Source organism: Kosakonia oryzendophytica (genome assembly GCF_027886705.1).
GTDB lineage: Bacteria > Pseudomonadota > Gammaproteobacteria > Enterobacterales > Enterobacteriaceae > Kosakonia > Kosakonia oryzendophytica.
This window is the reverse complement of the sequence record NZ_CP115659.1, coordinates 4650094-4707386: the sequence shown is the minus strand read 5'-3', so window position 1 is coordinate 4707386 and position 57293 is coordinate 4650094. Positions and strand designations below refer to the sequence as shown.

Below are 57293 nucleotides of genomic sequence, written 5' to 3'. Positions count from 1 at the left end.
GGATCACCAGGCAGGCACAAATCAGCATGGTGGTTTTCCGCGCTTTGGCGGCGCTGAAGCCGATACTCATCAGCTTACCGGGCAACCACCCGGCGCCGAGGCTACCGACAATGGCGAACAGATAGATAACAATCAGCGGCAGACCCAGACCTTCCATTTGGATGCCGCGCGACTCGTTGAGCCATTTCGGCAGCCAGAACAGGAAAAACCACCAGATTGGGTCCGTCAGCATTTTGCCCAGCGCGAACGCCCAGAGCTGCCGGTATTTGAGTAAGTGCGTCCATTTAATGGCCGACACGTTCACAACTTCTTCTTTGTCCTGCCGGATCCACGCCAACTCTTCGGCATCGGCTTTGTCGCTGGCTTTGCCAAAAGCAAGGAACCACGGGATCAACCAGAGAAACCCAACGCCGCCGAGGATAAGAAATGCGCCATGCCAGCCATAGTGCAGTGCAATAAAAGGAATGAGCGCTGGCGAAATCACCACGCCGATATTCACCGCTACGCCAAGAATGCCGGTGGCGAGTGTGCGCTCCTTTTTCGGGTGCCAGTCAGAGATGACTTTCATTGCCGCCGGAAAGTTAGCCGACTCCCCCAAACCGAGGATCACCCGCACCACCATAAATCCCACCACGGTACCCACCACAGCATGCAGCATGGCCGCAGCGCTCCAGACCACCATCGCAATGGCATAGCTGATACGTGTGCCCAGCTTGTCGATAATACGCCCGCAAACCAGCGTACCGACGCCATAGGCAATGGTGAAGGCATTGACCAGCCAGCTGTATTCGATTTGCGTCCAGCCAATGTCTTTTTGCAGCATGGGGGCCAGCAAGCCCAAAATTTGCCGATCCATATAGTTGACGGTGGTGGCAAACACCAGCATGGAACAAACCAGCCAGCGGTAATTGCGCTTTGGCTTCGCGACCGCGCGTGCCGGGTTATGGATAGCATTTGGGTTAACGTCTTGTTGTGGTTTGCCAGCTACGCTGGCCTGCTTATCAATCTGTGTTTCCATAGGATCTCTCCAGACCCGGACAGCCTCTGGCCGGGTCATTAAGCGACAGGGGACTACAGAGGAAGTTCGCGGCTTTCGCCTGCAACGGTCCAGGTTTTGGGGTCCAGCACCCGGCCTTGCGCCTGTACTCTGCCGTCGGCGTGGAAGAACACCTCTCCGTATTGCGGATCGCGCACCAGCAGCACGCCATCCGCCTGTTCTTCTACCGCCAGACCGGCAACGTCGCGCTCAAAGGCGTCCAGCGACGTGATGTGTGGGTCGTCATTCAGTCGAATTAACCAGCAGGTTTCGCGCCCTGTCAGGCGGACCTCGCAATGGCGCGTTGGCCCATGTGTGGCGATCCCGAACGGCACATTGCCGCTGAGTTGCACCATGCCTTCGCCACCGCGCAACAGAATGCGATCGCCAGCGATACGTACCTCGCTGAATGCGCTTTGCGCAAGCCAGGCATGCGTGAAGTCGGGTTGCCCCGGATGGGTGCGAAAGGAGACCACCGCCAGCCCGCGATACTGCTGTACGCGCGGCAGGGTACCGCAGCCTCCCCAGTAAGAGGGGCGGCCAAAGCCACCGTGTAGCGTTTCGCCAGGATGGTTAATCCACAACTGTGCTTCCGGAATATCACCAATGCGCATATGCACTGGCGTCTCCTGGTAACCCCACTCTCCCCAGCGATACCCGGCAATGGAGCCCATGGCGACGTGGCGGGTTTTGTAGTGATAGAGCCGGGCAATGCGGTTAGCACCCTGAGCAAAATGCCACTCCAGTGCGTTATCGCCTTGCCAGACCGCGACCTCGGCTAACGCGGCTGGTAAGGTAATTTTTTGCTGGCGCATCAGTAGCGCGAGCTGGGGTAACGCATGGAAACGGCAGCCGTAGTTCCCTTTTCCCCACAGCAAACGGGCGATGGCGGAAAGCTCCAGCGAGCGTCCGGCGCGTAAAGTGTATTCGTATGAACGCCCCTGAGAGGCGGTAAGGATTCCCTGGTGGGCAGAACGGGCTATTTGTTCCAGCAGACGGGCAATAGCCCGCTGGCTACGCGTAGCAATCTCTGGGTCTTCGGCCAGCGCCGCCAGTGCGCTCAGACCTTTTAAATCAATGGGGAAGTAGGGCGCGGAGTTCCATTCCGCCATTTCGCACTGCTCAAAATGATCGAGCCATGCCAGCACGCGCGTGCGCCCGACATCGGCCTGATCGCGACCGGTACGTCCGGAGCGGACAAAGGTCGCTTGCGGGAAGTAACTGCCCGCGAGGTAAGCGGCGGTATGGAACAGCAGCGCATGGTTTTCCGAGAAGTACCACTGCACATCATTACCGGGTTCATCCATCCAGTAGCGAAAGTTGAGGATGGCATGATCGATTTTAGTACGCGTCGCTTCGGCAATCTGCTCACCCCAGACAATACGGCACCACAGCAGCGGCACTAGCGTGAAGTCGGCGCAATCGTGGCATGCTTCCACCGAGGGCAGTACCCCTTCCAGCATGGCATGTGTCTGTGTGTCGTTCAGGTTACAGGCCAGCCGTGCCAGGGCTTTTACACTGCTGTATTCCCCCTGTGTCGCGACATAGTGCAGCGCTTCATCAATACGCGCATCGAGTGTTGCCGGAACCTGGCGCTGTTGCTGCGCGTGGCAAATCTCGACACCCAGTGTGCGGGTAATGCGAAAGTCATCCTTTTCTAAGGTAATGATAAAATTACGGAAATCCGCCGGGAGGGACTCGCTCGGGGCAATGTCGACTACCTTCTCACCTTTTTCCAGCGTTAGCGCAATGTCGACAGGTTGATCAAGGGAGATAAAATCGCCGACGATGCGCACATGGAGCTGCAATGTTTCCGGCGCGACGGTGGGGAAGCATAAGCGAATGGTGCCAGCCGTATAGGTGGAGTGCTCGAACGACATACCTTCCAGCAAGTGTTCCATTTGCAGGGCAAGGGTGTCGACAACCGGCGTGGCCAGCGCCACGTGTAATGGCGCGCCGTGCAGGAAATCTAACTGAAAGAAGAAGCGGATATCGCGCTCCGCCAGGTCATCAAACCAGACGGCAATGTCGTTGAGCCCGGCCTGTAATGGCACGGTAAATTCAAACTGACTTTCCAGGTTGCGCTGATAGTCGGCTTTCCATGCGACCTCTTCACCGTTAACCGTGACAATGGCCGCACCACAGGTAGTCAGACGAAAGGTATAGTCGCCGTCCTGTTCGGCAACCAGGTGGGTTGCTGCCTGCGCACCGACACGGGTTGGACGAAACCAGAAACCGGAGAGATCGACGCGATCTGAACCGAAGGGAAACCACCATTTCGTCATCCGTACATCGCCAAAGGGTACGGGCTTTATCCCGGCAAACTGTTGACGGAATTCCGTACGACATGGATACGTATGAGGAATGAAATTTTTATGCTTGCTTAAAAAGAAGAACGGGTCCATTTCTCCTTGCATTGGCGCGTCGGCGACGTCGTAACACTGCGAAGAAATTGCTGATAATTGCCAGTAGCGAATAGCATTATTATTCGGTAAAGGGAAATAACAATAATGTCTGTGTTGAAGCATGGTCATTATTTACTCCAGATAGCAGAGGTGTTTTTTTATTTATTTTCTGACAGGCGGATGCCTTCGCTTAAACATAAAATGGCCAGCGCCTGACCATAACCTGTCGGTTGTAGCGGTATATCTTTATAAAATTGCAAAGTGCGTCCCATACGTGTGCCGTAGGACACATTGTTTACCGTGCCGTGGCTATCGATATTCTGTTGTACGGATGCCAGCGCCTTTAATCCGGCGTCTTTCCAGCGTGCATCGCCAATGCCCAGCCGGGCGCCTTTTAAGAGGCCATAACCGAATCCGGCGGTGGCCGAAATTTCTTCATAGCTGTCCGGATGATCCAGCAGGGTATGCCACGCACCGCTCTCTGCTTGCAGCGCAAGCAGCGCATTGACCTGCGCTTTCAGACACTCCAACAAGTAGTCGCGCACGCCACCGCTGATGTCAGTCAGTTCAATAAACTCCAGGATGCCAACGGTGATCCACGCATTGCCTCGGGCCCAGCGGGCACGGGCAAAATTGCTTTTTTCGGCGAAACTCCAGCCGTGGAACCATAATCCTGTTTGCGGATCGTTAAGGTAGCGGGCGTGCAGCAGGAACTGGCGAACGGCTTCATCAACCAGGTCCTGACGTCCAGAAACGGTGCCGTAATGACCCAGAAACAACACCACCATAAACAGGGTATCGTCCCAGATTTCCTTCTCGTTGATACCGTCTGACACCACGTGCTGGAAACCCTGTTCCGGTGTACGCGGCAGTTCGTTCATCACACGGTCGGCCCAGGCATCCAACACGCGTTGGTATTCCGGGTTTTGATTGTGCGACCAGAATAACGACAGCGGCAACATGGGGGCAGTGGTATTAATATTTAATGAAGGGAGCCCTTTTTCAATATTTTCCTGAAACCAGCGATCAATGATATTATAGATGTCGTCCTGTCGGGTAAATTCCCACAGTCTTACCAGACCAAATAAGCCGACCCCCTGAGGCCACTCCCAACTGGAAAAGGAAATATAGTCGCCGCGTGTTCCATCAAGATTTGGTTCATTGAATTTACCTTCATCTTTCAGGGTGGTAAATCCTCGTAGTAATAACGCTAACTGATTCTCAAGAGAAGCTGATTTCATTTTATTTCCTGTCATTAAAAAACACGTCATGACCTGATTAAATCACTTTGATTTTTTAATGCGCAATACGAAAATTTTTTGCGTTTTTATTCTGTGAGCTAATCGATCCTTGTTTTTTATGCGGCCAGACAGGAAAGTATGTGAAAACAATGTGTTATTGAAATAATGTTTCAATTTTCAAGTGAGGACGCAAAAAGTTTGCGTTGCAGGTGGTAATGACATGAGCGTGCATAAAAAAAGCGCAGTGGGTTTTACCCTCTGCGCGGCCAGGTGACCCTTTTTAACGTACTCCTCTCACCCCTTTGTGAATAATCGCCAGAAATGCCACACCCACGGGCACCAGTGAGCCCCAGAGTACAGCGTTCCAGCCAAACGCATTCAGCAGTGCGCCGGAGGAAAAGGAGCCGACGATCATCACGCCGAAAACAATAAAATCATTCAGCGATTGCACCCGGTTTTTCTCTTCGGGGCGGTGGAAGTCGATGATTTTTGCCGATGCGCCGGTGAAGCCGAAGTTCCAGCCCAACCCCAGCAGAATAAGCGAAACCCAGTAGTGCACCACCCCGGTTCCCGACAGACCCGCCGCCACCGACAGGGCGGTGATCAGCAACCCCGCAGCGCCAACCTGATTCGCGCCGAAGCGGTTAATCAGCTTACCGGTAAAGAACCCCGGGCCGTACATGGCGATCACATGCCATTGCAAACCGAGATTGGAGGCCTGTAGCGAAATGCCGTGCATATGCATCGACAGAGGGGCGGCGGTCATGAGGAAATTCATCACCATATATGAAATCGCGCCGCCGAAGACAGTGCGCGCAAAACCCGGCTGGCGGACAATGTCAGACAGTGGCCGCCCACCGCTGGCGGCTTCCGGCGTGGGAGGCGGTGATGTGACGCCCATCAGCACCAGCGCGGAGAGGGCTGCCACCGCCGCCTGGGCGAGAAAGGTGACGGCAAAGGTATGAGCAGGCCAAAGATCCAGCGTGGCGGTGACCAGCATTGGCCCGAGCACGCCTGCCGCTACGCCGCCTCCCATCACCAGTGACAACGCTCTGGCGCGTCGCTCTTTCCCCACGCCATCTGTGGCCGCGAAACGGAACGACAAGGCCACGGCGGCGTAAGCACCCCCCATAAACGCCGCCAGACAAAAGAGCGTAAATGTGCCCAGCACGACCGCCAGCGCAGCTGTCAACCCGGTCAGCACTCCCAGCGCCGTACCTGTCATAAATGCAGCCCGCCTGCCGTGGCGGCGGGCAAGTGCGCCAAACGGCAGAATGCACGCCGCCATACCCAGCACAAAGACCGTAACCGGCAGTGTGGCCAGTGTGCTGCTCGGGGCAATGGTGTTGCCGACAATTGCCCCGGTGGCGTAAAAGACCACTGAATTCGCCCCGGCCAGCGCCTGCGCCGTTGCCAGACGTATGATGTTCTTATTCTGCTGACTTACCGGCAGCTCTGTTTCTGCTAATTTCAAGGCGATACTCCGGAGGATCCTGTCCACGACATTACACGAGCGAAGGCGTCGCTGCACTCACATCCCGGATGACACTGTTGCTCGCGGCGACAATCATTGAAGAGGGAAGTATCAACCCATCTGGCGTGCCCGTTCCCCTGCCTGGCATCATAATTTCACACGTCGAAAAAGAAAGGCGTCATTCCTCTTTATATGTCATCGCGATCCAGAATAATTAATTCGCTTCGTATCTGTACTGAAATAAATAAAAAGCGGAGTGAATTAATCACTCCGCTTTAATTAGATGATTACGTTCGGTTATTAACCCAGAGCGCTTTCACGCAGGCGGGTTTTTAACTTATTGTATTCATCAATCACATACTGCTCAGCGGCGCGCTGATCGGCGATCGGCTCCACACGCACGGCGCAGTATTTGTACTCAGGCGTTTTGGTAATCGGGCTGAGGTTTTCCGTCACCAGCTCGTTACAGGCCCCAATCCACCACTGATAGGTCATGTACACAGCACCCTTGTTCGGACGCTCACTGACCTGCGCACGGGTGATGATCCGCCCTTTGCGCGAGTTCACCCACACCAGCGCTTCATCTTCAATGCCTAACCTTGCGGCATCGGCAGTGTTGATTTGCGCATAGCCCGGTTCATCCGCCAGCGCGGCCAGCGCGGCACAGTTACCGGTCATGGAGCGGCAGGAGTAGTGGCCTACTTCACGTACGGTAGACAGCACCATCGGATACTCTTCCGTCAGTTTATCCTTCGGCGCAACCCAGTCGCAGGTGAAGAACTTCGCCAGCCCGTTCGGGGTATCGAACTTCTCTTTAAACAGATAAGACGTACCCTGATCGGCATCCGATGTATCGCGACACGGCCACTGAATGTAGCCCAGCTCACCCATTTTTTCGTAGGTAGCGCCGTAGAAGTCCGGGCACAGATGACGCAATTCGTCCCAGATTTCCTGCGTGTTGTTGTAATGCATCGGGTAACCCATACGGGTAGCGATCTCACTGATGATTTGCCAGTCCGTTTTCAGATCCCACTTCGGTTCGACCGCTTTAAAGAAGCGCTGGAAGCCGCGATCCGCTGCGGTGTAGACACCTTCATGCTCGCCCCACGACGTGGACGGCAGAATGACGTCCGCCGCTGAGGCGGTTTTGGTCATGAAAATGTCCTGCACAATCACCAGTTCGAGCCCTTCAAACGCCTTGCGCACGGCTGACAGTTCGGCATCCGTTTGCAGAGGATCTTCGCCCATAATGTAAGCAGCGCGGACTTCGCCATGTTCCACGCGATGCGGCAACTCGCTGATGCGATAACCGGTATGCGCAGGCAGACTCTCCACACCCCAGGCTTTAGCGAATTTCTCGCGGTGCGCATCCTCTTTCACATACTGATAGCCAGGGAACGTATCCGGCAGCGCACCCATGTCACAGGCACCCTGAACGTTATTCTGACCACGCACCGGGTTAACCCCAACGTGGGCTTTCCCCAGATTCCCCGTCAACATGGCGAGGCTGGTCAGTGAACGCACGGTTTCAACGCCCTGATAGAACTGAGTGACGCCCATCCCCCACAGAATCGCCGCCGTTTTCGCGCCAGCGTACATGCGGGCGGCCTGGCGGATCTCCTGCGCGCTCACACCGGTAATATCCTCAACGGATTCCGGGGTGTAGCCTTCGACAATCTTCCGGTACTCTTCAAACCCCTCTGTACGGTTGGCGACGAACGCCTGGTCGTACAGGTTTTCTTCGATAATCACATGCCCCATTGCGTTAAGCAGGGCGATATTCGACCCGTTTTTCAATGCGACGTGCATATCGGCAATGCGCGCGGTTTCAATTTTACGCGGATCGCAGACGATGATTTTCGCCCCATTCTGTTTCGCCCGAATAATATGATTGGCGACGATGGGGTGAGAATCCGCTGGGTTGTAACCAAAGATAAACACTAAGTCCGTGTTATCTATTTCATTAATGGCATTACTCATCGCGCCATTACCGACCGATTGGTGCAGACCTGCAACCGAGGGGCCGTGTCAGACACGAGCGCAGCAGTCGACGTTATTGGTTCCAATAACGGCGCGCGCGAATTTTTGCATTATGTAGTTGGTTTCATTACCCGTACCGCGGGAAGAGCCGGTAGTCTGGATGGCATCCGGACCGTACTTCTCTTTGATCGCTTTTAAGCGCCCGGCGACATAATCGAGGGCCTCATCCCAGGATACAGACTCCAGTTTGCCGCCACGCTGGCGGCGGATCATCGGGGTTTTCAGACGAGGCGTCAGGATTTGGGTATCGTTAATGAAATCCCAACCGTAATAGCCCTTCAGACAGAGGGCGCCCTGATTGGTCTTCCCCTGTGCTGCCTCCGCCCGAACGATTTTGCCGTTATCGACCACCAGATGGATTTTGCATCCCGAGGCGCAATACGGGCAAACCGTGACGACTTTTTTCATCACTTTCGCTCCAGTTAACATTGTCGCCCCCCACTATGCATCTTCTATGCCATAGCGTTATTGGGGGTATTGCCTGATATTACGGTGGATTTTTGGTCAAAATACTGACGAAACGCAGCTCATCGTCAAAAGTGACGTGTCGAAAGGCGAGGGGATGTGACCGTGATTAAAAAAACGGCATTTATTCACTGCATTTATCTCTGGCTACCAACAGAATGGATCACACTTAGCCCAACGAAGCCTGCGGACGCAACTGATGAAACCTGCGATTTTGGTGGTGGATGATGATACGGCGGTGTGCGCACTGCTGGAGGATGTGCTTAACGAGCATGTCTTTACGGTCTATGTCTGTCATAACGGGCTGGATGCGCTGGCGCTGGTTGGCGAAAAATCGGATATCGCGCTGGTACTGCTGGATATGGTGCTGCCGGATCTCAACGGGTTGCGCGTATTGCAGCAGTTGCAAAAACAGCGGCCCGACCTGCCGGTTGTGATGCTTACCGGTTTAGGCAGCGAGTCGGATGTCGTGGTCGGGCTGGAGATGGGCGCAGACGATTACATTGGCAAGCCGTTTAATGCACGCGTACTGGTCGCGAGGGTTAAAGCAGTGCTGCGCCGCACTGGCGTACTGGCCGCCGAAACGCCTGCGGCGAAATCCGCCGGATTCCTTTTTAACGGCTGGCATCTCGATCCTGAACGCTGCGAACTGTTGAACCCGCAGCAGCAGCGGGTTGCCCTGACGCAGGGCGAATACAGTTTGTTGCTGGCGCTGGTGCAGAACGCGCGCCGTGTGTTGAGCCGCGAACAGCTGTTGACATTAACCCACAGCGAAAGCGTGGAGGTCTTTGACCGTACCATCGACGTACTGATTATGCGGCTGCGACGCAAAATCGAAGCAAATCCTCACCAACCCGGTTTTATCAAAACCTTGCGCGGCCTGGGCTACGTGTTTGCGGCGGATGTTTCCCATAACCATCAGGCAGCGTAGCTCCTTCATTCGCGCCTGGCGTTATGCCGAAAGATCCATCTCCTGTTGCAACGCCTCCAGCGTTTTTGCGCCATCAATCGCGTTGGCGCACAGCAGACTGGCGCGGGCGCAGGCGTGCGCCAGACGGACGCTGGCCTGCAACGACCATGCTTCATGGCAGCCATATAAAAACCCGGCGCAGAACGCATCTCCAGCACCAACGCTGCCGATAATTTCCGCCTGACTTAACATGCGCGAAGGGATCCACTCGCCAGCCTGTCCGGCAGCCTCGCCCCACGCGCCTTCCGGGCAGTGGATCACCACCCGTTGTTTCACCCCTGCTGCCAGCAGTTTTGCCGCCGCGCAGGAAATATTATCGATATGCGGCCCGTCGTCTGCGGTACGCATCTCCAGACCGCTGAATTCTCCGGCTTCCAGTTCGTTAATCACCAGGTAATCGAGATGCTTCAGGCACGGCAGCACCAGTGGCTGGTAGCGGGGATCGCCCTTGCGGGATACCAAATCCAGCGACGTTTCGTAACCCTGTTCACGCATTTGCGCCAGCAGCCGCGCGCTGCGAGTGCCAAATGTCTCGTCCGGCATATCCAGGCTGTCGAGCAGCAGTAAATAGCCGAGATGGAAGATTTTCATGCTGCTATCAAGGCGCTCGAAAGCAGGCAGATCCAACAGGCGATTAGCCCCTGGTGAATGGAAAAAGGTGCGCTGCCCGGTGGGATCGGTCATCACTTGTGACATGGAGGTCGGCGCGGCGTGGGTGCGTTGCACGTGCTGACGGTTGACATGGTACTGCTCAAGCATCGCCATAATATAGTCGCCGTCGCTGTCTTCACCCACCAGCCCCACCGCCTGCAATGGCATGCCGGTGTGCATTTTCGCCAGGGTCAGTAGTACATTAAGTGGTGCGCCGCCGGTCGACCGCTCGCTGTGGGTGATCTCCGCCAACCAGCCGCGCTCTGGCCATTGCACAATTTGGTGAACATGATCGACGAGCATATTGCCCGCTGCGATAACCCCTTTACGGTCCATCAGATTTGCCCCGCGCTGCCAAAGATACGCATCTGCCCGGCAACGGTATCGGTTATCGCTTCTTCGATACCCAGCAGCAGTTGCGCAAACTCGTCGTACAGCGGCTGGCGGTTCGCCATCTGCCGCTCAATGGCGCCCAGTGCCGCCTGCGACATACCAGTGTAAAAATTGATTTTGTGGATGCCGAGCGAAATGGCGCGCCGGAAATCCGCATCGCTGATGCCGGACCCCCCATGCAGCACCAGCGGCAGTCCGGTCTGTTGGCGAATCGCATCCAGGCGTTCAAAATCGAGTTTCGGCTCACCTTTGTATTTGCCGTGGGCGTTGCCGATAGCCACAGCCAGCGTATCGATACCGGTGCGATCCACAAAGTCCCGTGCCAGTTGAGGATCGGTAAAGTACGCTTCATCGGCGTGACCATAGAGCGCGCCGCCTTCATCACCGCCTACCGCGCCCAGCTCTGCCTCGACCGAAACGCCGACGGCGTGGCACATTTTCACCACTTCCCGGGTCTGACGAATATTCTCTTCATACTCCAGCGTGGAGCCATCGAACATCACTGAGCTAAAACCGAGACGCAAAGCGCGCACGACCGACTCAAAATGCAGACCATGATCGAGGTTCAGCACCACCGGAATGTCATGGTGAGCGGCTTCAAACTTCACGGCCTCAACCAGCGAATCCAGCGAGATATATTTAAAATGCACTTCGGCAATATTGATAATAAATGGCGAGCGCTCTTGCTTTGCTGCGGCGAACAGGGCGCGCAGGAAGTGGGAGTCGAGCACGTTGAACGCACCTAAGGCGTAGTGATGCTTGCGGGCGTGCGCCAGCCCGTCGGCAAGAGAAATCATCGGCATAATGGCCTCCTTCTACACCGGATAGTTAGCTCAGAAACAGGTGGTATTCGTTGCACAGCACCAGCTGTGCCGGTTCGTCTTCCAGCACGTGATTGAAACGATCAAACTGTTGCAGAAAGCGGTTGTCATGCTCGTCATCATTCACTGACGACACTTCGCCAACCAGCACATCGCCGAAGCCCGGTTCGCCCCAGAAGCTGTGATACAGCCCTGGTGCCAGTGTGATGCTTTCCCCTGGTGAGAGGCGCAACTGGCTGCCTGCTGCGTGAGTCTGAATGCAGCCATCAATGACCACGGTAACGTCGCGCATGTCTGTTTGTTCGTGCGCGTCGGCGTTCCACAGTTCAATAATTAAATTACCGCCGCCGCGATTAATGATGTCTTCACGTTTACGCCAGTGAAAATGCATCGGCGTGACCTGCGCGTCGCGCACATGCATGATCTTTTCTGCATAGCACTTTTCATACGGTGTGCCGTTGGGCGAACCGTTGCGCAGGGTAAACAGTGTGAGACCCTGAGCGGCGAAGTTTGATCCACCAAAGGCGGTGACGTCCCACCCCAGTTTCAGATCGAAGACTTCGCGCCAGGCTTCCCGGTCTAGTTGTTGCCATTTGGTCGGTGGAAAACTGGCGAACGGCGGCAGGTGCACATCATGCATCGAGAAAAACTGCCGCGTATGACCGAGAATTTCATTAATCGCAGAGCGTTTCATGGTATCCCCTGGGTTGGCGTTCCCTCTCCCTTGCAGGAGAGGGAGATGTACCTTATTTGACCGTCCAGCCTTTGTAGCTGCCGACATTCTGTTTATCGATCAGGGTCACCGGGATCAGCACCGGTTCTTTGGGTGCGGGTTTGCCCTGCAAGATGTCATAACCAATTTCCACCGCGCGGGCCGCCATCACTTGCGGATCCTGCGCCGGGGTGGCGACAAACAGTGAATTTTTACGTTTCAGCGCCTCTTCACCGTCCGGGCTGCCATCGACGCCGACAATAAAGAACTCGTTACGCTGCGCCTGTTTCGCGGCCAGATCTGCGCCGATCGCCGTCGGATCGTTAATCGCGAAGACGCCATCGATTTTCGGATTCGCAGCCAACAGTGAGGTCATCACCTCCAGCCCGCCTTCGCGGCTGCCTTTGGCGTTTTGGTTATCAGACAGCACCTTAATATCCGGGTGGCGTTTAAACTCGGTCTGGCAACCTTCGACACGGTTCTGTACCGCGGAAACCGGCGGTCCGTTGATGATCACCACATTGCCTTTGCCTTTCAGGCGGTCGGTAATGTATTTACAGGCGATTTCGCCCGCCTGGGTGTTATCGGAGGTGATCGTCGCGTCAGCGCCTTCTGCGGCAACGTCTACCGCCACCACCACAATACCGGCATCTTTGGCGCGTTTTACCGCCGGGCCAATGCCTTTGGAATCGGCGGCATTGAGAATGATCATGTCGACTTTTGCGGCAATAAAGTTATCAATCTGTCCCACCTGCTGGCCCAGATCGTAACCGCTGGAGACCAGCGTAACTTTGACTTTATCGCCCGCCAGTTTGCGTGCTTCCAGCTCCGCGCCTTTGGTGATCTGCACGAAGAACGGGTTCGCCAGATCGCCCACCGTGACGCCGATGGATTTCAAATCTTTGGCCTGCGCAAAAGGTGCACTGGCCAGCAGAGCGCCAGCGCAGAGCGCAGTGACAAGAGGTTTAAGACGCATGCTGTAATCCTCGCTTCTGTTTTGTAGGGTTTCGTTATGCTGCCTGATGATGCCGGGTGCGGTATTTGTCGATCAGCACCGCAATGATGATCACCGCCCCTTTGATCACCAATTGCCAGAAGTAGGAGACGCCCATCAGCGTCATCCCGTTATTTAGCGTGGCGATAATCAGCGCCCCCACCAGCGTACCGGTGATGGTGCCAATGCCGCCGACAAAACTGGTGCCGCCGAGGATCACCGCCGCGATCGCATCCAGTTCATAGCCCATACCAAGGTTGCCGTTGGCACTGTACAGCCGCGAGGCGCTCATCACGCCGCCCAGTCCCGATAACAGGCCGCTCATGCCATACACGAACAGCAGCACCAGCCACACTTTAATGCCGGTCAGCCGTGCGGCCTGCATATTGCCGCCGACTGCATAGATATGAACCCCGAGCGTAGTGCGGCGCAGAATAAACCAGCACAGCACCACCACCGCCAGCGCGATCACCACCAGCCACGGCACCGGGCCGAGGTAGTCGTTGCCCACCCACTCAAAACTGATATCGGAGTTGATAACCGTCGTGCCATCGGCCAGTAAATACGCCGCCCCACGCAGCGCCGTATAGGTGCCGAGCGTGACGATAAACGGCGGTAGCCCGGCAAACGCAACCAGCGCGCCGTTAAACATGCCGAGTAACAGACCGAGCATCAGCGCCGCCGGGACCGATAGCATGGCGAATTGCGGGATCAGTGACACCACCATTGCCGCTACCGCCGTGGTGCCGAGAATCGAGCCGACCGACAGATCGATCCCACCAGTGAGGATGATGAAGGTCATCCCGGCCGCCAGAACAATATTGATCGACGCCTGACGGGTGATGTTCAGCAGGTTGCTTTCGGTGAAGAAGTTCGGTGCGATAAAACCGAAAACGGCAACGATCAGTATCAAAATTGGCAGGATACCGACCGTTTGCATCAGATCGCCCATTAGCATCTTTTTAGCGGAGGCTGATTTCGCCACCGGCATAGCGGTATTGTTTTTGGAGTCAGTCATGAGGCACCGCCTGGTGATGAGAGTCGTTAACGCCGGTGGCCAGCGTCATAATGTTTTCCTGGGTGATGTTGTCGTTATGCAACTCGCCCACAATACTGCCTTCGCGCATGACGTAGACGCGGTCGCTCATGCCGACCACCTCCGGCAGTTCGCTGGAGATCATCAGAATGGCCACGCCCTGGCGCGCCATCTGGTTCATGATGCGGTAGATCTCGCTTTTCGCGCCGACATCGACGCCACGGGTGGGCTCGTCAAGGATCAGAATGCGCGGACCTATTGCGACCCAGCGGGAGATCAGCAATTTTTGCTGATTGCCGCCGGACAATCCGCCTGCCCGAACCTGCGCATGCGGGACACGAATGTTGAGCAATTTGATGGCGTCATCGGAGATAGTCTGCGCTTTTTTACGGTTAAGCATGCCCCAGGCCGCGTCGCGTTCCAGCGTTGCCATGGTGATGTTCTCCTGAGCAGCCAGTTCAAGGAACAAGCCCTGTTCTTTGCGGTTCTCCGTCAGGAAACCAATACCTAAATCAATCGCCGCGCGCGGGGAGTGGATCACTACCGGTTCACCGTCGATTTCGATCATGCCGCCGGTGGCTTTACGTACGCCAAAGATCAGTTGCGCCAGCTCTGAACGCCCGGCACCCACCAGCCCGGCCAGCGCGACAATTTCCCCGGCGCGAACGCACAAACTGACGGGCTGAATTTTTTCACCGTCGGTCAGGTGGTGAATGTTCAGCCGCGGGTTACCGAGTGGAATATCGCGCTCTTTATTAAACAGGTCGCTTAACGGACGCCCGACCATCATGCGTACCAGTTCGGAGGCATTCAGTTTGTCGCGCGTCAGGCTGCCAACATACTGCCCGTCGCGCAGCACGCTGACGCGATCGGAAAGTTCATACACTTCCGCCATGCGATGGCTGATGTAGATAATGGCCATTCCTTCGTCACGCAGGCGCAAAATGAGTTCAAACAGGCGGTGCGTTTCGCGGGAGGAGAGGGCGGCGGTGGGTTCATCCATTACCAGAATGCGGCTGTTGCGGTGCAGTGCGCGGGCGATTTCCACTTGCTGTTGTTCGGCGATGGTCAGTTTCATCACCCGGTCGGTGGCCTTAAAGTGGGCACCGAGACGGTCAATGACCGCCTGTGCCTGGGCTACCATCTCTTTGCGTTGTACCAGCCCGCCGCGCGCCAGTTCGCTGCCCAGGAAGATGTTTTCCGCCACGGTCAGATTAGGAGCGAGCTGCATCTCCTGGTAAATCAGGGTAATGCCCGCTGCCAGTGCATCTTTCGGCCCTTTGATGACGTAGGGCTGTCCGTCGATCAAGATCTCGCCGCTGGTGGCGCTGTAAGCGCCGGCAAGGATTTTCATCAGCGTGCTTTTTCCTGCGCCGTTCTCGCCCATCAGCGCGTGGATCTCACCGGGCCAGACGGTCAAATCCACCCCTTTGAGCGCAAAGAATTTGCCGAATGCTTTGGCAATATTGCGCATCTCCAGCACGGGCATGTTGCTCATGTCTTGGCTCCTGAGAAGAACGATATCCGCACTTCATCACACGTTAGTAAATGCAAAATGTCAGAAGCTGTTCATATTTGTCATAGTGACGTTAAAAAACTGTTTTAACTCTCTCCTGGAGCTGTTATGCCGTATCGCGCGAATTCGTTTTTCGTCAGCACACGTGGGCGACTGCTGTTCTTCAACTTGCTGGTCGTGGCGGTAACGTTAATGGTCTGCGGCGTGGCGGTGCTGGGTTTTCGCCATGCCAGCCAGATCCAGGAGCAGGTGCAGCAGCAGACGCTGGACGATATGACCAGCAGCATGAATCTGGCGCGGGATACCGCCAGCGTTGCCACGGCAGCGGTGCGGTTGTCGCAGGTGGTTGGCGCGCTGGAATACAAAGGTGAAGCGGAACGGCTGGAGGCAACCCAACACGCGCTCCAGTATTCGCTAAGCCAACTGGCGAATGCGCCGTTGGCACATCAGGAGCCACAATTGGTGGCGCAAATCACCCGGCGCAGCCATGAGTTGCAACAGAGCGTCACCGAGATGCTGCAACGCGGGCAGCGCCGCCATCTGGAGCGTAATGCGCTGCTCAGCTCGCTCTACCAGAACCAGAGTTATTTGCGCCACCTGCAAGAGGTGAATGCCCGTGATGGCGGCAATGTTCCTGATAAGCAACTGCTGGAGGAGATGGATCGGCTCATTATCGCTGCGATTCAGACCCCCTCACCACGTCCCACCGTCCGGCAACTCACTGATATCATGGGGCAGTTACCGCAGCGTATCGATAGTTCCGCGGTAGGATTTATTTTGCCGGATTTTAGCGCCGAACTGCGCAAGCTGGGGCCGCTGTCGCTCCAGCTTGAAGAGAGTGATTTGGCGATCAACTGGTCGATGTTTCATATCAAAGCGCTGGTGGCGCTGCTGAACAGTGATATCAACCGCTATGTTGCCGCCGTGGCGCAGGCCTCGGATCTGCGCACCGCTCAGCGTCATCAGGAGATGCGCTCCATCATCTTCTTTATCAGTGGATTTGCGCTGCTGGCGCTGGTGATCACCGGGTTTGCCGGGTGGTATATCTACCGTAATCTGGGTTCCAATCTGACGGCGATTTCTCGCGCTATGTCGCGGCTGGCGCATGGCGAACAGGATGTGTCGGTGCCTGCGCTGCAACGCCGTGATGAACTGGGTGAGCTGGCGCGCGCTTTCAACGTTTTTGCGCGTAATACCGCCTCGCTGGAGCACACGTCGAAGCTGCTAAAAGAGAAAAGTACGCAACTGGAAACCACCTTTCACGCCATGCGCGATGGGTTTGCGTTGTTTGATAACCAGGGCTGCCTGGTGGTGTGGAATCCGCAATATCCACTGTTGCTCGGCTTAACGGCGCAGGCATTACAGCGCGGTCAGCATTATCAAATGCTGCTGCGGCAGGTGAGCGATTTCCCTGCGCACGTGCAGGAGAATCTTGCCCGCCCGCTGCCGAAAGCGCAGGAGTTGCGGCTGGCAGACAACCGCACTATCGAACTGCGTTTCAGCCCGGTGCCGGGGCGCGGGATGGTTAACGTGGTGCTGGATCGCACGGAACGTAAGGGGCTGGAGGAAGCGCTGTTGCACAGCCAGAAAATGAAAGCAGTGGGGCAGCTTACCGGCGGTCTGGCGCATGATTTCAACAACTTGCTGGCGGTGATTATCGGCAGCCTCGAACTGGTGGATCCCGCTTCACCGGATGCCCCGCGCATTTCCCGCGCCTTGAAAGCTGCTGAGCGAGGGGCGTTGCTCACGCAGCGGCTACTCGCATTTTCCCGCAAACAGTCGCTGCATCCCCATGCGGTGGATATGCAACCTCTGTTAGAGAACCTTGGCGAGCTGATGCGCCACTCGCTCCCTACCACGTTGGTGCTGGACATTGAAGCGCAGCACCCGGCGTGGCCCGCCTGGATAGATGTCGGGCAACTGGAGAACGCGATCATCAATCTGGTGATGAATGCCCGCGATGCGATGGAAGGCCAAAGCGGAGTCATCAAGATCCGGACCTGGAACCAGCGCGTAACCCGCCGTGACGGACGCAAACAGGATATGGTAGCGCTGGAAGTAATCGATCATGGCTGCGGGATGTCGCAGGAGGTTAAAGCGCAGGTGTTTGAGCCCTTTTTTACCACCAAACAGACCGGCGGTGGGAGCGGACTGGGGTTGTCGATGGTTTACGGCTTTGTGCGTCAGTCTGGCGGTCGGGTTGAAATTGAGAGTGCGCCAGGGCAGGGCACGACGGTGCGTTTGCAACTCCCGCGTGCGACGGTGCAGGCACGCAGTCATGCAGAAGCTGACCAGGCGCAGGTGCGCGACACCAGCGACACGCTGATCCTGGTACTGGAAGATGAAGCCGATGTGCGCCAGACGCTCTGTGAACAGCTCCATGAACTGGGCTATCTGACGCTGGAGGCGGAAAACGGTGAACAGGCGTTGCAACTGCTGGAAGCCTCGCAAGAGATTGGCATAGTGATAAGCGATCTGATGCTGCCCGGACGTTTAAGCGGGGCCGACGTGATTAGCGCCGCGCGCCAGCACTACCCGCATTTACCGTTGCTGCTGATTAGCGGCCAGGATCTGCGTCCGGCGCATAACCCCGCACTGCCGGATGTTGAACTGTTGCGTAAACCTTTTACTCGTATCCAGCTCGCGCAGGCGCTGCGGCGAATTGCGGCATAAAACGGTGTTTAAATAGGGGACCCTGTTGCTGGCGAAGAAAAAAGAGCAGAATGAATTTAAGTATCTTATTTCCGGTGATGGTCTTCACATACCCGGAAATAACACTATTGTTCTTCATGTTAATGCCCGATAAATTATTTACATCAGGATTGTTACTCTCTTAAGGCTAAACCTGAAATCCGCACACTCCGTTTCGACGGTTTTTGGATTTCAGGTTTTTTTTTGTTTTTATTCATCATGAATAAACATGGGTAATATCGAAGTATAGTTGTAAATAATATAGGGAAGATAAAATGAAAAAATGGCTGTGTTGTAGTGTGCTTATTATTACCTCCTTTTCACTCAGCGCCCGCGACGTCACACTAACGATACTGCATACCGGTGATACGCACGGCCGGGGGATGAGCAAAGAGGGAATTGGGTACGGAAAAATAAGTGGTTATGTAAAGGAACGGCGTAATACAACAGATAACGTGCTGTTTCTGGACGTCGGTGATGCGGTTAGCGGCGTACCGGTTACGGATTTATCGCTCGGCGAGACAAATATTACCGCCATGAACATGATGGGCTATGATGCCTTTACGCCAGGTAATGCCGATTTTATTTTTGGCGGGCAGGCGTTGCTGACACTAAATAAAAAAGCCCGTTTCCCTTTTATCTCTGTGAATATTTTGTATCAAGGCAAGCCTGCATTTCCCCCTTTTATTATTAAAAATATTGATGGGATGAATGTGGGGATTATTGGTGTTTCTCCATTGAATGCCATGATGGCGACAACAGACAATAAACTGTCCGGTTTTTCGGTCACCGATCCTGTTACGGCGGTGAAAGCGACGGTTGCTGCAATCAAAAATAAAACCGATGTGATTATTGTGCTGGCGCATTTGGGCAAGGTTGACCCGGATGTGAATATCGACAAATTGATTGCCGCTGTACCGGATATTGATGTCGTTGTAGACGGTCACGACCATATTGAGGTGAGAAACGGTGTACAAGTGGGTCATACCATCATGGTCAATGCCGGGCAGTATGGCGACTTTCTGGGCGAGTTGACGTTAACCTTCAGGAATCACCATCGGGTGAGCTGGCATGAACGCCTGCTGGATAAAACGGCGCTTGCCGGTGTGACCGCCGATCGGGATGTTGAAACGTTTATCCACCAGCAACAGGCCCGGAACGCAGAAACGTTAAGCCGTATCGTGATGACATTGCCCTTTACACTGGATGGAAAACGCGAGCATGTACGTTCAGAGCAAACCAATTTTGGCGCGTTGCTGGCCGACGCGGAACGGGAATACGCCCGCGCGGATATCGCATTTACCGTGGGCGCTTTTCTGCGCGACAGCCTCAGTGCCGGGCCGGTGTCTTACGGGCAGTTGTTGAAGGCGCTGCCTTTTACGCTCCCGCTGGTTACCCGGGAGATGAGTGGGAAACAGATTAAGGATTTTATCGAACATAACTATACGGAAAAGCAGCTGATTTCCGGTGCTTATGTTCACGTGAGTGGCATGACCTTTGCGGTGGATTTCAGTCGGCCGGTGGGTGACAGGATGATCGACATTCGCATCAATGGCGCGCCGCTGGAGGTCAATCAAACCTACCGGGTCGCTTGTAACGAGCAGGTAAGCGATTACGGTATCCGCGAGATTGCCATCCGCGATCGGTATGAGGTGACGATGGCTTCTCTGCTGCGCGAATACGTAAATAAGCATACCAATCTGCCGATGCCGCAACCGCGCGTGCGTCTTATTCCGTAACGTCGGGGATTTGAGATTTCTCCGCTACTCGCCCGCTATGGCGTAAATTAACTTACAGCCAGTCACCTTTTGAGACTGGCTTTATGAAACGTTACGCGACAGCGCTGTTCGTCGGCGCACTCTCTCTCAGTGGTCAGATGGCCCATGCCGATATTATCGACGATGCCATTGGCAATATTCAGCGCGCGATCGGTGATGCGTATAACACCGATGGCAGTCGGGATGACGATCAACGCTATCAGGACGATAGCCTGCGTCGTGACGAACGCAGCCGGCGCTATGAAGATCGCCGCCGGCAACTGGAAGACCGACGCCAGCGGCTCGACGACCGCCAGCGCCAGCTCGATGAGGAGCGACGCCAGCTTGATGATGAACAGCGCAGGCTGGAAGACGATTACGACCGCTAACGGCGCTAGGCCGGAACGCGTACGCGAAGCCCAAGGCGCGCCGGAACTATATCTTCCAGCAGAGCGACCAGCTGCGGATCCATAAAGTGGTAATGATCGGGAATATCCAGCACATGCACCGGTTTATGCTGCATCAACCGGCCAAAGTCGGCCATGATCCGGCTCTTGTGCTGTTCTTCCATTACACAAATAACGTCTGCCCAGGAAAGAATGGCGGGCGACACTGTTTTTCTTGCCTGGCGTTGAGTCCCGGCGGAGCGGGCATTGAGCCCGGGATAGCGACGAAAAACCTGCTCAGCCGTCGGGCTGCGCCATTGGTTTCGGCTACAAATAAAAAGCACATTCATGGCAAGTTATTACTCATTAATGCCGCGTAGTGCGAATTACTACCTGATCACACGCGGGTATTGAAGACCCCGTTGCGTTGCGCGCAACAACTTTTCGGTGCGAGTCTGTACGCTTTATCCCTCAAACTACCTCTTTACAGGCTGCGTTTGCTTCTCCCGGCTCCATCGGGAAATACCGGGACGAATATATCCATATTGTGCGGTCTAATCCAGCACAATCCGCATGCCATCATACCCTGCTTCGAACCCCGTCGGCAGCGGGTTTTTCATCATCCATTGATCAAAGACATGACTGATATGGGTTAGGATCACTCGCGGACAGCGAATCACCGCATTCAGGGCGATAATTGTGGTCAAATCACTGTGATTTTTTGGCGTTTCCGGGCGGGGTTCATAACTACAATCTATGATAACCACCTGCGGATGATTATTGAGCAAGAACTTCAGCGTCTTGTCGGGCAGACCCGCCGTATCTGACAGCCAGGCCACCCGGCTGTGCGCGGTTTCAAGCAGATACCCGAACGTTATTTTCGAGTGATTCAGCGGCAAAGGCGTGACCTGCAACCCTTGCAGATCAAAGACCACAAACGGCTCAACGGTATGGCTGAAATCCAGCAAACCGGGGTGTTTAAAGAGATCGTCGCAGCCTTGCTCATCTGGTGGGCCGTAGACCGGGATTTTATCGCCCACGCCCCAGCGTAGCGGAAACAAGCCCTGCACATGATCCATATGGTAGTGGGTCAACAAAAATTGTTGAAACGCGCCTGCCGGAAAGTGCTCCATCAGGTCTTGGATACCCGCATCCAGTAGTGTTACCGTGTCGTTAAACTGAACGACGGCGCTACAGGGCTTGCGGCGATGCGCCGCGTTCTGCCGCGCGCGATGGCAGGCGGCGCAGTGGCAACCAAATACCGGCACTAACTGCGCGCCGCCCGTGCCAGTGAGGGTGATTGTTAAGCTCATACGACCCCTTACAACGGTTGGGTTCACGTAATCGGCGCAGACGCACTGCGCCGCCATCATTACGCACTTTTCCCTTGTTGCGCGCGTATCAGCGTGACCAGTCCTTCGACTGACTGTAGCAAACTTCCGTCATTATTGAGTGTCAGGCAACCTGTCGGGGGGTAGCGGGCTGCTCTTTCCAGTCGTGCGGCGATTTCCGCCGCATTTTCCCGCCCGCGTCTTTCCAGCCGCTGGCGTAAAATCTCCGCAGATACTTGTACATGCACCGGCACCAGCACATCGCCATACTGTGCCAGCGCCTGGGGGAGATGCCCACGAGAACCATTCACCACTACATCAAACCCGGTTTGCAGCCAGAGATCGATCTCTGCGCCAATGCCGTAGTAAAAGCCGTTGGCATGCCAGCTCAGCGTAAAAAGATGCTGTTCAGCACGGGTGAAAAACTCCTTTTCGCTCAGCGCAATATGGTTCTCGCTGCCCGCGCTGGCCGGGCGCGTGATATAGCGGTGCGCCACCAATAGCTGCGGATGCTCCCGCTGGCGAAGTGCCGCCAACAGAGTATCTTTCCCGGCACCGGATGGCCCCATCAACCAGATCAGTCTGCCCATCAGAACACCCGAGTTCCCTGACGCCAGACGTGATCGATATGCACATGGTCGCCTTTGTGATGTGCCAGCACCAGATCCGCCCGTTTCCCCTCGCCAATCACGCCGCGATCGCTAAGGTTCAGCGCCTGCGCCGGGTTTTTCGTTACCAGACGGATCGCCTGCGGCAGGGTGAAATCGTTCTCTTCGTTTACCGCAATGCGAAACGCGGCATCCAGCAGGCTGGCGGGATAGTAGTCAGACGACAGCACATCCAGCAGGCCGAGCTGCGCCAGCTTGTGCGCTGCCACGTTACCAGAGTGAGAGCCACCGCGCACAATGTTCGGCGCGCCCATCAGAATGCTCATACCATGTTCACGGGAGGCTTCTGCTGCTGCGAAAGTGGTGGGGAATTCCGCAATCACGCTGCCCAACTGATGGGACTCCACCACATGCTCACGCGTGGCGTCATCATGGCTGGCCAGCGGCAGGTGGCGTTCCCGGCAGTGGGCGGCAATCGCCAGCCGGTTTGGCTGAGACCACCGCGCCGCCAGTGCCAGTTGCTCTTGTTCAAACGCATCCATCTGTTCGTTGGTGAGATGGTATTTGCCCTGGTAGTAATCGCGGTACTTCTCATAGCTGGCGTACTGGCGCTGACCCGGTGAGTGATCCATCAGGGATACCAGCGTGACGGGTTCACGGCTGACCAGTTTTTCAAATAACGGCAGCGTGGTGTGATGCGGCAATTCGCAGCGCAGGTGCAGACGATGCTCCGCGCGGTTCAGGCCGCGTTTTTGCGTCTCTTCCACGGCGTTAATCATCTTTTCCAGATTCTCCAGCCGATCGCCGCCGTCGCGCACATCGCCAATCGCGACCGCATCCAGCACGGTGGTGATACCGCTGGCAACCATCAGCGCGTCGTGGCTGCTCATTGCCGAGTGTGCCGGCCAGTCCACTTTCGGGCGCGGCGTGAAGAATTTATCCAGGTTATCGGTATGCAGTTCGATAAGGCCCGGCAGCAACCAGCCGCCGTCACCATCGTGCGCGCCGGGCTGGCTGCTCTGGGTTTCGGCGAACGTGCGGATCATGCCGTCGCGGATCTCCAGCGATCCGCTAACCACTTCATTTTCAAGGATCAGTTTGACATTGTTGATGATCATGCGTGAATTCCCATCGGATACAGACGGTCGGCAACGTGTTCACGTACTGCGCCATCGTGAAAGATGCCGACAATCGCCGCACCGCGCGCTTTTGCCTGCGCAATCAGTTCAACGACGGCGGCGCTGTTTTTCTCATCCAGCGAAGCGGTAGGTTCATCGAGCAGCAAAATCGGGTAGTCGACAATAAAGCCGCGGGCGATATTGACACGCTGCTGCTCACCGCCGGAAAAGGTGGCGGGCGCGAGGTGCCATAAGCGTTCAGGTACATTGAGTCGCGCCAGCAACTGGCCCGCTTTCTGGGCACAGACATCGCGCGGCACGCCCTGTTCCAGCAGGGGTTGCATCACCACATCCAGCGCACTGACGCGCGGTATCACACGTAAAAACTGGCTCACCCAGCCGATAGTGTGACGGCGGACTTCCAGCACTTTACGCGCCGGGGCATGCACCAAATCCACCCATTCATCGCCGTGCTTCACATGGATATGACCGGCGTCCGGCAAGTAGTTGGCATACAGGGAACGCAGCAACGTGGATTTCCCACTGCCGGAGTGCCCGTGCAGCACCACGCATTCTCCTGCATCCACACTCAGCGAGGTTTCGCGCAGTACGGGCAGACGCACGCCGTTTTGGTGGTGCAGGACAAAGGTTTTACTGACATTTTCCACACGTAAGACAGGCATTGGACACTCCTTAATTTTGTAATACCGAGGAGACCAGTAATTGGGTGTACGGATGATGCGGATCGTCGAGAACACGGTCAGTTAACCCACTTTCCACCACCTGACCCTGTTTCATGACCAGCAGGCGGTTCGCCAGCAGGCGCGCAACGCCTAAATCATGGGTGACCATCACCACAGCCAGGTTCATTTCCACCACCAGACTGCGCAGCAGATCCAGCAACCGGGCCTGGACTGATACGTCCAGCCCGCCGGTGGGTTCATCCATAAACACCAGCTTTGGCTGTGTGACGAGGTTGCGGGCAATTTGCAGACGCTGCTGCATACCGCCCGAAAAAGTAGTGGGAAGATCATCAATACGTGATGGCGGGATCTCTACATCGCTTAGCCACTGCTCCGCCGTGGCGCGGATGGCCCCATAATGGCGTGCACCGGTAGCCATCAGGCGTTCGCCAATATTGCCGCCCGCAGACACCTGGCGACGCAGGCCGTCCAGCGGATGCTGATGCACCACGCCCCATTCGGTACGTAGCAGTCGGCGGCGCTCGGCTTCACTCATGGCGTACAGATTGCGGTTCTGGTAGAGAATGTCGCCCTGCTGTGGCGGCAAGCGGGCCGAAATCGCGTTCAGTAATGTGGTCTTACCGGAACCGGACTCTCCGACAATGCCCAGTACCTCACCAGGCCAGAGATCGAACGACACATCGGTAAAACCTTTTCCCGGCGCATACAGATGCGAGAGGTGATTCACCGAAAGCAGCGGTTGGGTCATTTACGTAAAGCCTCGCTCTGTTGGCGGCAGTAATCGGTGTCAGAGCAGACGAACATCCGCTTACCGGTATCATCCAGCACCACTTCATCCAGGTAGCTGTGGGTCGAACCGCAGATGGCACAAGGGTGATCCCATTTTTGCGGTGCGAAGGGGTAATCTTCAAAATCGAGACTGACCACCTGCGTATAAGGCGGCACGGCGTAAATCCGTTTTTCTCGCCCGGCGCCAAACAGTTGCAGGGCGGGCATCATGTGCATTTTCGGGTTATCAAAAGCCGGAATGGGCGAAGGATCCATGATGTAGCGGTCATTGACTTTCACCGGCCAGGCATAGCGGGTGGTGAAGTTGCCGAAGCGGGCGATATCTTCATACAGCTTCACCTGCATTACACCGTACTCTTCCAGCGCATGCATGGTGCGGGTCTCGGTTTCGCGCGGCTCAATAAAGCGCAATGGCTCCGGAATCGGTACCTGGTAAATCAGAATGTGATCGGCGGTCAGCGGTGTTTCAGGAATGCGATGGCGGGTCTGTATCAGCGTGGCGTCTGCGGTGCGCTCGGTGGTTTCCACCCCCGTTACCCGACTGAAGAACTGGCGAATCGATACGGCGTTTGTGGTGTCGTCCGCTCCCTGATCGATCACTTTCAGCACATCGTCTTCGCCAATCACGCTGGCGGTAAGCTGAATGCCACCGGTTCCCCAGCCATAGGGCATGGGCATTTCGCGGCCGCCAAACGGCACCTGGTAACCGGGGATGGCTACCGCTTTGAGCAGCGCCCGGCGGATCATGCGTTTGGTTTGCTCATCAAGAAAGGCAAAGTTATAGCCGGTCAGCGCGTTAGCCACGGTGCTTCTCCTGTTGTAGCTGTCTGAGCAGGTCCAGTTCAGCCTGGAAATCGACGTAATGGGGGAGCTTGAGGTGTGAGACGAAGCCCGCCGCTTCGACATTATCCGCATGCGCCAGCACGAACTCTTCGTCTTGCGCCGGGCTACGCACCGGTTCACCGTAGTCGGCGGCTTGCAATGCGCGATCTACCAACGCCATTGCCATGGCTTTGCGCTCGCTCATGCCAAACACCAGCCCATAGCCACGGGTAAAATGCGGTGCCTCGTTCTCCGGGGCGACAAATCCGTTGACCATTTCGCATTCGGTCACCAGCAGTTCGCCAATATTCACGGCGAAGCCCAGCTCTTCCGGTACAATTTCCACCTCGACATAGCCACTGCGGATCTCGCCAGCGAAAGGGTGATTGCGCCCGTAACCACGTTGGGTGGAGTAGGCCAGCGCCAGTAAATATCCTTCGTCGCCGCGCGCCAATTGCTGCAAACGTGACGCCCGCGAACAAGGGAAAACCGGTGGCTGGCGGGTAATGTCATCCGGTGCTGTGCCGCTGTCCTGCTCGGCTTTTGCCAGTCCTTCATTGACCAGCAGGCTGAAAACATGCGGTGTGGCTTCCTGCGGGCGGGGCTCTGCGGTGCGCAACGGGGGAATGTCGCCTTCGGCAAGCAGGGCGAAGTCCAGTAACCGGTGGGTGTAATCATAAGTAGGGCCAAGCAACTGCCCGCCGGGAATATCTTTGTAGATTGCTGAAATACGGCGTTCTAAACGCATGTTTGCGCTGTCGATGGGTTCGCTAACGGCCAGACGCGGGAGCGTCGTGCGGTAAGCGCGCAGCAGAAAGATGGCTTCGACGTTATCGCCACTTGCCTGTTTCAGCGCCAGTGCCGCCAGCTCGCGATCGGCGATGCCCCCTTCGGTCATCACCCTGTCCACCGCGAGGTGGAGCTGTTCGGCAACTTGCCCGACACTCAGTTCCGGCAGTTCATTGTCGCCACGACGTTTGTGTTCCTGCAGAGCGTGGGCGGCGGCAATCGCCTTTTCGCCCCCCTTGACAGCAACGTACATCAGCACACCTCCACAAGTGTGGTTCTGGGGATAGCCAGCGCGCGGTCACCGCAGGTCAGGATCACATCGATGCCTGTCGGGAACGAGTGCGGACGGTCGGTAAACTCATCGGTAATACACTCCGGCAGTTGTGGCGCAATCATGCGCTCTTCCAGAATGCCAGGCCCGGTGAGGCGCAGCATGCGTCCGCCGCTCAAACCCGGCAGTTGCAAGATCAGCGTGGCGCTGGTTTCCGGGCTGCTGGCAGTACCGCCAGGCAGTGCGCTGAGCTGCAAGGCGCTTAGGGTGTGGTCCGCCACTGCGAACAGCGACTGTTGCGGTTGATCCACCAACGGTGCATTGGTATGAAAACGCAGATTCTGGCGGACCAGATCGTTGCTGAGCGTACCGGAGAGCCAGATTGGGGTGTCGTTGTCTACCAGCGTCAACAGTACGCTGGTAGAAGCTGCGTTGAGCGGCGGCCAGCCGTGTTTCAGTTGCGGCAGCGAGACAATGACGCCCGGCTCGCTCATGGCTTTTAGCAAACGGCGAAAACAGTGTTGGGCATCGTGAACCGCTGAGGCGAATGCGGGTTGTAAGGTCATGCGTTATCTCCGCGAACCAGAGTAAAGAAGTCGACCCGGCTGGCGCTGATTTCGGCCTGGCGCGCGTCAATACGCGCAGCGTGGTCTGCTTCCAGCGGGGCAATAAGGGTTTCCATCAGGGTCTGATAGTGGGTGGGATCCTGTAACAGTGCATCGCACACGGCGCAGCGTTCGGCATGGCCTTTATCGCGGCCCAATACCCAGCTAAAACCGAGTTGCCCGCCAGCAAGTTGAACCACTGCGCGAGTCAGGGTCGCATCGCCGGGAAAAAAACGGTCGCCGGTCGCGCCCATGCGCGCCTGAATTTGCACCAGCCCGGTTTGCGGTGCCCGTATTTGTTCATATTCCGGTGCCAGTCCAAGCGTGCGCATCCTCGCCCGCAGTATCTCCGGGGTGGAGCGGGCCAGCGTTGCCATCCAACGCTGACGGGTGGGGGTATCGAAATGCATTCAGTGCTCCATGGTGAATTCAATCATGTCGGCGCGTGTCAGGCTGACGGAGTACTCCGTTGCGTTGATTTCGCCTTCACGGTGATTAAGGGTGCGCACGCAGAGCAGCGGCGCCATATTGGGGATCTCCAGCCAACGGCTCTCTTTGGCCTGCGCGCGACGGGCGCTGATGCGTGTCTGGGTACGTTTCAGGTGGATACCGGATTGTTCGCGCAAAAAATCGTGCAGCGAACCGCTATTAAACTGTTGCAGCACCGGCCACAACGTCATGTCGCTGAAGTAGTGATCAATTAAACAGAGTGCTATGCCATTGACGCGTCGGCGGGTGCGCAAATGAATCACGTTATCGCCTTCCTGTACGCCTAACGCATCCGCCACAGTGCCGGATGCCGGGCGCAACACTGCCAGCAGGCGCTCGCTGGTAGGATGGCTGCCTTGCTCCAACAAGTTCTGGCTAAAGCGGGCCTGCGCATTGAGGGGATAATCGAACGGGCGCATCAGCACCAGTACGCCAACGCCCTGACGGCGCTGTACCCAACCTTTTTCTACCAATTGATCGATGGCGCGGCGTAGGGTGTGGCGATTCACCTCAAAGCGTGCCGCCAGTTGCTGTTCTGCAGGGAGCCAGTCGCCGCAACGATAGTTATTGCGCAGTTCCTGCTCCAGTCTGGCGGCAATTTCCTGATAACGTGTAGGATAACTGGTCGGATGTCTGGATAAGTGCATGGTCATCAACGCCCCGTAGGCCAGATAAGGTGTGGCCTTATGCTGCAGCGTTAATGTTTCATTTACGTTATACGCGGATTGCGAAGGGATGAATGCTGGGAGGGGTTGGGAAATTATCTGGCGGGAAGCTAACTTCCCGCCGATACATTAGTTCTTTTTAACAAATTCAGATTTCAGCTTCATCGGGCCGAAGCCGTCGATCTTACAATCAATATTATGATCGCCTTCCACCAGACGAATATTTTTCACTTTCGTGCCGATCTTCAGCATTGAAGAACTTCCTTTTACTTTCAAATCTTTAATTACAGTTACGCTGTCGCCGTCGGCTAACAGGTTGCCATTTGCATCCTTGACGATTAATTCGTCGGCGTCGTGGCTGGATTCGGCGGTGTTCCACTCATGTGCGCATTCCGGGCAAATGAACATGCCGTTATCTTCGTAAGTGTATTCGGAATCACATTGTGGACAGTGCGGGAGTTGCATAGGGGATTTCCTCAAAAGTACATACACGGCCAGCATTTAGCTGACACAAAAAGGCGCATTGCCTGAAAAGTCCGCAATTATACAGCAAAACCGCACATTTGCCGTTGTTATTGTTTTTTTTCATAAAGGATAAAAAAGTGATAGCGGTGACATAACCTGTCATTCGCTTAAGCGATGCTTATCGCAGAAACGTTGTGAGGATTATCTCATGCTTAATATTCGGAATATTTACGGGTGGAAATTGCCAGCATTTACTAATTCAGATATGGTGGCAGGGAGTACCTGATGTAATTAGCTACAAACTGTCATACCTGCTGCCTCCAGCGCCATTGGGGGATAATTACCTCTCAATTCGGGTGGGTAAATACATGACGATATATCCTGGCTGTTTCCAAAAATGCGCTACGCTGAAATTCTCTGGTTTTTTATGACCGGAGGGGTGTTGCTGTCATTTTTTGAGATAAAAATATCATTTCCTGATTCCCATCAGGTATTTATCTTTTCGAAGATATTTTCCACACGTAATTATAAAAGCCGAAACTTAACAAATAACTGCGCGGCTAAATAAAAGTAAGAAATTTGCGTTAAGGAAAGACTTTTAACATGCACACACAGACAATTTTTGAATTAAGCCAGGAGGCAGAGAGGCTGTTACAACTCTCTTTGCATAATCTCCAGGCGTTGAAAAAAATGCCGACGGCGACGTTTGATGAGACGAGCCTTCCTGGCACAGCAGAAAATGCCAACGTACTGCCTTTACATTTCAGTTCGCGCGGCGTTGAGGCACAACAGGCCACGCTGCACAATGAATTACGGAAAATCACCCGTCTGGAAATGGTGCTGGCGATCGTTGGCACCATGAAAGCCGGCAAATCGACCACCATCAATGCGATTGTGGGTACTGAGGTGTTGCCAAATCGCAACCGTCCCATGACGGCATTGCCGACACTGATTCGCCACACGCCGGGTCAGAAAGAGCCGGTGCTGCATTTTTCTCATGTGGGGCCGATCGATGCGTTGTCGCAACAGTTGCAGACACGACTGTTTAAGTACGATCGCGAAAAGCTGGCGCAAAAGCTGGAAATCGATAAAGACATGGCCGGTCTGCTGGATCGTATTGCCCAGGGGAATGCGTTTGACAAACACTACCTTGGCGCACAGCCGATATTTCACTGTTTGAAAAGTCTCAACGACTTAGTGCGGCTCTCGAAAGCGCTGGATGTGGATTTTCCTTTTTCCGCGTATGCCTCCATCGAGCATATTCCGGTGATTGAAGTCGAATTCGTGCATCTGGCCGGTCTCGATAAGCAACTCGGTCAACTGACGCTGCTGGATACCCCGGGGCCAAACGAAGCCGGGCAGCCCCACCTGCAAAAAATGTTGAGTGAGCAGTTAGCCCGTGCCTCCGCCGTACTGGCGGTGATGGACTATACACAGCTTAAATCGATTTCTGATGAAGAAGTGCGTCGCGCGATTTCCGCGGTTGGCCGCTCGGTTCCGCTCTATGCGCTGGTGAATAAATTCGACCAGAAAGATCGCAATAGCGACGATGAAGAGCAGGTTCGGGCGCTGATTTCCGGCACGCTGATGAAGGGGCAAATTAATCCGACGCAGATTTTCCCGGTCTCTTCTATGTGGGGATATCTGGCTAACCGGGCGCGCCACGAGCTTAAAAGCCAGGGACGCTTGCCACATCCGCAGGATCAGCGCTGGGTACAGGACTTTGCCGAAGCCGCTTTGGGGCGGCGCTGGCGCACAGCCGATTTAGACGATATCGAACATATTCATCATGCCGCCAACCTGTTGTGGGAAGACTCGCTTTTCGAGCAGCCGATCCGCAAGTTGTTGCACGCGGCCCATGCCAACGCATCGCTGTTCGCGCTGCGCTCGGCTTCGCATAAGTTATTGAATTACACACAGAGCGCCCGCGAGTATCTCGATTTTCGCTACCAGGGATTAACGGTGGCGTATGAGGAGCTGGAGCATAATATTACGCGTCTGGAAGAGGATATGGCGCTGTTGCGTACCAGCCAGGAGCGCGTTCGTGACGAAATTGCGCATGAAGTGGAAGAGGCGCTGGCGGCGGCGGAGACCTTTCTTCATGGTCAGCAGTTTGAAATCGTCGAGGCGATTGATGCCTGGTTCCACGAGGGAAAACTGGTGCGCATAGCGCGTGACAGCAAGGCCGATCTGCGTCTGAACGCGGGATTAACCCCGGACCAGCTTATTCTGGAAGATGAAGGTCAGGCGCAGATTGTGATCAGTAAAATCCGCTCAGGCTGTGAGACGATTTTACTGGCGGCGCAGGAGCGCATCAGCCGCGGGTTGGCTCTGCGTTTTGATGAACTGGAGCACACGCTGACTCGCTCCCTGAACGATACGATGCGTCCCATTGAAACCCGTATAAAAGAAGAGCTTAACCATGCGGGGTTTCGTGCGCGCATCAGTTTCCCGGCTTTCCAGCCCAGTACACTGAACTTTAACACCCGTTCGCTGTTTACCAACGTGATTTCGCCGGAAGATGTTCCCGCCGGGCAAGCAGCGCGGGCGAGCAGTGTGCGGGAAACGGTATCGCGCTGGCTGAATAACCCCAGTTGGGGCTGGGATGATTATGTGGTCACGCGTACCCGCTATGTCATCGATGTTGGCTCGTTACATCAGAAATTGATCAACCATATCGCGCATTTTTGTGAACAAATCCGTAAAGCTTTAGCCGCACAGGTCGATGTTTCTGTTACGGCAGGGATGGCAACATTTTTCGCCGAGTTCTCGTTAAGTCTCGCGGGACTACAGGAAAGTTTGCGTGACAGCCTGGCGATACGGCAGCAAAACGAATCGTCAGTATTGGCGTTGCGGCAGCATTTGCAGCACTGCATCCGGACGGCAAATTGGATCCACGAGGACGCTCGTCTGTTACGCGATGACATACAAACCCTATTCGCGGCAGATCAACCATGAAAAATCGACTTCTGGAAGGACCCGGACGCGTACTGGAAAGTATCCATCCGAAATTTATCGTGGATTTGGTGCAAGGCGTTGATGCGTCTCGTCAGTCAACAATCGTGCCCCAACAGCAGTTGTTCCGTGAGAGGCTGACGCAAGAGATCATGGCGCAAACGCAGCTGCGCCCGTGGGCTATGTCCGGTGTGTTAAACGACAATGATACGCTCCGCCTTGGGCTGGCTGAAAAACTGGCCAGTATGCTCGATCCTGGTCATCTGGCATTAACCCGCATTACTCAGCACCTGACGACTATGCAGCAAACCAGCCGCCCTGCCAGTAGTGCGACGCCCGGTTTACAACAACAGTACGATGAACTGATTGAGCATTTTAGCCAGCGTGCCGCGTGGAAAGAGAAAGCGCTGACGCAGCGTGGGTTAGCAGTGCAGGCGGGAAACCATAGTGAGCAGGTGTTTACCCACTGGCGTGCCGGGAGCTATAACGGCTGGTCGATGGCCGGGCGCTGTTATGTGGCGCTGGAAGAGTTGCGCTGGGGAGCGTTTGGCGATGCCTGCCGGCTGGCGAATGAAGATGTGGCGAATATGCTGAAAGACAATTTGCGTGTGATGGCGGCGGATTTTCTGGCTCAGGGCATTAATGCCGCACCGACCACCCGCCATTTTTATCATCAATGGCTGGCGACGCCGTCAACACCCGGGTTGATGGATTATAAAGATCTGCTGGGTTGGCTCGGCGACTGGTGCGATGCAGAACGTCATCCGGTTTGCTGGTCGGTGACGCAGAGCTGGCAAACAGTGGCGTTAGGGATGCCGCGACTCTGTTCCGCCACACGGATTGCGACAGCGATGGTGGAAGAGATTTTTGCTTAACCGTTGGTGTGCCCTGCAATTATCTGGCCGGACGGGTCGTTAATTGCAGGACATAGCGAACAACAAAAAGCCCCTGATGGGGCTTTTTTTGTGGGCGGTTAATGCCCGGTGGACTCGACGGCAGTTTCCGTTTTGTCTGTAGCGAGTGGAATAGTACCGAAACGCTTTGCATACAGTGCCGTGATGATCGGCACCAGAATCGCTGTCACAATCACACTGGCAGCAACCAGCGCCGTTGCGGAAGCGGCGATAGGCTGAAATGCCGGGTTAATCTGCGCGATAATCACCGGGTTAGCCACCGCTGCGCCAGCGGCGGAAGAGGCTGCCACACCGGCGGTACCGTTGCCGCCGCCGATCACGCGATCGGCAATGATCAGCGGAATACCGGTGATGATAATGACCGCCACACCAAGGAAGATACCCAGCAGACCGGTATCCAGAATCACGCTCAGATTGATGGTATTCCCCAGCGCGAAGCCGAAGAACGGGATCAGCACCGGCGTCGCCTTGCTGAAGAATGCGCGCAGGTCGTGATCGAGGTTACCGAGCGTAAAACCGATCAGGAACGGCAATACAGCGCCGACAAAGTGGTGTGGTTCAAAGGAGGCCAGACCTGCGGAGCCGAGGATCACCATGGTCATCAGCGGACCGGATTCCAGTGACATCAGCACAAATGCCCCGGACTCTTCTTTGCTACCGTACTGGTTCATCAGACTGGCGTACAGGCCGCCGTTGGTCATATCCATGGCGGAGACGATGGCCAGCACCGAGAGACCGGCGAAGAAACCGGTCTGGATCCCGGTGTCCGGAATAAAGGACGCAGCGATCATAGCAACGACCCATGCGACGGCGATTTTGGTCATCACCAGCGTACCGGATTTACGCAATACTGTGCCGGTGGCGCGTAAATCAATGGATGCACCAATACAGAAGAACCATACCGCCAGAATCGGTACTGTGCCGGTAATCATGCCTTTGGTGAAGGAACCGAAATACGCACCGGTATCCGGCGCAAGTGTGTTCAGAATAGCCCCTAATAGCAGCGGGACCAGCATCATCCCCCCAGGGATACGTTCAATTGTGGCCTTGATTTTCATAATGAGCCCTCATTTCTCGTCATCAGCATGAACGAGGAAAGATAAAAGTTAATATTCAATACTTTCAGAAAGTTAAATGATTATGTTATCGGTTTATTCGCGGCCATTTCCTGCCATCATTCGGGCTATGTGCCTTTGCCTGGCGCAGAACTGACGCTAACGCCGCTGTTTCTGCGCGTATCATCTGATCTTTGGAATATTGATTCAATAAGAATAAAACAGTGTTTTAGTTATCTTCCTCACATATTTTGTGTAAAGATTTTCTGATGTTTTATCAAATTAAATTGCTGTAAATGAGTTGTGAAAAACCAGACGTAAATAAAGGAAGCAGAGTAATAATCACGGTCGAAATGAGGTGTGTTAAAAGTGGGGATGATGATCACCGAGGAGAATGTGTGAATTTGATCACATTTTAAAACCCTGCTAGGGTAAAAAGGTCATTAACTGCCCAACAGGCGTCAACAGGTTCGGTTGTACAGGCTGCCCATGCCAGTGTAAGTAAACCTGCTACGCTTGAATAAGAAAGCTGAAAACGCTGTAAAAACGTCTGGCAATAAAAGGAAAGTCGGGCGGTTCGGGCGAAAGTCTAAAGAGGAAAAGATGCATGTTAAAAAGGAAAAAAATTAAACCGATTACCCTGCGTGATGTGACCATCATTGATGATGGCAAACTGCGTAAAGCGATTACCGCCGCCTCGCTGGGTAACGCCATGGAGTGGTTTGATTTCGGCGTTTACGGCTTTGTGGCCTACGCCCTTGGTAAAGTCTTCTTCCCGGATGCCAACCCCAGCGTGCAAATGATTGCCGCGCTTGGGACTTTTTCCGTCCCCTTTCTGATTCGGCCGCTTGGCGGTCTGTTTTTCGGCATGCTCGGCGATAAATACGGGCGGCAGAAAATCCTCGCCATCACTATTGTGATTATGTCGGTCAGTACGTTCTGTATCGGCTTGATTCCCTCTTACGCCACGATTGGCATCTGGGCACCGATATTGCTGTTGCTGTGTAAGATGGCGCAGGGCTTCTCGGTGGGCGGGGAATATACCGGGGCGTCCATTTTCGTTGCGGAGTACTCTCCGGACCGTAAACGCGGGTTTATGGGCAGCTGGCTGGACTTTGGCTCCATTGCCGGTTTTGTGCTGGGCGCGGGCGTTGTGGTGCTGCTCTCAACCATTGTAGGCGAAGATAACTTTCTGGAATGGGGCTGGCGTATTCCGTTCTTTTTAGCGCTGCCGCTGGGTATTATCGGTTTGTATCTGCGCCATGCGCTGGAAGAAACACCGGCATTCCAGCAGCATGTTGATAAGCTGGAGCAGGGCGATCGCCAGGGGTTGCAGGAAGGACCGAAGATCTCTTTCAAAGAGATTGCCACCAAACACTGGCGCAGCCTGCTGACCTGTATTGGCCTGGTGATTTCCACCAACGTCACCTATTACATGTTGCTGACGTACATGCCGAGCTACTTGTCGCACAACCTGCACTACTCCGAAGATCACGGCGTACTGATCATCATCGCCATTATGATCGGTATGCTGTTTGTGCAGCCCGTGATGGGGCTGTTGAGCGACCGTTTTGGTCGCCGTCCGTTTGTTTTGCTGGGGAGCGTTGCACTGTTTGCGCTGGCCATTCCGGCCTTCATTATGATTAACAGCAACATTATCGGCTTGATTTTCGCGGGCTTGCTGATGCTGGCGGTGATCCTGAACTGCTTTACCGGGGTGATGGCTTCAACGTTGCCCGCGATGTTCCCCACGCATATCCGCTATAGCGCACTGGCCAGCGCCTTTAATATTTCGGTGCTGATTGCGGGTCTGACGCCAACGCTGGCTGCCTGGCTGGTGGAAAGCTCTGACAATCTGTTGATGCCAGCTTACTACCTGATGGTGATCGCCGTGATTGGTCTTATTACCGGCCTGACCATGAAAGAGACGGCGAACCGCCCGCTGAAAGGCGCAACGCCAGCCGCGTCGGATATTCAGGAAGCAAAAGAAATCCTGCAGGAGCATCACGATAATATTGAGCAGAAGATCGAAGATATTGATGAAGAAATTGCGCAATTGCAGGAGAAACGCGCACGGCTGGTGCAGCAGCATCCGAAAATTAACGACTAGTCCGATGATGAGCGGATGGCGGCAACGCCATCCGTATCGTTATCAGCAGCCGGCGGCAATATAATCCCCGTTCGCACTTACCGGGATGACGGTTAAGAACAGCACCACCGCAAACAGTATTAACGCCACGCCCCCTGCCATTTTCAATAGCGGAACCACCTTGCTTAATTGACCTGCGTTGCCACCAAAAAAGGTCGCTGTGCTGTTGCGCGCATAGCGCACCGCCAGCGATAACCCCATGATGGACAGCGCAGTGCCTACCGCCATGGTCATTACCGCAGCGATGCCCCATGTCACGATACCCAGAGCGTTTGAGAACAGCAAAATCATGATCGCACCGCTGCACGGGCGCGCGCCAATGGCGAGGATCACACCCAGACGTGTTTTCCAGTCGCCTTGTGTTGCCGCACCAACACCGTGATGGCCGCAACCGCACCGATCGCTATGCTGATGCAGCGGGGCCAGGCTGTGAATGTTCAGTGCGCGCGGGCGCAGATCGTTGATTGCACGCCAGGCGACATAAGCGCCAAATCCGCCAATCATCACGGCGCTGACCTTTTCCACATACCAGCGGCTTTCGCTCAGATCGCCGGCGGCGAGATTAAACCCCACCGCCAAAATAAAGACGAACAGGATGGCGCTGACCCCCTGCATCAGACTGCCCAGCACCGGTACCACACGGGCGGCCATCTCGCTCTCTTTGTTGGTGCTCAGATAAGTGGTAACGATAAATTTACCGTGACCAGGCCCGATGGCATGCAGTACGCCATAGAAAAAAGCTCCGGTCAGCAGCCATAGCCCGCCGCCGTACTGATGGTTATTCAGTTGTAGCAGGTACATCACCAGATAACGGTGCAGGGTGATTTGCGTGGCCAGGCACCATTGCAGAAACGCGCCCCAGTGAGCATGGATCGTGAAGAGCGCAAACAGCGCGACAGCCAGGGCGGCAAAAGCCGCAGGCAAGCGCCAGTCGCGGGTAAGAGGTTGCGTGGTCATAAGCTTACGGGCAATGAAAGAGTGATGCCTGAAGTATAGGCGGCGAAGGACATCGGCTCCAGCCTTCGCCGCAGGGTGCGTCAGGAAGGAAGCAGTCGTTTATGCCAGCGTCCCAGCACCAATACCGTGGTCAACGAACCCAGCAGGGCGCAGAACATATCGGATTGCGTATCCCAGGGATCGCCCTGGGTGCCGAGAAACTCATCCGCTCCCTGACCCATCGACAGTGCAGCCCACCACTCAACCAGCTCATAGGTGGCGCTGATCGCCAATGCAATGCAGCAGACAATAAAGTCGAGCATTTTTCCGCCGCGCACATAGCGCCCGCGTAGCAGGATCTCCCGCGCCGCCAGCGCCGGAACCAGCCCCTGGAAGAAGTGGCCGAGTTTGTCATACGGGTTACGGCTCAGGCCAAACAGTTGTTGCACATCAAAACCAATCGGTACTTTGGCGTAGGTGTACATCCCGCCGACCATCAGAATGATGGCATGGAAAAAAATCAGCCCATATAGCAATGCGGTTAACGGGTAGCGACGCCAGGTGGCGAGCAGCAGGGGGACGACGATCATTACGGGCACCACTTCCATCAGCCAGGTGATACGGTCTTTCGCCATCAGACCGGTATAGACCAGAATCAGTGCCAGAAGGAGTGCAGCCACGTTCAGCGTGGTGCGGTTAACGCTCTTAATCATACGTATAGCCATTTCGGAAAAAAGATAACTATCAGTCCGATAGTGTTAAAAAACAATCCTGCGGGCAAAATGACGTTACTCCGTTTTCCACTTTCTCTTTTGCAGCAATCTTCCGGTTATATTCGCGTGTTGGTAAAGTGAACAACCGATACGGATGAGCAAGCAGAAGGGCATTCAGGGTGAGCGGGATCATTGATTATCAAATCGAAAAGTACAGTTTTGTGGAAGCCGCTGAAACACCACGCTTGACGCAGCAGTGGGCGGATGTGGCGCAGGAGTGTCTGCAAGTCCGCGCTGGAGCGGAAGAACGGTTACGCATTGCATTGCTGAATGTGGACTACGTGACCAGCTTTGAGCTCCCTTTCCGGTTATTGCTGATCCGCGCGCCGCAGCTGATCGCCAGCGTGCGGGATGAACTACAACTCAACCAGAAAAACGTCATTTTCAATGGCAAGCGCTTTGGCTGCGTCTATAGCCTGAAAAATGATCTGAGCGATATACCAGACGCTTTTCAGTACCGTCTGTCGACCCGCATCCGGCGTGTTGATCCGACCGGAACGTCGGCGACGCCTTACCAGCAAATCGCCAAAGAGGTGCGTGCCCCGCGAGAACGCCTGAAGATGGCGCTGGAGCAGGGTTTGCAGGTCACCGCACTCGATGCGTTGTTCTGGTTTGGCAGCCAGCGTATTGCCGCCGATATTCAGCGGCTCAGAAAAGCCGGTCTGCGAATCGCCACAGCCGAAACAGAGGTGTCCGATAACCTGACCGGCACCACCCGCAACGTTCCGGTTTACCGGAGAGAGGAAGGGTAAGTGAGTTTTGCGTGGCGGCACTCTCTTTGTTCTGCCGAAGGCGTGAAATAGTGCGGTATGTTTCGTTCGTTATGCCCTTATGGGGAGCTTCCGGGCTTCATGAAATGCGTTCAACCCTATAATGACTTTTCAGGGGATACGGTCCAGGTCATCTCAAACAATGGTGTGCTTATGAATGTCGGGCGGCAGCCCCAGGATAGGTTTCGATGAGCAGAGTGATAAAGTACGGCGTGATTTCCCTCATTCTGTTGTTGGCTGTGGTTTTTTTTAAATTTTCTTCTGTGTATATGGCAGACAGTGTGGATTACACCCCTTCCGACTGGCTGGAATACCGGTTGTTGACGCCAGATGAAATCAAAAATGCCCCTCATTTCAGTAAAATCGTTATGTTACATTTCCGGGCTGCTGATGGTCCTGCACCCGAGTCGAGTCAGATTGAGTACGACGGTCAGGCAGATACGGCTGGTATCCAGCGTTATCTTGAGTCACTTGGTTACCACGAAACAGAAGATCCTGTGATGGGGAAAATGTGGGTCAAGGGTGACAGCGATAAAGGGGCGTTCATTACGCAGACAGGAGAGTCGACAAAACTGACTTTTATCGAATAATCGAACGGAGTTCGATGAAGCGTCCGGAAGCAGAAAAGCAAAAACCCAGCCGTAGGCTGGGTTCTCTGAATAAGTGGTGCCCGGACTCGGAATCGAACCAAGGACACGGGGATTTTCAATCCCCTGCTCTACCGACTGAGCTATCCGGGCAACGGGGCGCATTAAACCTTAATCGTCTTAAGGCGTCAACCTTATTTCTTTAAATGCTAACCGGTTGCTCAACTTTGCGGCAATCTGTGCGATTCTGCGGCGTAAAACGGGAATTGCACAAATCTTCCAGACTTTTATTGACCGGCGAGGAATGCTAAAAAAACTGAAGGCGTTCCGGAGGCTTTATGGCTAATGACTGGCTGGAACTGCGGCAGCATGCAGATACCGGCATTGAAACAATTCGCGCCCACTTTGAAGGGCACGCATATGATCCGCACTGGCACGATAGCTACCTGGTGGGGATCACGCTGGCGGGCACCCAGCAGTTTCACTGCCGTCGCGAGCGCCATCGCAGCACGCCTGGCGACGCTTTTTTACTGGAACCGGGAGAGATCCACGATGGCGATGCGCCCGTCGCCGGCGGTTTTACCTACCTGACCTTTTATCTTGATGAACACTGGCTGAGCGATACATTACGCGGCCTGTATGAGTCGGTGCCGTCCAGCTATTCACTCCATTTTTCTCATACTATCGCCCGCGAACCGCAGTTGATCGGTGCGATTGCGCAGACCTTTTACGCGCTGCACCGCGAAGAGATGCGTATTGTCCAACAAAGTGCTATGGATACACTGCTTAGCCAGCTGACTCACCATTGCCAGTGGCATAAACGACTGCCTTCGCAGGTGCAAAGCGCGGCGATTGCTCACCGTGCCAGGGATTATCTTCATGCGCATATTGGTGACAATATTGGATTGTCGGACCTGGCGCGGGAAACCGGCACCGATCGCTTTACGCTGACGCGCTGCTTTAAGCGCGAATTCCACTTAAGCCCTCATGCCTGGCTTATTCAGCTTCGCCTTGCCACGGCACGCGCGCAACTGGCGCAGGGCGCACAACCGGCCAGCGTTGCTGCCGCATTAGGCTTTGCCGACCAGAGCCATCTCGGGCGCTGGTTTCAGCGGGCTTATCGCCTGTCGCCCGCGCATTACCGCAGGTTGTGCACAAATCTTCCAGACGATACGGAAAAATAACGCCACAGTCTGAGGCTCATGACTAAGGAGCCTGATTGTGAACCTGTTGCATAACTCTTTACCGTTTTTACTCTTCGCCTTTGTCGCCTCGATTACGCCAGGACCGACAAATATCCTGATCCTCGCCAGTAGCCAACGCTTTGGCGTTAAAGCGACGCTGCCCGCCGTGGTGGGCGCGTGTGTGGCGGCGAGTCTGATCGTTTTTATCTCGGGTGCGGGTGCCGGGGAGATCCTGCGGGATTATCCGCTGGTGCGTGAGGTGATGAGCTGGGCGGGCGCGCTGTGGCTAAGCTGGATGAGTTGGCAACTCTTTTCTGCTCCCGCCACAGATTTACAGGGCAACGCGCAGCGCCCCTTCAGCGGTCGGGCGGCGGCAATGTTGCAGTTGATCAACCCCAAAACCTGGATGATGGCGCTGGCAGTAGTGAGTCTGTTTGCCCCGCACAGCGGTCAACCGCTGCGCGAGGTGTCATTTCTGTCACTGTGGTTTTTACTGATCTCACTGATTTGCCTGAGTGCATGGACGTTGTTGGGCAAAGCGGCTAACCGGCTGTTTCGCACGGCGACATCCCTTATCTGGTTTCAGCGCGGGATGGCGCTCTGTTTGCTGGCTTCCGCCTGGGCGGGACTGTTTGGTGTTTAAGTCAGCGCGCCGCCCTGGCGACAGCGGGCAAAGCGCAAAATATCTTCTGCCAGCCGCTGAGCGGTATCGACATCGGCCTGGCTGCGGTTCACCAGCATCCGGCTCAGGCAGCCTTCCAGCACCAGTTCCATCTGCTTCGCCACCATAGCCGGATCGTCCACTTCCAGCCGGGTCAGCAATTCGTGCGTAAAGTCGTGGGCATCGCGTTTTTGCTGATCCGCCAGTTGATGGATGGGATGACCAGGATCGGGAAAGAAGCTGCAAGCGGCGATAAACAGACAGCCGGGATAGCGGTTATTACTGACGCATTCGGTCAGCGCACCGTAGCGTGCAAGGAGCTTCTGTTCACTGCTCAGTTCTTCATCCAACAAGAGCTGCCTGCGCCAGATATCCACCTTCTGGCTCAGATAGCGCAGGGCGTCATACAGCAGTGCTTCTTTATCCGGCCAGAAACGGCGGAACTCATCAATGGGGTAATCAATGCGTTCGGCGACCATCTCCAGCGTGGTGTCTGCAATCCCTTTTAATTCAAGCAACTGTAAAGTTTGGCTCAAAACGTCTTCGCGTTGCACGGTGATGCCTCCGTTATGTGAAGCGTATTCCCCCCACCAAGTGTTGTTTACGGGGCTTGATTGCGCAAATGTGAGGTAAAGGCAGCAGCGTCCATAAATCCGGTTACTCTGGCCGCAGGCTGCTCTTGCCCTTGGGTATCAAAAAACAGGATCGTCGGCAGGCCGAGCACGTTCAGGTGCCGCAGCAGGGCCGTATCCTGGGCGTTATTCGCGGTGACATCCGCCTGCAATAAGAGCGTATTTTTTAGCGCTGCCTGTACCTGCGGATCGCTAAAGGTGTACTTCTCAAACTCTTTGCAGGCCACGCACCATTCGGCGTAGAGATCCAGCATCACAGGGCGGCCATTGGCCTGCGCCAGCGCCTGGTTCAGTTCATCCACGGTTTTCACTGTCTTAAACGCCAGCGCTGCATGCGCCTGTGCGGCTGGTACGCCGAAAACCCAATCTTGTAGCGGTCGGGCACATACCAGCGCCGCGCCGAGCAGCGCAATTTGCAGCACGCGCACAATTGAGCGCGTTGCGCTGAGGCTGGTGATAAACGCCCAGGTGAAAAACGCGATGCCTAATAGCGCCCACAAGCGTAATCCCCAGATCTCGCCAAACACGCGCTCCAGCAGGAACACGGGCAGAGCGAGGATCACAAAGCCGAAGGCGATTTTGACCTGCTCCATCCACGGCCCGCTTTTCGGCAGCAGCCGGTTACCGAACACGGTGACCAGTATCAGCGGCAGCCCCATACCCAGCGCATAGAGATAGAGCGTACCACCGCCGAGCCACAGGTTGCCGCTCTGGGCAATGTACAGCAGGATGGCACTCAGCGGCGCGGTGGTGCAGGGAGAGCAAATCAGCCCGGCAATCGCCCCCATGACGAACACGCCGCCCATCGATCCGCCTTTCTGATGGTTACTCCACAGCGCCAGACGGGTTTGCAGGGAGGCGGGAAGCTGCAGCGTAAACAGGCCAAACATGGAGAGCGCCAGCAGACTAAACAGCACAGAGAGGCCGATCAGCACGTACGGATGCTGTAACGCGGCCTGGAACGACAACCCGGCGGCGGCAACCACCAATCCCAACGCGGTGTAAGTGAGCGCCATCCCCTGGACGTAGATGAATGCCAACAGTAATGCCCGTGGTGTGGCGAGACGTTGCTTGCCACCGAGTACGATGCCGGAAATCAGTGGATACATTGGCAATACGCAGGGCGTAAATGCAATGCCAATGCCGATCAGCAGTGCCCAGAGTGCGGAGAAGGGGAGTGTATTTCCCCTCACCCCGGCCCTCTCCCCCGAGGGGAGAGGGGGAACCGACGCTCCGGAGACGGCCGGGGGAACCGACGCTCCGGAGACGGCCGGGGGAACCGACGCTCCGGAGGCGTCAGGGGGAACCGACACTCCGGAGGCGTCAGGGGGAACAACCGTTCCGGAGGTAGCAGGGGGAACAGAAGTGGAGGTGTCGCGGGTGGTTGCCACCACATCCATCAGCGGCACGATTTTGGTTTCCGGCGGGTAGCAGAACCCGGCATCGGCGCAGCCCTGATAGGTGACGGTCAGCGTTGCGCCTTTCGCCGCCTGAGTCACCTTAAGCGGTACGCTCAGTTGCTGGCGGTAAATGTCTGTTTTGCCGTAAAACTCATCTTCGTGCCTCTCTCCTTCCGGTAGCGAAAGGGGGCCGATACTCGCCTGTGCAGGGGTAACGCGGATCTGCTGGCGATAAAGGTAGTAGCCTTTTTTCACCTGCCAGTTAAGGGTTAAATCATGCTGATGTTGCTGAAAATCAAAAACAAAGGCCTGATCGGCAGGCACAAAGTCAGAGCGGCCGGGCGCGTCAAACAATCCGGCAAAGGTGGATGTGCTGCACAGCAGCAGGATCAGCGTAAGGATGCGTTGAGCCATGAGAGGTAGTCGTAATCTCCGTGGGTAACGGGTAAGGCCAGTAATTCCGGGGTCTGATACGGGTGGTGCGATTTTATACAGGCGAAGAGATCTTCGAGATGGGCGGCGTCGGTTTTCAGCAATAGCTGAACTTCGTACTCTTGCTCCAGCTTGCCTTCCCAGTAATACAGTGACGTGGCGCCAGGTAAAATGGTGACACAGGCAGCGAGTTTATCCGCCAGCGTTTTTGCCGCCAGATCCTGAGCGGTGGCTTCATCCGGGGCGGTGCAGAGTACCACAAGGGCATCAGGAAGGGATGGCGTCAGGTTGTTGTCATCGTGCATAGAAACCTCCGCGTGATGTATCGAAAGGTCACTATACAGTGGCAGGGGTAATTTACCAACGAACGAGGAATGAAGAGGCGGCAGGTGCCTTTGCCCTGCCGCCGGTACATTACAGCATGATGCTGCCGAAGAGGAAACCAAAGCAGACGGAGAACACGACACCCATCGTGCCAGGGATAAAGAACGGATGGTTAAAGACAAAACGTCCGATGCGGGTTGTTCCGGTGTCATCCATCTGTACCGCCGCAACCAGTGTCGGATAGGTTGGCAGAATAAACAGACCTGAAACTGCCGCAAAAGAGGCGAGCGCGGTGAGCGGGGTAACGTTCAGCGCCAGCGCCATTGGCATCAGTGCTTTCGCCGTGGCGGCCTGAGAGTAAAGCAGCGCAGAAGCGAAGAAGAAGATTACCGCCAGCAGCCACGGATGTGCCTGGATAACAGTACCTGCGGTCTCTTTGATCCAGTCAATGTTGGCCGAAACAAAGGTATCGCCAAGCCATGCAACGCCGAGAATACAGATACAGGCGCTCATCCCTGCCTTGAAGGTGCTGGAGTTGAGGATGGTGCCAGTTTCAACTTTGCACATCAGGGTAATTAACGTCGCCACACTCAGCATAATAATCAGGATAGCGCTGGTGGTATTCATCAACGGTTTTTCTACCAGCCCCATGCTCGGGCTGTTGAGGATAGCGTAAACGACGACGCCTACGACGCCCAGCAAGAACAGCCAGACGGAGGTTTTGGCACCCGGCAGGATGTTAATGGTTTTGCCGCCACGCAGCATAATCAGCCCTTCGGCGAGTCGCGCCTGATAGACCGGATCATCTGAGAGCTTCGAGTTAAACAAGATGGAAACTAAAAAAGACATCAGCAGCACTGCCAGCAAGGTGGAAGGGATAACCACCCCCAACATATGCAGATAGCTGATTCCCTTTCCTTCCATCAGCGAGGACATATACACCACTGCTGCCGAGATGGGCGAGGCTGTGATAGCTATCTGCGCCGATACGACCGCGGTTGATAAGGGGCGGCAGGGCTTGATGCCTTGCTCTTTCGCCACTTCAGCAATAACCGGCAGCGTCGCCAGCGAGATATTACCTGTTCCGGCGAAGATCGTCAGGAAATAGGTGACGATCGGCGCAAGAATAGTGATGTATTTCGGGTTCCGGCGCAGTAATTTTTCCGTCTGGTTAACCAGGTAATCCAGACCCCCTGCCACCTGCATGGCGGAAATCGCGGCGATAACCGCCATGATAATAGAGATAACATCAAAAGGAATATTCCCCGGTTTTATACCAATAGCAGCAAGCACCAGTACACCAAGACCACCAGCATAACCTATGCCTATGCCCCCTAATCTGGCCCCCAGAAAGATAGCCAGAAGAACAATGATAAGTTCGACGAGTATCATAAGACTGTTTCCTTATTGTCAGTTAACCTGTTGATAAGTAATTGTTATGGATTGGTAACCGCACAACAAAAAAGGCACGCCATCCGGGCGTGCCTTTTGTCTGTTTAGCCGTAGGGGTTACTGTTCGCTTTCATCGGTATAACGTTTCGCTTTGTAGGCCGGGTGCATCAGGTTCTGCGCCGAGAAGATGTCGTCCAGTTCGGCTTCAGTCAGCAAGCCGCGCTCCAGCACCACTTCCCGTACGCTCTTGCCCGTTTCGGCGCAAATCTTGCCGACGATATCGCCGTTGTGATGGCCGATAAACGGGTTGAGATAGGTGACGATGCCGATGGAGTTGTACACATAGCCTTCGCACACTTCTTTGTTGGCAGTAATGCCGTTAATGCATTTTTCCAGCAGGTTGTAGCAGGCATTGGTCAGGATATGAATCGACTCAAACATCGCCTGGCCGATTACCGGTTCCATCACGTTGAGCTGTAACTGACCCGCTTCAGAGGCCATGGTGACGGTGATATCGTTGCCGATAACTTTAAAGCACACCTGGTTCACCACTTCCGGCACTACCGGGTTCACTTTGGCTGGCATGATGGAAGAGCCCGCCTGCAACTCCGGCAGGTTGATCTCATTCAGCCCGGCGCGTGGGCCGGAAGAGAGCAGACGCAGGTCATTACAGATTTTGGAGAGCTTGACGGCCAGACGTTTCAGCGAGCTGTGTACCATCACATAGGCGCCGCAGTCAGACGTTGCTTCAATCAGGTCTTCCGCAGGTACAACCGGCAGGTTACTGACTTCCGCCAGTTTCTGCACCGCCAGTTGCTGGTAGCCATCCGGCGTGTTGAGGCGGGTACCGATGGCGGTCGCACCGAGGTTCACTTCCAGCAGCAGCTCGGATGTCCGCAGCAGGTTTTTGGTTTCTTCATTCAGCAGCACGTTGAAGGCATGGAACTCCTGACCGAGTGTCATCGGAACGGCGTCCTGCAACTGTGTGCGACCCATTTTCAGGATGTCCTGGAACTCAACGGCTTTACTCTCGAAGCCTTCGCCCAGTTGTTTAATGGCATCGACCAGTTTGACGATAGAGGCATAGACCGCAATACGGAAGCCGGTCGGGTAGGCGTCGTTGGTGGACTGGCATTTGTTCACGTGATCATTCGGGTTCAGGAACTGGTATTCGCCTTTCTGGTGGCCCATCAGCTCCAGGCCAATGTTGGCCAGCACCTCGTTGGTGTTCATGTTCACGGAGGTTCCTGCACCGCCCTGATAGACGTCTACCGGAAACTGATCCATGCATTTGCCGTTGTTCAGGATCTCATCACATGCGGCAACGATAGTGTTCGCGATACTTTTAGGGATGGTTTGCAGCTCTTTGTTCGCCAGCGCTGCCGCTTTTTTCACCATTACCATGCCACGCACAAACTCAGGTATGTCGCTGATTTTGCTGTTGCTAATGTAAAAGTTTTCAATCGCTCTCAGAGTATGCACGCCGTAGTAGGCATCCGCCGGCACTTCCCTGGTACCTAACAAATCTTCTTCGATACGAATGTTGTTTAACATGTGAACCTTCTTTTTCAAGCTACGAATGAATACACCAAACACACAGTATTAATGTGGTTATGTGTCTTTTCCGACCGACGATTATCCCCATAATCGGCCCGATACCCGGAATGATATGCTGATGATAGCGAAATGCCGTAATCTTGATCACTTATTATATTCGCCGTTGCATCATAATTATTAATATGTGAAATGAGTCACCGCTTCGTGACAAAGAGGACATTTTCATCCAGCGGGAAATTGAATTTTTCGTATTCGTCACCATCTCAGTAACCATGCGATTCGCAAACTCATTCAGACAGCCGCCACAGGGCGTCTGTCCGTCGACAGGAGAAGCCAGTGCGCTGGATACCGTTTATTGCCTTTTTTTTATACGTTTATATTGAGATTTCGATTTTTATTCAGGTCGCGCATGTCTTTGGCGTTCTGATGACGCTGATTCTGGTGATCTTTACCTCAGTGATCGGCATGTCGCTGGTGCGTAATCAGGGCTTCAAGAACTTTATGCTGATGCAGGAGAAAATGGCGGCAGGTGAAAGCCCGGCGGCTGAGATGATCAAAAGCGTGTCGCTGATTATCGCGGGTCTGTTGCTGGTACTGCCGGGGTTCTTTACCGATTTTCTCGGCCTGTTGCTTCTGTTGCCACCGGTGCAAAAACACCTGACGCTGAAACTGATGCCGCATTTGCGTTTTTCCCGTATGCCTGGTGGAGGTTTTGGGGCGGGGAGTGGTGGTGGAGAGACCTTCGAAGGGGAATACCAGCGCAAAGACGATCAGCGCGATCGCCTGGATAACAAAGACGACCGCTAAACAGGATGCCCGGCGACGCCGGGCTTGTTTTATGAGTGAACGGAGGGGGAGGCTGAGATCCGACGTTTGGGTAAAAAGAACCATAGCGCGGCAAGCATGAATATCGCATAGAGACTTTTCCAGCCGGGAACCACCAGCAACAGCAGACACAGCACGCTACCCACGATCGCCAGCGCTTTGTAGCGCCCCTTCAGCAACCGGCAGCCCGCGAGCATACACAGCAGATAAATAGTGATAAAAATCCCGTTCGCGTAGATGATCAGCGTATCGAGATTAATGCTGAATGCATAAATCGCGAGGGTGCAGACGATACAGCAGAGGATCACTGCGCTTAACGCATGTTGCGGTATCTGCCGCCCGGAGAGTCGCGCCAGCGCGCTATCCGGTTTGTACATTGCCTGTGACCACACCAGGCGGGCGAAGCTCTGAATGTAAATATTCAGGCTGGCAAAGCAGGCCAGATAACCAATGGTGCAGGCGATCCACAACGCTTGCTTGCCGAACAGTTCGACCACAATTACCGGTAATGACGCCGCCGCGCCCTGATCGCGCCAGAGGTCAAAGTGCAGCACTACCACGGTACAGCCCCAGTACACTGAACCTGCCAATAGCAGACCTATCATTAATGCACGGGGAAAATCGCGCTCCGGGTTTTTGAACTCTGAGGCCAGATGGGCGAAAGCCTCCAGCCCAACAAAGCACCAGAACATGACCGCCAGAGATGAGGACATCTCCGACAGCGATACCTGCGGTAGCGGCGGGAAGGGAATATCAGCGAAGTGAATACCGCCGCGCCACCAGATAGCGACAATCAGCGCAACAATCAGTAACGCAATGATCGATTGCAGATTGGCGCTGGAGCCAGCGCCGCGCGTGCCTAAAAACCAAATCAGCGCCAGCGTGCCTAACTCTGTCATCAGCAACTGCGATCCTTGCCAGCCAAACATGCCCTGCCAGAAACCGACGGCAATATGCAACGCGGCCGGTAACCCGACCGGGATCACGGAGAGGAACAGCCAACCCGTTACCCGCTCCAGACGTGGGCCAAACGCCATGCCGACAAAGTGTGCGACCCCGCCTGCGCTGGGAAAGTGGCGACCCAGCACGGCAAAAACAATCGCCACCGGAAATACCAGCGCTATCAGCAACGGCCATGCCCACAAACTACTGTTACCCGCAGCCACGGCGGCTAACGCCGGTACGGCAAAAACGCCAGTGCCAAGTAAGGAGGTGGAAAGCAACCCGATACCCTGGGCCAGCCCCAGTTCTTGTTTTAATCCGCCCATTGCCCCTGCATCACCCTCTGTCTGACTGACTTCAAGAAAAGGGATGTTATCACAATCGGTTTTTCTTATAGCTGGACCAGCGGTGCTGCTATTTTCCGCACTTATGCGCATTGATGCACTTTCGTAAATTTTTTTTGCTCTTCCCCCTTGAAGGGGGAAAAATCGACCCCCATCTCTCAGGTCACCAGCCGGAGAACCCTGTGCGGACCGGCGTCATCCATAACTGATAAAGACTTTCTCAAAGGAGAGCTATCAATGAGTATTCGTCCGTTACATGATCGTGTGATCGTCAAACGTAAAGAAGTTGAATCAAAATCCGCTGGCGGCATCGTTCTGACCGGTTCTGCAGCAGGCAAATCAACGCGTGGCGAAATCATCGCTGTCGGTAAGGGTCGCATCCTGGAAAACGGTACTGTGCAACCGCTGGACGTTAAAGTGGGCGATATCGTGATTTTCAACGATGGCTACGGTGTTAAAGCCGAGAAAATCGACAACGAAGAAGTGCTGATCATGTCCGAAAGTGACATTCTGGCAATTGTTGAAGCGTAATTTCACTCGCGAAACTGAACGAATTTAAGGAAAGAGAAAATGGCAGCTAAAGACGTAAAATTCGGTAACGACGCCCGTGTAAAAATGCTGCGCGGCGTAAACGTTCTGGCAGATGCAGTGAAAGTTACCCTCGGCCCGAAAGGCCGTAACGTGGTTCTGGATAAATCTTTCGGTGCACCGACCATCACTAAAGATGGCGTTTCTGTAGCACGTGAAATCGAACTGGAAGACAAGTTCGAAAACATGGGCGCACAGATGGTGAAAGAAGTGGCCTCCAAAGCGAACGACGCTGCAGGCGACGGCACCACCACTGCGACCGTACTGGCGCAGTCCATCATCACTGAAGGCCTGAAGGCTGTTGCTGCGGGTATGAACCCGATGGATCTGAAACGTGGTATCGACAAAGCTGTCGCTGCTGCGGTTGAAGAGCTGAAAGCGCTGTCCGTACCGTGCTCTGACTCCAAAGCCATTGCTCAGGTTGGCACCATCTCCGCGAACTCCGATGAAACCGTCGGTAAACTGATCGCGGAAGCAATGGACAAAGTGGGTAAAGAAGGCGTGATCACCGTTGAAGACGGCACCGGTCTGCAGGACGAACTGGACGTGGTTGAAGGTATGCAGTTTGACCGCGGTTACCTGTCTCCTTACTTCATCAACAAGCCGGAAACTGGCGCTGTAGAACTGGAAAGCCCGTTCATCCTGCTGGCTGATAAAAAAGTTTCCAACATCCGTGAAATGCTGCCGGTTCTGGAAGCCGTTGCGAAAGCAGGCAAACCGCTGGTTATCATCGCTGAAGATGTTGAAGGCGAAGCGCTGGCTACCCTGGTGGTTAACACCATGCGTGGTATCGTGAAAGTGGCTGCGGTTAAAGCGCCTGGCTTCGGCGATCGTCGTAAAGCTATGCTGCAGGACATCGCAACCCTGACCGGTGGTACCGTAATTTCTGAAGAAATCGGTATGGAACTGGAAAAAGCAACCCTGGAAGACCTGGGTCAGGCTAAACGTGTTGTGATCAACAAAGACACCACCACTATTATCGATGGCGTGGGTGAAGAAACTGCAATCCAGGGCCGCGTCACTCAGATCCGTCAGCAGATCGAAGAAGCAACCTCTGATTACGACCGTGAAAAACTGCAGGAGCGCGTAGCGAAACTGGCAGGCGGCGTTGCGGTTATCAAAGTCGGTGCAGCGACCGAAGTTGAAATGAAAGAGAAAAAAGCCCGCGTTGAAGATGCCCTGCACGCGACCCGTGCTGCGGTAGAAGAAGGCGTGGTTGCTGGTGGTGGCGTTGCGCTGATCCGCGTAGCAAGCAAAATCGCTGACCTGAAAGGCCAGAACGAAGACCAGAACGTGGGTATCAAAGTTGCGCTGCGCGCAATGGAAGCTCCGCTGCGTCAGATCGTGCTGAACTGCGGTGAAGAGCCGTCAGTTGTGGCTAACACTGTGAAAGGCGGTGACGGTAACTACGGTTACAACGCAGCGACCGAAGAGTACGGCAACATGATCGACATGGGTATCCTGGATCCGACTAAAGTGACCCGTTCTGCTCTGCAGTACGCGGCATCTGTAGCCGGTCTGATGATCACCACCGAGTGCATGGTGACTGACCTGCCGAAAAGCGATGCACCGGATTTAGGTGCTGCTGGTGGTATGGGCGGCATGGGCGGTATGGGCGGCATGATGTAATTGCTGCCGGGCACATGCGCAGGGTTTACCCTGTCGTGAGTTCAACAAAAAAGAGCGGGCTTATCCCCGCTCTTTTTTTATCTTTCATTTCCACTGAAATGCTGTCTGCGATGGGCTGCATTAATCACGGAGACGCTGAGCTGTCTCAGGATGCAGAGCTATTCGGTCAATAACCACCGTCCGGAGTGGGGCCATTAATGGTCAGGGCAAAAGTCAATGTCGAGCTAGCGGATGGCAGAGCCTAAACGTGCACTGTGGAGAGCACATTCGGTGCACCGTCGGACCTGTTCAGGCATTGTTTTATATCAATGTCGATCAGAATGGCGGCGCTGCAATACAGCCTGTGAACAAAATCGTTCCTTGTTCGACATTCAATGACGACGGAGGTTAATCCTCATATAACTCTGTCGCTTGCGATGGGGGTTCCCGCATTATTTTTCCTGATTTGTGCGGCCTGCGATGACGGCGTTTTTCTTTTGGTCATCTTTTTAGTATAAGGTTTACACACGGGCGACATGCGTCCAGCTCATTGATTATGGGGAATAACATGTACGTAAAATATTTAGCAGGGATCGTTGGTGCCGCGATACTGTTGGCCGGATGCAGCAGTAGCAACGATTTGAGCGCTGCCGGGCAGAGCGTTCGCTTTGTTGAAGAGAAACCTGGTGCACAGTGCCAGTATCTTGGCACCGCAACTGGCAAACAGAGTAACTGGCTTTCCGGGCAACACGGTGAAGAAGGGGGGTCTATGCGCGGTGCGGCAAATGCACTACGCAATCAGGCTGCAGCCATGGGTGGCAACGTACTTTATAGCGTAAACAGTCCAACTCAAGGCTTTCTGTCCAGTTTTGTTCCGACCGCCAGTGAAATGAGCGGCCAGGTTTATAAATGCCCGAATTGATCTTATTTATTTGCTCCCGTCAGCGATGACGGGAGTTAATCATCTTAGTCGTTTCTTTGTTATTTTATTTATGATTTAAAAATTCATTTCTATTATATTTTCAAGTCATTGATAAATTCCCTGAATATAAATTATCACGAAACATTGACCTGCGTCGTTATATTATCCTCTTTATGCTTTTTTATAGATTAAAGCGTAAAGCATTATCGCTGCGTGCCGATAGTCCCGACAGGATTCATTGCAAGATGAATTTTGCGGCGTGTTATTTTAATTATGATGGCGTTGGGAGCTTGTCATGAATATTACAAAGCGATTGTTGCTTGCGTTTTCGTTACTAATTGCCAGTCTGATTGGTACGAACCTTATTGCTATGATGTCGTTATCAGAAATAGGAAGCTCACAAAAGATCTTCCAGGAAAATACATTACCCAGTCTCGATGAGATAAATGCTGAGATGCTGAAAGTGACGAGTGTCCGCGCTCAGCTCTTTTTGCATGCCTTGACGGATGATGCAACAGAAATGGCGGAAATAAAACAGAATGCGTTGAAAATTTTCGACGAACTATACAGTATGCATCAGCATTATACGCAGAAGCTTACTGTGGATCAGAAAGATCTTGATCAGTCTAAAAAAACACTTGCCGATCTGGATAAATTCCGTGTGGTTATGGACAGTTATTTTAAATTATCCGAAGCGAATGATCGCTTGGCGGCGTCGAATGCCATGCGTAGTGGTGGTATTGTAGCGGATAATATTACCATCCTGATTAAGGACTTTTCCGATCAGGTCGCTTATAACACCTGGTTAGTCGATGAGGCGCAAAACAAGAGTGATAGCTTAATTTCTCGTTCGATGGTGTTATCTATTTCTGCAACGTTGGCTGCGACAATATTATTGGGCCTGTTTGGTTTAATAACGGTGCTGAATATTCGACGCCGCCTGAATGAAATGAAAGATGGCATGGTGAGTATTAGTGAAAAATTGGATCTCAGTTATACCATTCCTGTCGGGCGTATGGACGAAATTGGCCAGGCCGCCAATGCGTTTAATCAGCTGATAGGGCGCATGGCGGAATCTCTGAAGATGGTGCGTTCTGCTTCCTCTTCCGTCAATATCGCAGCCAATGAGATTGCATTAGGCAACAACGAGCTTTCCGCTCGCACGGAACAGCAATCGGCAGCGGTTGTTGAAACCGCCGCCAGCATGGAGGAGCTCAACTCCACGGTGAAACAAAATGCGAGCAATGCGCATCAGGCCAGCCAACTTTCTATCGCTGCATCTCAGGCAGCAACGCAGGGGGGCGAGGTGGTAAGCGCAACGGTTAATCGTATGAAAGACATTATCGGAAGTTCGAATAAAATTTCCGAAATAACGTCGGTGATCAACGGCATTGCTTTCCAGACCAATATCCTGGCGCTTAACGCCGCGGTAGAGGCTGCAAGAGCCGGGGATCAGGGGAGAGGGTTTGCTGTTGTCGCGGGAGAAGTCCGCTCACTGGCTCAGCGTAGTGCACAAGCGGCAAAAGAGATCGAAACTTTGATCAATGAGTCTGTTAACTACGTTGAAGACGGAGCCCGGCAGGTTGATCTGGCTGGCGAAGCCATGAGCGGGATTGTGCATTCTGTTATGCAAGTAAAAGATCTGATGCAGGAAATTGCCGCAGCGTCAGATGAGCAGGACCGTGGGATTACGCAAATCGCTCAGGCAATGTCAGAGCTGGATACCACAACCCAACAGAACGCATCTTTAGTTCAGGAATCTTCTGCTGCCGCAGCCAGTCTTGAAGACCAGGCGACGAAGCTACAGCAACTGGTTGACGTTTTCCGTCTGCCGGGGCAAAACGTTGTACATAAACCTGCGCCAGCCGTTAAGCATACTCAGATGAACCCAACCGTCGTCAGTGAAGATGATGGCTGGGAAAAATTCTAAGCGGTAGCGTGAGTTTGCTCCTGTCAGACTCGCAGATTTTCACGGCTATGCTCTGTCTCGTGGCATAGCCGTGTTTTTTAGCTCTGACGTAAGAGCAGGTCTAACGGGGTCTTACTTGGTTCACCGCCAATTTCACGGGCCAGTTTCGGTACCAGATAGCCTGAAATCTGCTTCAGCAAGTCGCGCATGATATTTCGCGCTTCCTCATCGCTCACCATAAAATGCGCCGCGCCCTGGACTTTATCCAGCACGTGCAGGTAATAAGGCATGACCCCCGCGTCGAACAGCGCATTACTCAGGTCTGCTAGCGTTTGCGCATTATCATTCACCCCGCGCAGCAACACACTTTGGTTCAGTAGCGTTACGCCAGCCTGACGCAGCCTGGACATCGCCGCACGGAAATCATCATCTATTTCTCTGGCGTGGTTAATATGATTAACCAGCAGGACCTGCAATGAAGAGTGCGCGAAACGGGCAACCAGCGTGTCGGTGATACGCGCCGGGATCACGATTGGTAAGCGGCTATGGATGCGCAAGCGCTTGATATGGGGGATCGCTTCCAACTGCTCAATCAACCAGTCCAGTTCATGATCTTTCGCCATCAGCGGATCGCCGCCAGAGAAAATAATCTCATCCAGTTCTGTATGCGTGGCGATATAGTCCAGCGCGCCTTGCCAGTTGCGTTTGTTGCCCTGGTTATCGGCGTAGGGGAAGTGACGGCGGAAGCAGTAACGGCAATTTACGGCGCAACCGCCTTTTACCAACAACAGGGCGCGGTTACGGTATTTGTGCAGTAATCCCGGGACCACACTGTGTTGTTCTTCCAGTGGATCGGCGCTGAACCCTGGCGCTGCAATAAACTCTTCTGCAGAGGTAAGTACCTGACGCAAAAGAGGATCGTTCGGGTTGCCTTTCTCCATTCTTGCCACAAAAGCGCGTGGTACGCGCAGGGGAAAAAGGCGTTTTGCTTCGCGTCCGGCCAGCAGTTGCGCATCCGGGTCTACATTTAAAATACGTAACAGTTCATCGGGATCGGTTATTACATCGGCAAGTTGCAATAACCAATCTTCTCTGGAAGGGGTTTTTAGGGTTACAATGTGTGCCATTTTTTTGGCTAAGCTACCAGTTAACAATTTCAGAGGGCCTTATGGCGACTTACTATAGCAACGATTTTCGTGCCGGTCTTAAAATCATGTTGGACGGCGAACCGTACGCGGTTGAAGCCAGCGAATTCGTGAAACCGGGGAAAGGCCAGGCTTTCGCACGCGTTAAACTGCGTCGTTTGCTGACCGGTACCCGTGTAGAGAAAACCTTCAAGTCTACCGACTCAGCTGAAGGTGCGGACGTTGTCGATATGAACCTGACTTACCTGTACAACGACGGTGAGTTCTGGCACTTCATGAACAATGAAACTTTCGAGCAACTCTCTGCTGACAAAAAAGCCATCGGCGACAGCGAAAAATGGTTGCTGGATCAGGCAGAATGCATCGTGACCCTGTGGAACGGTCAGCCGATCTCCGTGACTCCGCCGAACTTTGTTGAACTGGAAATCATTGAAACCGATCCGGGTCTGAAAGGTGATACTGCAGGCACTGGCGGTAAACCGGCTACCCTGAGCACTGGCGCAGTGGTTAAAGTTCCGCTGTTCGTGCAGATCGGTGAAGTGATTAAAGTGGATACCCGCTCTGGCGAATACGTATCTCGCGTGAAATAATCCTCACGACTTCGGCGTAGCGTCGTGCTACGCCGCTGAATTTCTCAGGGCCGGGATGATGAAACGTTTTGCGAAATTTCTCTCACTGATACTTCTTGGTTGTGCTCTTCTGTCTGGCTGCAATACCGCGCGCGGCGTCGGTGAAGATATCCAGAGTCTCGGTCATGTTATCTCCCGCGCGGCCAACTAAAACTTCACATCTTCTTAAAAATGCCTCTGTTCCGGTCACGTTCCGGAATCTTGTCTATGCTTAAGTGGCTAACAATATTGGTCACAAAAGGAAGATATTATGGTTAAGAAGACGATTGCTGCGATCTTTTCTGTACTGCTCCTTTCCTCCGCTCTGACGGCTTGTAACACCACGCGAGGTGTCGGTCAGGATATTTCTGAGGGTGGTAGCGCGATCTCTGGCGCGGCAACCAAAGCACAGCAGTAACCTCTATCGGTACGACGTCCGTCGTACCGTTAATTTGAATTTTCTGGCAGCGACAGGAACGGTGTAAATCGATTCCCCATGCCCAGTTTCATTCTGATATTGCGCTTATAGGTGTATACGGTTTTGCCGTTGATACTCAGCTTGGCGGCAATGGTCTGATTACTTCTGCCTTCCATCCACAGCGTTAACACTTTCTCTTCCTGCTTTGTCAGTAAGGGCGTGGCAACATGCGGCACTGCGCGCCCCGGGCGGGCGAGTACAAGTGTATCAATGACTTGTGCTAACTTATCCAGCGGTTCTGTTTTCAGCAATTTTGTTTTAACCATAAATTGCGCATAGATTTCTGAGAGTTGCGCATCTTCGCCGGATTCCAGCAGCATCACCTGATTAGCGTCGCCGCAGGCAGAAAAAAGCGAGGCAAGTTGTTGACTATGATGAATTTCGTTCTTAAAACCATGAAGGTCAGCGATCACTAAATCTGGCTGCCATTGCACAATATGTTCTCTCGCCAGCATCAAATTGTGCAGTGCGGTCACGAGGAATGATGCGGTGAACAAATCATTTTGATTGAGCCAGGATTCCATCCCTGAACGGGTGAAGTAACAACGGTCAATCACGAGAATCTTGAACATATTTTTCTTCGCAGTCAGGAGGTGGCGCACAACTTCCTGTATTCAGGAAAGCGATTCATCATAGGGTGTATATCTGCTGAATAAATGCCTGAATTCCGCTGCGAACAGTGGCTATTTCTTGCTTTTACCTCCTAAAATTAAGTAAGCACAAAAATGTTGAAATAATAATCTGGAATAGTCAGAATCTGACCCTCTTCAATCGCCTGACGGGACGACCCGCCAGTGTGCATGTTCAACGGGGACGGCCCCGCACCGGAGCCAATAATGTCCTGGTTTATTCTTCTTGTTGCAGGTCTTCTGGAAGTGGTTTGGGCCATCGGCCTGAAATACACACATGGATTCACACGTTTAACTCCCAGCATTGTCACCATCACAGCGATGGTCGCC

General features: G+C 54.3%; 54 protein-coding genes and 1 tRNA gene (2 of these 55 only partly in view). 20 read left to right on the top strand and 35 right to left on the bottom strand.

What is annotated here, in order from left to right; translation table 11 throughout:
- The 5 genes from O9K67_RS22705 to fdhF form a co-directional block, all read right to left on the bottom strand.
- Positions 1-1018 carry the 5' portion of an MFS transporter gene (locus O9K67_RS22705; protein ID WP_082794189.1) on the bottom strand. Its footprint begins 329 nt before the window's first position, so the window shows 1018 of its 1347 coding nt (coding positions 1-1018); it begins with the start codon at positions 1016-1018; its stop codon lies off the left edge, out of view.
- 53 nt (positions 1019-1071) lie between these two features.
- Positions 1072-3570: a hypothetical protein gene (locus O9K67_RS22700; RefSeq protein ID WP_408612828.1), complete on the bottom strand. Its 2499-nt coding sequence runs from the start codon at positions 3568-3570 to the stop codon at positions 1072-1074.
- A 29-nt stretch (positions 3571-3599) separates the two neighbouring features.
- Positions 3600-4682, bottom strand: coding sequence for a beta-galactosidase BglB (bglB, locus tag O9K67_RS22695; protein ID WP_061498678.1), 1083 nt, complete (start codon positions 4680-4682; stop codon positions 3600-3602).
- 280 nt (positions 4683-4962) lie between these two features.
- Positions 4963-6156, bottom strand: coding sequence for an MFS transporter (locus O9K67_RS22690; protein WP_061498673.1), 1194 nt, complete (start codon positions 6154-6156; stop codon positions 4963-4965).
- 300 nt (positions 6157-6456) lie between these two features.
- A complete protein-coding gene (gene fdhF, locus O9K67_RS22685; protein WP_082794188.1) occupies positions 6457-8604 on the bottom strand; it encodes a formate dehydrogenase subunit alpha in 2148 nt (715 codons plus the stop codon).
- A gap of 256 nt (positions 8605-8860) precedes the next feature.
- Here fdhF and O9K67_RS22680 point away from each other — a divergent pair, with 256 nt between their 5' ends.
- Complete coding sequence (locus O9K67_RS22680) at positions 8861-9592, top strand: response regulator (protein WP_061498661.1); 732 nt, start codon at positions 8861-8863, stop codon at positions 9590-9592.
- A 21-nt stretch (positions 9593-9613) separates the two neighbouring features.
- Here the strand turns inward: O9K67_RS22680 and O9K67_RS22675 are convergent, their stop codons facing one another.
- Genes O9K67_RS22675 through O9K67_RS22650 form a run of 6 tightly spaced genes read right to left on the bottom strand, consistent with a single transcriptional unit; the run spans position 9614 to position 15736 of the window.
- A complete protein-coding gene (locus O9K67_RS22675) occupies positions 9614-10621 on the bottom strand; it encodes a carbohydrate kinase family protein (RefSeq protein ID WP_148654724.1) in 1008 nt (335 codons plus the stop codon).
- On the bottom strand, positions 10618-11478 hold the full coding sequence (locus tag O9K67_RS22670; protein WP_061498655.1) for a ketose 1,6-bisphosphate aldolase: 861 nt from the start codon (positions 11476-11478) through the stop codon (positions 10618-10620). Before O9K67_RS22670 ends, O9K67_RS22675 begins: the two co-directional genes overlap by 4 nt.
- A 25-nt stretch (positions 11479-11503) precedes the next feature.
- Positions 11504-12190, bottom strand: coding sequence for a D-lyxose/D-mannose isomerase (locus tag O9K67_RS22665; RefSeq protein WP_061498652.1), 687 nt, complete (start codon positions 12188-12190; stop codon positions 11504-11506).
- Positions 12191-12242: 52 nt separating this feature from the next.
- Positions 12243-13184 carry an ABC transporter substrate-binding protein gene (locus O9K67_RS22660; protein WP_061498649.1) on the bottom strand — a complete coding sequence of 314 codons (942 nt, stop codon included), beginning with the start codon at positions 13182-13184 and terminating at the stop codon, positions 12243-12245.
- Positions 13185-13218: 34 nt separating this feature from the next.
- Positions 13219-14220 carry an ABC transporter permease subunit gene (locus tag O9K67_RS22655; protein ID WP_061498646.1) on the bottom strand — a complete coding sequence of 334 codons (1002 nt, stop codon included), beginning with the start codon at positions 14218-14220 and terminating at the stop codon, positions 13219-13221.
- Positions 14213-15736, bottom strand: a complete 1524-nt coding sequence (locus tag O9K67_RS22650; RefSeq protein WP_061498640.1) for a sugar ABC transporter ATP-binding protein — start codon at positions 15734-15736, stop codon at positions 14213-14215. The genes O9K67_RS22655 and O9K67_RS22650 overlap by 8 nt, the downstream gene beginning before the upstream one ends.
- 126 nt (positions 15737-15862) lie before the next feature.
- On the opposite strand from O9K67_RS22650, the gene O9K67_RS22645 reads away from it, so the two are divergent.
- The 3 genes from O9K67_RS22645 to yjdP all read left to right on the top strand — a co-directional run bounded on the left by O9K67_RS22645 (position 15863) and on the right by yjdP (position 20591).
- A complete protein-coding gene (locus O9K67_RS22645; RefSeq protein ID WP_061498638.1) occupies positions 15863-18427 on the top strand; it encodes an ATP-binding protein in 2565 nt (854 codons plus the stop codon).
- 293 nt (positions 18428-18720) lie between these two features.
- Positions 18721-20184 (top strand): bifunctional metallophosphatase/5'-nucleotidase, encoded by a 1464-nt coding sequence (locus O9K67_RS22640; protein ID WP_061498635.1) that lies wholly within the window; start codon positions 18721-18723, stop codon positions 20182-20184.
- An 83-nt stretch (positions 20185-20267) separates the two neighbouring features.
- The gene (gene yjdP, locus O9K67_RS22635; protein WP_061498632.1) at positions 20268-20591 is read left to right on the top strand and encodes a DDRRRQL repeat protein YjdP; all 324 of its coding nucleotides are present in this window, start codon (positions 20268-20270) and stop codon (positions 20589-20591) included.
- A gap of 5 nt (positions 20592-20596) precedes the next feature.
- On the opposite strand, the gene O9K67_RS22630 is transcribed toward yjdP, so the two are convergent.
- The 12 genes from O9K67_RS22630 to O9K67_RS22575 all read right to left on the bottom strand — a co-directional run bounded on the left by O9K67_RS22630 (position 20597) and on the right by O9K67_RS22575 (position 29244).
- Positions 20597-20938 carry a low molecular weight protein tyrosine phosphatase family protein gene (locus O9K67_RS22630; RefSeq protein WP_061498629.1) on the bottom strand — a complete coding sequence of 114 codons (342 nt, stop codon included), beginning with the start codon at positions 20936-20938 and terminating at the stop codon, positions 20597-20599.
- 204 nt (positions 20939-21142) lie between these two features.
- The gene (gene phnP, locus O9K67_RS22625) at positions 21143-21901 is read right to left on the bottom strand and encodes a phosphonate metabolism protein PhnP (RefSeq protein ID WP_061500229.1); all 759 of its coding nucleotides are present in this window, start codon (positions 21899-21901) and stop codon (positions 21143-21145) included.
- A 59-nt stretch (positions 21902-21960) separates the two neighbouring features.
- Positions 21961-22512, bottom strand: a complete 552-nt coding sequence (phnN, locus tag O9K67_RS22620) for a ribose 1,5-bisphosphokinase (RefSeq protein ID WP_167352626.1) — start codon at positions 22510-22512, stop codon at positions 21961-21963.
- Positions 22509-23645 (bottom strand): alpha-D-ribose 1-methylphosphonate 5-triphosphate diphosphatase, encoded by a 1137-nt coding sequence (gene phnM, locus O9K67_RS22615; protein ID WP_061498624.1) that lies wholly within the window; start codon positions 23643-23645, stop codon positions 22509-22511. Before phnM ends, phnN begins: the two co-directional genes overlap by 4 nt.
- Positions 23642-24328, bottom strand: coding sequence for a phosphonate C-P lyase system protein PhnL (phnL, locus tag O9K67_RS22610; RefSeq protein WP_061498622.1), 687 nt, complete (start codon positions 24326-24328; stop codon positions 23642-23644). Before phnL ends, phnM begins: the two co-directional genes overlap by 4 nt.
- Before the next feature lie 10 nt (positions 24329-24338).
- Positions 24339-25097 carry a phosphonate C-P lyase system protein PhnK gene (gene phnK, locus O9K67_RS22605; protein WP_061498619.1) on the bottom strand — a complete coding sequence of 253 codons (759 nt, stop codon included), beginning with the start codon at positions 25095-25097 and terminating at the stop codon, positions 24339-24341.
- Positions 25094-25942 carry an alpha-D-ribose 1-methylphosphonate 5-phosphate C-P-lyase PhnJ gene (locus O9K67_RS22600; protein WP_061498615.1) on the bottom strand — a complete coding sequence of 283 codons (849 nt, stop codon included), beginning with the start codon at positions 25940-25942 and terminating at the stop codon, positions 25094-25096. The genes phnK and O9K67_RS22600 overlap by 4 nt, the downstream gene beginning before the upstream one ends.
- A complete protein-coding gene (locus O9K67_RS22595) occupies positions 25935-27002 on the bottom strand; it encodes a carbon-phosphorus lyase complex subunit PhnI (RefSeq protein WP_061498612.1) in 1068 nt (355 codons plus the stop codon). Before O9K67_RS22595 ends, O9K67_RS22600 begins: the two co-directional genes overlap by 8 nt.
- Positions 27002-27586 (bottom strand): phosphonate C-P lyase system protein PhnH, encoded by a 585-nt coding sequence (gene phnH / locus O9K67_RS22590; protein WP_061498610.1) that lies wholly within the window; start codon positions 27584-27586, stop codon positions 27002-27004. Before phnH ends, O9K67_RS22595 begins: the two co-directional genes overlap by 1 nt.
- The gene (gene phnG, locus O9K67_RS22585; RefSeq protein ID WP_061498607.1) at positions 27583-28035 is read right to left on the bottom strand and encodes a phosphonate C-P lyase system protein PhnG; all 453 of its coding nucleotides are present in this window, start codon (positions 28033-28035) and stop codon (positions 27583-27585) included. The genes phnH and phnG overlap by 4 nt, the downstream gene beginning before the upstream one ends.
- Positions 28036-28761 (bottom strand): phosphonate metabolism transcriptional regulator PhnF, encoded by a 726-nt coding sequence (gene phnF / locus O9K67_RS22580; RefSeq protein WP_061500224.1) that lies wholly within the window; start codon positions 28759-28761, stop codon positions 28036-28038.
- 147 nt (positions 28762-28908) lie between these two features.
- On the bottom strand, positions 28909-29244 hold the full coding sequence (locus O9K67_RS22575; RefSeq protein WP_061498605.1) for a zinc ribbon domain-containing protein YjdM: 336 nt from the start codon (positions 29242-29244) through the stop codon (positions 28909-28911).
- Between the two features lie 603 nt (positions 29245-29847).
- On the opposite strand from O9K67_RS22575, the gene crfC reads away from it, so the two are divergent.
- Together crfC and O9K67_RS22565 are read left to right on the top strand one after the other, a co-directional pair.
- A complete protein-coding gene (gene crfC / locus O9K67_RS22570; protein WP_061498600.1) occupies positions 29848-32202 on the top strand; it encodes a clamp-binding protein CrfC in 2355 nt (784 codons plus the stop codon).
- Positions 32199-33074, top strand: a complete 876-nt coding sequence (locus O9K67_RS22565) for a diguanylate cyclase regulator RdcB family protein (RefSeq protein ID WP_061498597.1) — start codon at positions 32199-32201, stop codon at positions 33072-33074. The genes crfC and O9K67_RS22565 overlap by 4 nt, the downstream gene beginning before the upstream one ends.
- 98 nt (positions 33075-33172) lie before the next feature.
- On the opposite strand, the gene kdgT is transcribed toward O9K67_RS22565, so the two are convergent.
- Positions 33173-34171 carry a 2-keto-3-deoxygluconate transporter gene (gene kdgT / locus O9K67_RS22560; RefSeq protein ID WP_061498593.1) on the bottom strand — a complete coding sequence of 333 codons (999 nt, stop codon included), beginning with the start codon at positions 34169-34171 and terminating at the stop codon, positions 33173-33175.
- 604 nt (positions 34172-34775) lie between these two features.
- On the opposite strand from kdgT, the gene proP reads away from it, so the two are divergent.
- Positions 34776-36278: a glycine betaine/L-proline transporter ProP gene (proP, locus tag O9K67_RS22555; RefSeq protein ID WP_061498590.1), complete on the top strand. Its 1503-nt coding sequence runs from the start codon at positions 34776-34778 to the stop codon at positions 36276-36278.
- Positions 36279-36320: 42 nt separating this feature from the next.
- On the opposite strand, the gene O9K67_RS22550 is transcribed toward proP, so the two are convergent.
- Together O9K67_RS22550 and O9K67_RS22545 are read right to left on the bottom strand one after the other, a co-directional pair.
- Positions 36321-37274, bottom strand: a complete 954-nt coding sequence (locus O9K67_RS22550) for a nickel/cobalt transporter (protein WP_061498588.1) — start codon at positions 37272-37274, stop codon at positions 36321-36323.
- Positions 37275-37354: 80 nt separating this feature from the next.
- Complete coding sequence (locus O9K67_RS22545; protein WP_061498586.1) at positions 37355-37966, bottom strand: DUF2238 domain-containing protein; 612 nt, start codon at positions 37964-37966, stop codon at positions 37355-37357.
- A gap of 179 nt (positions 37967-38145) precedes the next feature.
- On the opposite strand from O9K67_RS22545, the gene O9K67_RS22540 reads away from it, so the two are divergent.
- A complete protein-coding gene (locus O9K67_RS22540; RefSeq protein WP_061498583.1) occupies positions 38146-38778 on the top strand; it encodes an ECs1377 family protein in 633 nt (210 codons plus the stop codon).
- A 206-nt stretch (positions 38779-38984) separates the two neighbouring features.
- A complete protein-coding gene (locus O9K67_RS22535; RefSeq protein WP_061498580.1) occupies positions 38985-39386 on the top strand; it encodes a hypothetical protein in 402 nt (133 codons plus the stop codon).
- A gap of 74 nt (positions 39387-39460) precedes the next feature.
- Here the strand turns inward: O9K67_RS22535 and O9K67_RS22530 are convergent.
- Positions 39461-39536, bottom strand: a tRNA-Phe gene (locus O9K67_RS22530).
- A 185-nt stretch (positions 39537-39721) separates the two neighbouring features.
- Between O9K67_RS22530 and O9K67_RS22525 the strand changes: the two genes are divergently transcribed.
- Both O9K67_RS22525 and O9K67_RS22520 read left to right on the top strand, forming a co-directional pair.
- Positions 39722-40567, top strand: coding sequence for an AraC family transcriptional regulator (locus O9K67_RS22525; RefSeq protein ID WP_061498577.1), 846 nt, complete (start codon positions 39722-39724; stop codon positions 40565-40567).
- Positions 40568-40604: 37 nt separating this feature from the next.
- On the top strand, positions 40605-41210 hold the full coding sequence (locus tag O9K67_RS22520; protein ID WP_061498569.1) for a LysE family translocator: 606 nt from the start codon (positions 40605-40607) through the stop codon (positions 41208-41210).
- Here the strand turns inward: O9K67_RS22520 and O9K67_RS22515 are convergent.
- The 5 genes from O9K67_RS22515 to aspA form a co-directional block, all read right to left on the bottom strand.
- Complete coding sequence (locus tag O9K67_RS22515) at positions 41207-41782, bottom strand: transcriptional regulator (RefSeq protein ID WP_061498566.1); 576 nt, start codon at positions 41780-41782, stop codon at positions 41207-41209. The genes O9K67_RS22520 and O9K67_RS22515 overlap by 4 nt on opposite strands.
- 47 nt (positions 41783-41829) lie before the next feature.
- A complete protein-coding gene (gene dsbD / locus O9K67_RS22510; RefSeq protein WP_061498562.1) occupies positions 41830-43674 on the bottom strand; it encodes a protein-disulfide reductase DsbD in 1845 nt (614 codons plus the stop codon).
- The gene (cutA, locus tag O9K67_RS22505) at positions 43650-43997 is read right to left on the bottom strand and encodes a divalent cation tolerance protein CutA (RefSeq protein ID WP_061498559.1); all 348 of its coding nucleotides are present in this window, start codon (positions 43995-43997) and stop codon (positions 43650-43652) included. Before cutA ends, dsbD begins: the two co-directional genes overlap by 25 nt.
- Before the next feature lie 109 nt (positions 43998-44106).
- On the bottom strand, positions 44107-45408 hold the full coding sequence (locus tag O9K67_RS22500; protein WP_061498556.1) for an anaerobic C4-dicarboxylate transporter: 1302 nt from the start codon (positions 45406-45408) through the stop codon (positions 44107-44109).
- A 117-nt stretch (positions 45409-45525) separates the two neighbouring features.
- Positions 45526-46962, bottom strand: coding sequence for an aspartate ammonia-lyase (gene aspA / locus O9K67_RS22495; protein ID WP_061498553.1), 1437 nt, complete (start codon positions 46960-46962; stop codon positions 45526-45528).
- Positions 46963-47301: 339 nt separating this feature from the next.
- On the opposite strand from aspA, the gene O9K67_RS22490 reads away from it, so the two are divergent.
- Positions 47302-47772 carry an FxsA family protein gene (locus O9K67_RS22490; RefSeq protein WP_061498548.1) on the top strand — a complete coding sequence of 157 codons (471 nt, stop codon included), beginning with the start codon at positions 47302-47304 and terminating at the stop codon, positions 47770-47772.
- Between the two features lie 29 nt (positions 47773-47801).
- Here the strand turns inward: O9K67_RS22490 and yjeH are convergent, their stop codons facing one another.
- Positions 47802-49058 carry an L-methionine/branched-chain amino acid transporter gene (gene yjeH, locus O9K67_RS22485; RefSeq protein WP_061498545.1) on the bottom strand — a complete coding sequence of 419 codons (1257 nt, stop codon included), beginning with the start codon at positions 49056-49058 and terminating at the stop codon, positions 47802-47804.
- Between the two features lie 255 nt (positions 49059-49313).
- Here yjeH and O9K67_RS22480 point away from each other — a divergent pair, with 255 nt between their 5' ends.
- The 4 genes from O9K67_RS22480 to O9K67_RS22465 all read left to right on the top strand — a co-directional run bounded on the left by O9K67_RS22480 (position 49314) and on the right by O9K67_RS22465 (position 54124).
- Positions 49314-49607, top strand: a complete 294-nt coding sequence (locus O9K67_RS22480; RefSeq protein ID WP_007372708.1) for a co-chaperone GroES — start codon at positions 49314-49316, stop codon at positions 49605-49607.
- 39 nt (positions 49608-49646) lie between these two features.
- Positions 49647-51293, top strand: coding sequence for a chaperonin GroEL (gene groL / locus O9K67_RS22475; RefSeq protein WP_061498543.1), 1647 nt, complete (start codon positions 49647-49649; stop codon positions 51291-51293).
- Between the two features lie 547 nt (positions 51294-51840).
- Entirely contained in the window at positions 51841-52194 is a 354-nt protein-coding gene (locus O9K67_RS22470) for a DUF4156 domain-containing protein (RefSeq protein WP_061498540.1), read from the top strand.
- A gap of 295 nt (positions 52195-52489) precedes the next feature.
- Positions 52490-54124: a methyl-accepting chemotaxis protein gene (locus tag O9K67_RS22465; protein WP_061498538.1), complete on the top strand. Its 1635-nt coding sequence runs from the start codon at positions 52490-52492 to the stop codon at positions 54122-54124.
- Positions 54125-54201: 77 nt separating this feature from the next.
- Here the strand turns inward: O9K67_RS22465 and epmB are convergent, their stop codons facing one another.
- Positions 54202-55230 carry an EF-P beta-lysylation protein EpmB gene (gene epmB, locus O9K67_RS22460; RefSeq protein ID WP_061498535.1) on the bottom strand — a complete coding sequence of 343 codons (1029 nt, stop codon included), beginning with the start codon at positions 55228-55230 and terminating at the stop codon, positions 54202-54204.
- Between the two features lie 41 nt (positions 55231-55271).
- Here epmB and efp point away from each other — a divergent pair, with 41 nt between their 5' ends.
- The 3 genes from efp (at position 55272) to ecnB (ending at position 56274) form a co-directional block, all read left to right on the top strand.
- Positions 55272-55838: an elongation factor P gene (gene efp / locus O9K67_RS22455; protein ID WP_061498532.1), complete on the top strand. Its 567-nt coding sequence runs from the start codon at positions 55272-55274 to the stop codon at positions 55836-55838.
- Between the two features lie 58 nt (positions 55839-55896).
- Entirely contained in the window at positions 55897-56028 is a 132-nt protein-coding gene (locus tag O9K67_RS22450) for an entericidin A/B family lipoprotein (protein WP_061498529.1), read from the top strand.
- Between the two features lie 99 nt (positions 56029-56127).
- Complete coding sequence (gene ecnB, locus O9K67_RS22445; RefSeq protein ID WP_061498526.1) at positions 56128-56274, top strand: lipoprotein toxin entericidin B; 147 nt, start codon at positions 56128-56130, stop codon at positions 56272-56274.
- 29 nt (positions 56275-56303) lie between these two features.
- Here ecnB and O9K67_RS22440 read toward each other — a convergent pair whose 3' ends face one another.
- Positions 56304-56906, bottom strand: a complete 603-nt coding sequence (locus O9K67_RS22440) for a response regulator transcription factor (RefSeq protein ID WP_061498524.1) — start codon at positions 56904-56906, stop codon at positions 56304-56306.
- A gap of 264 nt (positions 56907-57170) precedes the next feature.
- Between O9K67_RS22440 and sugE the strand changes: the two genes are divergently transcribed.
- Positions 57171-57293, top strand: partial view of a quaternary ammonium compound efflux SMR transporter SugE gene (gene sugE / locus O9K67_RS22435; protein WP_061498522.1) — the 5' end (the start) only. It continues 195 nt past the right edge of the window; the window shows 123 of its 318 coding nt (coding positions 1-123); the start codon lies at positions 57171-57173; the stop codon falls past the right edge of the window.

What these genes read in the sequence shown, in the direction of transcription:
- O9K67_RS22700 (WP_408612828.1), bottom strand. Translation starts at nt 3,570, where the DNA reads ATGACCATGCTTCAACACAGACATTATTGTTATTTCCCTTTACCGAAT.
- bglB (WP_061498678.1), bottom strand. Translation starts at nt 4,682, where the DNA reads ATGAAATCAGCTTCTCTTGAGAATCAGTTAGCGTTATTACTACGAGGA.
- O9K67_RS22680 (WP_061498661.1), top strand. Translation starts at nt 8,861, where the DNA reads ATGAAACCTGCGATTTTGGTGGTGGATGATGATACGGCGGTGTGCGCA.
- O9K67_RS22670 (WP_061498655.1), bottom strand. Translation starts at nt 11,478, where the DNA reads ATGCCGATGATTTCTCTTGCCGACGGGCTGGCGCACGCCCGCAAGCAT.
- O9K67_RS22665 (WP_061498652.1), bottom strand. Translation starts at nt 12,190, where the DNA reads ATGAAACGCTCTGCGATTAATGAAATTCTCGGTCATACGCGGCAGTTT.
- O9K67_RS22660 (WP_061498649.1), bottom strand. Translation starts at nt 13,184, where the DNA reads ATGCGTCTTAAACCTCTTGTCACTGCGCTCTGCGCTGGCGCTCTGCTG.
- O9K67_RS22655 (WP_061498646.1), bottom strand. Translation starts at nt 14,220, where the DNA reads ATGACTGACTCCAAAAACAATACCGCTATGCCGGTGGCGAAATCAGCC.
- O9K67_RS22650 (WP_061498640.1), bottom strand. Translation starts at nt 15,736, where the DNA reads ATGAGCAACATGCCCGTGCTGGAGATGCGCAATATTGCCAAAGCATTC.
- O9K67_RS22645 (WP_061498638.1), top strand. Translation starts at nt 15,863, where the DNA reads ATGCCGTATCGCGCGAATTCGTTTTTCGTCAGCACACGTGGGCGACTG.
- O9K67_RS22640 (WP_061498635.1), top strand. Translation starts at nt 18,721, where the DNA reads ATGAAAAAATGGCTGTGTTGTAGTGTGCTTATTATTACCTCCTTTTCA.
- yjdP (WP_061498632.1), top strand. Translation starts at nt 20,268, where the DNA reads ATGAAACGTTACGCGACAGCGCTGTTCGTCGGCGCACTCTCTCTCAGT.
- O9K67_RS22630 (WP_061498629.1), bottom strand. Translation starts at nt 20,938, where the DNA reads ATGAATGTGCTTTTTATTTGTAGCCGAAACCAATGGCGCAGCCCGACG.
- phnP (WP_061500229.1), bottom strand. Translation starts at nt 21,901, where the DNA reads ATGAGCTTAACAATCACCCTCACTGGCACGGGCGGCGCGCAGTTAGTG.
- phnM (WP_061498624.1), bottom strand. Translation starts at nt 23,645, where the DNA reads ATGATCATCAACAATGTCAAACTGATCCTTGAAAATGAAGTGGTTAGC.
- phnL (WP_061498622.1), bottom strand. Translation starts at nt 24,328, where the DNA reads ATGCCTGTCTTACGTGTGGAAAATGTCAGTAAAACCTTTGTCCTGCAC.
- phnK (WP_061498619.1), bottom strand. Translation starts at nt 25,097, where the DNA reads ATGACCCAACCGCTGCTTTCGGTGAATCACCTCTCGCATCTGTATGCG.
- O9K67_RS22595 (WP_061498612.1), bottom strand. Translation starts at nt 27,002, where the DNA reads ATGTACGTTGCTGTCAAGGGGGGCGAAAAGGCGATTGCCGCCGCCCAC.
- phnH (WP_061498610.1), bottom strand. Translation starts at nt 27,586, where the DNA reads ATGACCTTACAACCCGCATTCGCCTCAGCGGTTCACGATGCCCAACAC.
- phnG (WP_061498607.1), bottom strand. Translation starts at nt 28,035, where the DNA reads ATGCATTTCGATACCCCCACCCGTCAGCGTTGGATGGCAACGCTGGCC.
- phnF (WP_061500224.1), bottom strand. Translation starts at nt 28,761, where the DNA reads ATGCACTTATCCAGACATCCGACCAGTTATCCTACACGTTATCAGGAA.
- O9K67_RS22575 (WP_061498605.1), bottom strand. Translation starts at nt 29,244, where the DNA reads ATGCAACTCCCGCACTGTCCACAATGTGATTCCGAATACACTTACGAA.
- crfC (WP_061498600.1), top strand. Translation starts at nt 29,848, where the DNA reads ATGCACACACAGACAATTTTTGAATTAAGCCAGGAGGCAGAGAGGCTG.
- O9K67_RS22565 (WP_061498597.1), top strand. Translation starts at nt 32,199, where the DNA reads ATGAAAAATCGACTTCTGGAAGGACCCGGACGCGTACTGGAAAGTATC.
- kdgT (WP_061498593.1), bottom strand. Translation starts at nt 34,171, where the DNA reads ATGAAAATCAAGGCCACAATTGAACGTATCCCTGGGGGGATGATGCTG.
- proP (WP_061498590.1), top strand. Translation starts at nt 34,776, where the DNA reads ATGTTAAAAAGGAAAAAAATTAAACCGATTACCCTGCGTGATGTGACC.
- O9K67_RS22550 (WP_061498588.1), bottom strand. Translation starts at nt 37,274, where the DNA reads ATGACCACGCAACCTCTTACCCGCGACTGGCGCTTGCCTGCGGCTTTT.
- O9K67_RS22545 (WP_061498586.1), bottom strand. Translation starts at nt 37,966, where the DNA reads ATGATTAAGAGCGTTAACCGCACCACGCTGAACGTGGCTGCACTCCTT.
- O9K67_RS22535 (WP_061498580.1), top strand. Translation starts at nt 38,985, where the DNA reads ATGAGCAGAGTGATAAAGTACGGCGTGATTTCCCTCATTCTGTTGTTG.
- O9K67_RS22525 (WP_061498577.1), top strand. Translation starts at nt 39,722, where the DNA reads ATGGCTAATGACTGGCTGGAACTGCGGCAGCATGCAGATACCGGCATT.
- dsbD (WP_061498562.1), bottom strand. Translation starts at nt 43,674, where the DNA reads ATGGCTCAACGCATCCTTACGCTGATCCTGCTGCTGTGCAGCACATCC.
- cutA (WP_061498559.1), bottom strand. Translation starts at nt 43,997, where the DNA reads ATGCACGATGACAACAACCTGACGCCATCCCTTCCTGATGCCCTTGTG.
- O9K67_RS22500 (WP_061498556.1), bottom strand. Translation starts at nt 45,408, where the DNA reads ATGATACTCGTCGAACTTATCATTGTTCTTCTGGCTATCTTTCTGGGG.
- aspA (WP_061498553.1), bottom strand. Translation starts at nt 46,962, where the DNA reads ATGTTAAACAACATTCGTATCGAAGAAGATTTGTTAGGTACCAGGGAA.
- yjeH (WP_061498545.1), bottom strand. Translation starts at nt 49,058, where the DNA reads ATGGGCGGATTAAAACAAGAACTGGGGCTGGCCCAGGGTATCGGGTTG.
- O9K67_RS22480 (WP_007372708.1), top strand. Translation starts at nt 49,314, where the DNA reads ATGAGTATTCGTCCGTTACATGATCGTGTGATCGTCAAACGTAAAGAA.
- groL (WP_061498543.1), top strand. Translation starts at nt 49,647, where the DNA reads ATGGCAGCTAAAGACGTAAAATTCGGTAACGACGCCCGTGTAAAAATG.
- O9K67_RS22470 (WP_061498540.1), top strand. Translation starts at nt 51,841, where the DNA reads ATGTACGTAAAATATTTAGCAGGGATCGTTGGTGCCGCGATACTGTTG.
- O9K67_RS22465 (WP_061498538.1), top strand. Translation starts at nt 52,490, where the DNA reads ATGAATATTACAAAGCGATTGTTGCTTGCGTTTTCGTTACTAATTGCC.
- epmB (WP_061498535.1), bottom strand. Translation starts at nt 55,230, where the DNA reads ATGGCACACATTGTAACCCTAAAAACCCCTTCCAGAGAAGATTGGTTA.
- efp (WP_061498532.1), top strand. Translation starts at nt 55,272, where the DNA reads ATGGCGACTTACTATAGCAACGATTTTCGTGCCGGTCTTAAAATCATG.
- O9K67_RS22450 (WP_061498529.1), top strand. Translation starts at nt 55,897, where the DNA reads ATGAAACGTTTTGCGAAATTTCTCTCACTGATACTTCTTGGTTGTGCT.
- ecnB (WP_061498526.1), top strand. Translation starts at nt 56,128, where the DNA reads ATGGTTAAGAAGACGATTGCTGCGATCTTTTCTGTACTGCTCCTTTCC.
- O9K67_RS22440 (WP_061498524.1), bottom strand. Translation starts at nt 56,906, where the DNA reads ATGTTCAAGATTCTCGTGATTGACCGTTGTTACTTCACCCGTTCAGGG.